52 protein-coding genes, 1 pseudogene and 1 riboswitch (1 of these 54 only partly in view) are annotated in these 54,666 nt (G+C 72.5%); of the genes and pseudogenes, 28 read left to right on the forward strand and 25 right to left on the reverse strand.

Annotated elements, in window-relative coordinates:
- Positions 1–9: 9 nt before the first annotated feature.
- The 6 genes from hemW (at position 10) to PHZ_RS19230 (ending at position 5,950) form a co-directional block, all read left to right on the forward strand.
- Complete coding sequence (gene hemW / locus PHZ_RS19205; RefSeq protein WP_236611855.1) at positions 10–1,119, forward strand: radical SAM family heme chaperone HemW; 1,110 nt, start codon at positions 10–12, stop codon at positions 1,117–1,119.
- 42 nt (positions 1,120–1,161) lie between these two features.
- Positions 1,162–2,028, forward strand: a complete 867-nt coding sequence (rsmI, locus tag PHZ_RS19210; protein ID WP_012524023.1) for a 16S rRNA (cytidine(1402)-2'-O)-methyltransferase — start codon at positions 1,162–1,164, stop codon at positions 2,026–2,028.
- Positions 2,029–2,030: 2 nt separating this feature from the next.
- Positions 2,031–2,408, forward strand: a complete 378-nt coding sequence (locus tag PHZ_RS19215; RefSeq protein WP_041374447.1) for a YraN family protein — start codon at positions 2,031–2,033, stop codon at positions 2,406–2,408.
- 23 nt (positions 2,409–2,431) lie between these two features.
- Positions 2,432–3,247: a SirB1 family protein gene (locus tag PHZ_RS19220; protein ID WP_012524025.1), complete on the forward strand. Its 816-nt coding sequence runs from the start codon at positions 2,432–2,434 to the stop codon at positions 3,245–3,247.
- An 81-nt stretch (positions 3,248–3,328) separates the two neighbouring features.
- Complete coding sequence (gshB, locus tag PHZ_RS19225) at positions 3,329–4,276, forward strand: glutathione synthase (protein ID WP_012524026.1); 948 nt, start codon at positions 3,329–3,331, stop codon at positions 4,274–4,276.
- 135 nt (positions 4,277–4,411) lie between these two features.
- Entirely contained in the window at positions 4,412–5,950 is a 1,539-nt protein-coding gene (locus PHZ_RS19230; RefSeq protein WP_012524027.1) for a YifB family Mg chelatase-like AAA ATPase, read from the forward strand.
- On the opposite strand, the gene PHZ_RS19235 is transcribed toward PHZ_RS19230, so the two are convergent.
- The 4 genes and pseudogenes from PHZ_RS19235 to PHZ_RS23675 form a co-directional block, all read right to left on the reverse strand.
- Positions 5,905–6,357 (reverse strand): hypothetical protein, encoded by a 453-nt coding sequence (locus PHZ_RS19235; RefSeq protein ID WP_012524028.1) that lies wholly within the window; start codon positions 6,355–6,357, stop codon positions 5,905–5,907. The two genes, PHZ_RS19230 and PHZ_RS19235, sit on opposite strands and share 46 nt — an antisense overlap.
- 72 nt (positions 6,358–6,429) lie before the next feature.
- Positions 6,430–6,798 (reverse strand): hypothetical protein, encoded by a 369-nt coding sequence (locus tag PHZ_RS19240; RefSeq protein ID WP_012524029.1) that lies wholly within the window; start codon positions 6,796–6,798, stop codon positions 6,430–6,432.
- Between the two features lie 192 nt (positions 6,799–6,990).
- Entirely contained in the window at positions 6,991–7,329 is a 339-nt protein-coding gene (locus PHZ_RS23670) for a hypothetical protein (RefSeq protein ID WP_041373723.1), read from the reverse strand.
- Positions 7,330–7,453: 124 nt separating this feature from the next.
- Positions 7,454–7,645, reverse strand: a pseudogene (locus tag PHZ_RS23675) (response regulator transcription factor); the annotation flags it as partial.
- Between the two features lie 133 nt (positions 7,646–7,778).
- On the opposite strand from PHZ_RS23675, the gene PHZ_RS19250 reads away from it, so the two are divergent.
- Both PHZ_RS19250 and PHZ_RS19255 read left to right on the forward strand, forming a co-directional pair.
- Positions 7,779–9,323 carry a response regulator gene (locus tag PHZ_RS19250; RefSeq protein ID WP_012524031.1) on the forward strand — a complete coding sequence of 515 codons (1,545 nt, stop codon included), beginning with the start codon at positions 7,779–7,781 and terminating at the stop codon, positions 9,321–9,323.
- Between the two features lie 32 nt (positions 9,324–9,355).
- Complete coding sequence (locus tag PHZ_RS19255; protein ID WP_012524032.1) at positions 9,356–10,744, forward strand: AmpG family muropeptide MFS transporter; 1,389 nt, start codon at positions 9,356–9,358, stop codon at positions 10,742–10,744.
- A gap of 6 nt (positions 10,745–10,750) precedes the next feature.
- On the opposite strand, the gene PHZ_RS19260 is transcribed toward PHZ_RS19255, so the two are convergent.
- From PHZ_RS19260 to rlmN, 3 genes are read right to left on the reverse strand one after another with little or no spacing between them, the layout of a single operon-like run.
- On the reverse strand, positions 10,751–11,587 hold the full coding sequence (locus PHZ_RS19260) for a S1 family peptidase (RefSeq protein WP_012524033.1): 837 nt from the start codon (positions 11,585–11,587) through the stop codon (positions 10,751–10,753).
- A gap of 4 nt (positions 11,588–11,591) precedes the next feature.
- Positions 11,592–12,014 (reverse strand): DUF350 domain-containing protein, encoded by a 423-nt coding sequence (locus tag PHZ_RS19265; protein ID WP_012524034.1) that lies wholly within the window; start codon positions 12,012–12,014, stop codon positions 11,592–11,594.
- Positions 12,015–12,067: 53 nt separating this feature from the next.
- Complete coding sequence (gene rlmN, locus PHZ_RS19270; protein WP_012524035.1) at positions 12,068–13,225, reverse strand: 23S rRNA (adenine(2503)-C(2))-methyltransferase RlmN; 1,158 nt, start codon at positions 13,223–13,225, stop codon at positions 12,068–12,070.
- Between the two features lie 124 nt (positions 13,226–13,349).
- Between rlmN and PHZ_RS19275 the strand changes: the two genes are divergently transcribed.
- Positions 13,350–14,351 carry an NADPH:quinone oxidoreductase family protein gene (locus PHZ_RS19275; protein WP_012524036.1) on the forward strand — a complete coding sequence of 334 codons (1,002 nt, stop codon included), beginning with the start codon at positions 13,350–13,352 and terminating at the stop codon, positions 14,349–14,351.
- 21 nt (positions 14,352–14,372) lie between these two features.
- Here the strand turns inward: PHZ_RS19275 and PHZ_RS19280 are convergent, their stop codons facing one another.
- A complete protein-coding gene (locus PHZ_RS19280; protein ID WP_012524037.1) occupies positions 14,373–15,038 on the reverse strand; it encodes an OmpA family protein in 666 nt (221 codons plus the stop codon).
- Between the two features lie 164 nt (positions 15,039–15,202).
- Here PHZ_RS19280 and PHZ_RS19285 point away from each other — a divergent pair, with 164 nt between their 5' ends.
- A complete protein-coding gene (locus PHZ_RS19285; protein ID WP_012524038.1) occupies positions 15,203–16,054 on the forward strand; it encodes an SDR family NAD(P)-dependent oxidoreductase in 852 nt (283 codons plus the stop codon).
- On the forward strand, positions 16,051–16,989 hold the full coding sequence (locus PHZ_RS19290) for a DMT family transporter (RefSeq protein WP_269079165.1): 939 nt from the start codon (positions 16,051–16,053) through the stop codon (positions 16,987–16,989). Before PHZ_RS19285 ends, PHZ_RS19290 begins: the two co-directional genes overlap by 4 nt.
- Here PHZ_RS19290 and PHZ_RS19295 read toward each other — a convergent pair.
- Positions 16,986–17,408 (reverse strand): YkvA family protein, encoded by a 423-nt coding sequence (locus PHZ_RS19295; protein WP_012524040.1) that lies wholly within the window; start codon positions 17,406–17,408, stop codon positions 16,986–16,988. The two genes, PHZ_RS19290 and PHZ_RS19295, sit on opposite strands and share 4 nt — an antisense overlap.
- A gap of 51 nt (positions 17,409–17,459) precedes the next feature.
- Here PHZ_RS19295 and PHZ_RS19300 point away from each other — a divergent pair, with 51 nt between their 5' ends.
- A complete protein-coding gene (locus PHZ_RS19300) occupies positions 17,460–18,242 on the forward strand; it encodes an SDR family NAD(P)-dependent oxidoreductase (RefSeq protein ID WP_012524041.1) in 783 nt (260 codons plus the stop codon).
- Positions 18,243–18,307: 65 nt separating this feature from the next.
- Here the strand turns inward: PHZ_RS19300 and PHZ_RS19305 are convergent, their stop codons facing one another.
- The 3 genes from PHZ_RS19305 to PHZ_RS19315 all read right to left on the reverse strand — a co-directional run bounded on the left by PHZ_RS19305 (position 18,308) and on the right by PHZ_RS19315 (position 21,888).
- The gene (locus PHZ_RS19305) at positions 18,308–18,649 is read right to left on the reverse strand and encodes a hypothetical protein (protein ID WP_041373724.1); all 342 of its coding nucleotides are present in this window, start codon (positions 18,647–18,649) and stop codon (positions 18,308–18,310) included.
- Positions 18,650–18,751: 102 nt separating this feature from the next.
- Positions 18,752–20,341, reverse strand: coding sequence for a sialate O-acetylesterase (locus tag PHZ_RS19310; RefSeq protein ID WP_041373725.1), 1,590 nt, complete (start codon positions 20,339–20,341; stop codon positions 18,752–18,754).
- An 80-nt stretch (positions 20,342–20,421) separates the two neighbouring features.
- On the reverse strand, positions 20,422–21,888 hold the full coding sequence (locus PHZ_RS19315) for a helicase HerA-like domain-containing protein (protein ID WP_041374452.1): 1,467 nt from the start codon (positions 21,886–21,888) through the stop codon (positions 20,422–20,424).
- Between the two features lie 187 nt (positions 21,889–22,075).
- Here PHZ_RS19315 and PHZ_RS19320 point away from each other — a divergent pair, with 187 nt between their 5' ends.
- Together PHZ_RS19320 and PHZ_RS19325 are read left to right on the forward strand one after the other, a co-directional pair.
- Positions 22,076–23,230, forward strand: coding sequence for an AI-2E family transporter (locus PHZ_RS19320; RefSeq protein ID WP_049758354.1), 1,155 nt, complete (start codon positions 22,076–22,078; stop codon positions 23,228–23,230).
- A 172-nt stretch (positions 23,231–23,402) separates the two neighbouring features.
- Positions 23,403–28,310 (forward strand): NAD-glutamate dehydrogenase, encoded by a 4,908-nt coding sequence (locus PHZ_RS19325; protein WP_012524045.1) that lies wholly within the window; start codon positions 23,403–23,405, stop codon positions 28,308–28,310.
- 172 nt (positions 28,311–28,482) lie between these two features.
- Here PHZ_RS19325 and purH read toward each other — a convergent pair whose 3' ends face one another.
- The 5 genes from purH to PHZ_RS19350 form a co-directional block, all read right to left on the reverse strand.
- Positions 28,483–30,075: a bifunctional phosphoribosylaminoimidazolecarboxamide formyltransferase/IMP cyclohydrolase gene (gene purH / locus PHZ_RS19330; protein WP_012524046.1), complete on the reverse strand. Its 1,593-nt coding sequence runs from the start codon at positions 30,073–30,075 to the stop codon at positions 28,483–28,485.
- Positions 30,076–30,101: 26 nt separating this feature from the next.
- A riboswitch (ZMP/ZTP riboswitch) is annotated at positions 30,102–30,184 on the reverse strand.
- 8 nt (positions 30,185–30,192) lie between these two features.
- A complete protein-coding gene (locus tag PHZ_RS19335; protein WP_012524047.1) occupies positions 30,193–31,911 on the reverse strand; it encodes a heparinase II/III family protein in 1,719 nt (572 codons plus the stop codon).
- Between the two features lie 8 nt (positions 31,912–31,919).
- The gene (rpe, locus tag PHZ_RS19340) at positions 31,920–32,579 is read right to left on the reverse strand and encodes a ribulose-phosphate 3-epimerase (RefSeq protein WP_012524048.1); all 660 of its coding nucleotides are present in this window, start codon (positions 32,577–32,579) and stop codon (positions 31,920–31,922) included.
- 243 nt (positions 32,580–32,822) lie between these two features.
- The gene (locus PHZ_RS19345; protein ID WP_236611856.1) at positions 32,823–34,136 is read right to left on the reverse strand and encodes an RsmB/NOP family class I SAM-dependent RNA methyltransferase; all 1,314 of its coding nucleotides are present in this window, start codon (positions 34,134–34,136) and stop codon (positions 32,823–32,825) included.
- A gap of 41 nt (positions 34,137–34,177) precedes the next feature.
- Positions 34,178–34,561, reverse strand: a complete 384-nt coding sequence (locus tag PHZ_RS19350; protein WP_041373726.1) for a heme-copper oxidase family protein — start codon at positions 34,559–34,561, stop codon at positions 34,178–34,180.
- A gap of 92 nt (positions 34,562–34,653) precedes the next feature.
- Here PHZ_RS19350 and PHZ_RS19355 point away from each other — a divergent pair, with 92 nt between their 5' ends.
- Positions 34,654–34,857: a DUF1674 domain-containing protein gene (locus PHZ_RS19355; RefSeq protein ID WP_012524050.1), complete on the forward strand. Its 204-nt coding sequence runs from the start codon at positions 34,654–34,656 to the stop codon at positions 34,855–34,857.
- A gap of 28 nt (positions 34,858–34,885) precedes the next feature.
- On the opposite strand, the gene PHZ_RS19360 is transcribed toward PHZ_RS19355, so the two are convergent.
- Positions 34,886–35,284, reverse strand: a complete 399-nt coding sequence (locus PHZ_RS19360) for a hypothetical protein (RefSeq protein ID WP_148216922.1) — start codon at positions 35,282–35,284, stop codon at positions 34,886–34,888.
- Positions 35,285–35,452: 168 nt separating this feature from the next.
- Between PHZ_RS19360 and PHZ_RS19365 the strand changes: the two genes are divergently transcribed.
- Complete coding sequence (locus PHZ_RS19365; protein ID WP_012524052.1) at positions 35,453–37,849, forward strand: FtsK/SpoIIIE family DNA translocase; 2,397 nt, start codon at positions 35,453–35,455, stop codon at positions 37,847–37,849.
- A gap of 314 nt (positions 37,850–38,163) precedes the next feature.
- Here the strand turns inward: PHZ_RS19365 and PHZ_RS19370 are convergent, their stop codons facing one another.
- Positions 38,164–38,418 (reverse strand): UvrB/UvrC motif-containing protein, encoded by a 255-nt coding sequence (locus PHZ_RS19370; RefSeq protein ID WP_041373728.1) that lies wholly within the window; start codon positions 38,416–38,418, stop codon positions 38,164–38,166.
- Positions 38,419–38,510: 92 nt separating this feature from the next.
- On the opposite strand from PHZ_RS19370, the gene PHZ_RS19375 reads away from it, so the two are divergent.
- On the forward strand, positions 38,511–39,170 hold the full coding sequence (locus PHZ_RS19375; RefSeq protein ID WP_236611857.1) for a LolA family protein: 660 nt from the start codon (positions 38,511–38,513) through the stop codon (positions 39,168–39,170).
- Between the two features lie 203 nt (positions 39,171–39,373).
- Positions 39,374–40,180 carry an exodeoxyribonuclease III gene (gene xth / locus PHZ_RS19380; protein WP_012524055.1) on the forward strand — a complete coding sequence of 269 codons (807 nt, stop codon included), beginning with the start codon at positions 39,374–39,376 and terminating at the stop codon, positions 40,178–40,180.
- 3 nt (positions 40,181–40,183) lie between these two features.
- On the opposite strand, the gene PHZ_RS19385 is transcribed toward xth, so the two are convergent.
- Positions 40,184–40,867, reverse strand: a complete 684-nt coding sequence (locus PHZ_RS19385; protein ID WP_041373729.1) for a response regulator transcription factor — start codon at positions 40,865–40,867, stop codon at positions 40,184–40,186.
- Positions 40,868–40,918: 51 nt separating this feature from the next.
- On the opposite strand from PHZ_RS19385, the gene PHZ_RS19390 reads away from it, so the two are divergent.
- From PHZ_RS19390 to PHZ_RS19400, 3 genes are read left to right on the forward strand one after another with little or no spacing between them, the layout of a single operon-like run.
- Positions 40,919–41,422, forward strand: coding sequence for a L,D-transpeptidase family protein (locus tag PHZ_RS19390; RefSeq protein ID WP_041373730.1), 504 nt, complete (start codon positions 40,919–40,921; stop codon positions 41,420–41,422).
- Positions 41,419–42,111 carry a helix-turn-helix domain-containing protein gene (locus PHZ_RS19395; protein ID WP_012524058.1) on the forward strand — a complete coding sequence of 231 codons (693 nt, stop codon included), beginning with the start codon at positions 41,419–41,421 and terminating at the stop codon, positions 42,109–42,111. Before PHZ_RS19390 ends, PHZ_RS19395 begins: the two co-directional genes overlap by 4 nt.
- Before the next feature lie 6 nt (positions 42,112–42,117).
- Positions 42,118–43,254: a hypothetical protein gene (locus PHZ_RS19400; RefSeq protein ID WP_012524059.1), complete on the forward strand. Its 1,137-nt coding sequence runs from the start codon at positions 42,118–42,120 to the stop codon at positions 43,252–43,254.
- Here the strand turns inward: PHZ_RS19400 and PHZ_RS19405 are convergent.
- Complete coding sequence (locus PHZ_RS19405) at positions 43,251–43,913, reverse strand: YggS family pyridoxal phosphate-dependent enzyme (RefSeq protein WP_012524060.1); 663 nt, start codon at positions 43,911–43,913, stop codon at positions 43,251–43,253. The two genes, PHZ_RS19400 and PHZ_RS19405, sit on opposite strands and share 4 nt — an antisense overlap.
- A gap of 19 nt (positions 43,914–43,932) precedes the next feature.
- Between PHZ_RS19405 and PHZ_RS19410 the strand changes: the two genes are divergently transcribed.
- Complete coding sequence (locus PHZ_RS19410; RefSeq protein ID WP_012524061.1) at positions 43,933–44,535, forward strand: thiamine phosphate synthase; 603 nt, start codon at positions 43,933–43,935, stop codon at positions 44,533–44,535.
- Here the strand turns inward: PHZ_RS19410 and PHZ_RS19415 are convergent.
- A complete protein-coding gene (locus PHZ_RS19415) occupies positions 44,525–44,908 on the reverse strand; it encodes an NtrZ family periplasmic regulatory protein (RefSeq protein WP_049758356.1) in 384 nt (127 codons plus the stop codon). The genes PHZ_RS19410 and PHZ_RS19415 overlap by 11 nt on opposite strands.
- Before the next feature lie 269 nt (positions 44,909–45,177).
- Between PHZ_RS19415 and PHZ_RS19420 the strand changes: the two genes are divergently transcribed.
- The 4 genes from PHZ_RS19420 to holA all read left to right on the forward strand — a co-directional run bounded on the left by PHZ_RS19420 (position 45,178) and on the right by holA (position 49,881).
- A complete protein-coding gene (locus tag PHZ_RS19420) occupies positions 45,178–45,642 on the forward strand; it encodes a DUF3576 domain-containing protein (protein ID WP_041373732.1) in 465 nt (154 codons plus the stop codon).
- Positions 45,643–45,720: 78 nt separating this feature from the next.
- On the forward strand, positions 45,721–48,324 hold the full coding sequence (gene leuS, locus PHZ_RS19425; protein ID WP_012524064.1) for a leucine--tRNA ligase: 2,604 nt from the start codon (positions 45,721–45,723) through the stop codon (positions 48,322–48,324).
- Positions 48,321–48,824, forward strand: a complete 504-nt coding sequence (gene lptE / locus PHZ_RS19430; RefSeq protein WP_012524065.1) for an LPS assembly lipoprotein LptE — start codon at positions 48,321–48,323, stop codon at positions 48,822–48,824. The genes leuS and lptE overlap by 4 nt, the downstream gene beginning before the upstream one ends.
- Positions 48,825–48,828: 4 nt before the next feature.
- Positions 48,829–49,881: a DNA polymerase III subunit delta gene (gene holA / locus PHZ_RS19435; protein ID WP_012524066.1), complete on the forward strand. Its 1,053-nt coding sequence runs from the start codon at positions 48,829–48,831 to the stop codon at positions 49,879–49,881.
- 108 nt (positions 49,882–49,989) lie between these two features.
- On the opposite strand, the gene PHZ_RS19440 is transcribed toward holA, so the two are convergent.
- The 3 genes from PHZ_RS19440 to rsmG are packed head-to-tail and all read right to left on the reverse strand — an operon-like array spanning position 49,990 to position 52,314.
- Positions 49,990–50,865, reverse strand: coding sequence for a ParB/RepB/Spo0J family partition protein (locus tag PHZ_RS19440; RefSeq protein ID WP_012524067.1), 876 nt, complete (start codon positions 50,863–50,865; stop codon positions 49,990–49,992).
- 2 nt (positions 50,866–50,867) lie between these two features.
- Positions 50,868–51,695, reverse strand: coding sequence for a ParA family protein (locus PHZ_RS19445; RefSeq protein ID WP_012524068.1), 828 nt, complete (start codon positions 51,693–51,695; stop codon positions 50,868–50,870).
- Entirely contained in the window at positions 51,679–52,314 is a 636-nt protein-coding gene (gene rsmG, locus PHZ_RS19450) for a 16S rRNA (guanine(527)-N(7))-methyltransferase RsmG (protein ID WP_041373733.1), read from the reverse strand. Before rsmG ends, PHZ_RS19445 begins: the two co-directional genes overlap by 17 nt.
- 229 nt (positions 52,315–52,543) lie before the next feature.
- Here rsmG and PHZ_RS19455 point away from each other — a divergent pair, with 229 nt between their 5' ends.
- Together PHZ_RS19455 and PHZ_RS19460 are read left to right on the forward strand one after the other, a co-directional pair.
- Positions 52,544–53,476: an IS1595 family transposase gene (locus tag PHZ_RS19455; RefSeq protein WP_041374457.1), complete on the forward strand. Its 933-nt coding sequence runs from the start codon at positions 52,544–52,546 to the stop codon at positions 53,474–53,476.
- A 1-nt stretch (position 53,477) separates the two neighbouring features.
- On the forward strand, positions 53,478–54,666 hold the beginning of the coding sequence (locus tag PHZ_RS19460; protein WP_012524071.1) for an HsdM family class I SAM-dependent methyltransferase. 1,289 nt of this gene lie beyond the right edge of the window; the window shows 1,189 of its 2,478 coding nt (coding positions 1–1,189); it begins with the start codon at positions 53,478–53,480; its stop codon lies off the right edge, out of view.

Genomic DNA, 54,666 nt, shown 5'->3' on the forward strand with positions numbered 1-54,666 from the left:
GGGGGCCCGGTGGGGGTCTACGTCCACTGGCCCTACTGCGCGCGCATCTGCCCCTACTGCGACTTCAACGTCTACCGCGCCCGCGGCCGCGAGGCCGAGGCGCGGGCGCTGGCCTCCGCCATCATTGCGGACCTGCGGGCCCAGGCGGCGCTGACCGGTCCGCGCGAGCTGGTCTCGGTGTTCTTCGGCGGCGGCACCCCCTCGCTGATGGACCCCGCCTGGGCGGGCGAGATCGTCGCCGAAGCCAAACGCCTGTGGTCCCCGGCCGCCGACCTGGAGGTGAGCCTCGAGGCCAATCCCACCGACGCCGAGGCCGACCGCTTCGCCGCGTTCGCCGACGCGGGGGTGAACCGCCTCTCGCTCGGCCTGCAGGCCCTGGACGACGAGGCGCTGAAGCTCCTCGGCCGCAACCACGGCGCGGAGGAGGGCCGACGCGCCGCACGCGCCGCCGCCCGCGCCTTCCCGCGGCTGTCGGTGGACCTGATCTACGCCCGGCCGGGCCAGACGCCGCAGGCCTGGGCGGGGGAGCTGGCGGCGGCGCTCGACCTCGGCCCCGAACACGTCTCGCCCTACCAGCTCACCATCGAGGCGGGCACCGCCTTCGACCGGGCGGTGCGGCGGGGGACCATCGTCCCGCCCGCCGAGGAGCCGGCCGCAGAGCTGTTCGAGACAACCCAGGCGGTGCTGGAGGCCGCCGGCTTCGACGCCTACGAGGTCTCGAACCACGCCCGGGGGGAGGCCGCGCGCTCGCGCCACAACCTCGTCTACTGGCAGGGCCTCGACTACGTCGGTGTCGGCCCCGGCGCGCACGGCCGGATCACGACTCCCGAAGGCCGGCTGGCCACCTTCGCGGCGCCGCGGCCTGCGGACTACATCGAAGGCGCCGGCGGCTCGCGCGAGCGCCTGACGCCCGTGGAGGCCGCCGAGGAGCGGCTGCTGGGCGGCCTGCGGATCGCCGAGGGCGTGGGCCGGGACGAGATCGCCGCGCTGGCGCTGCCCGAGGGGCGCATCGCCCACCTGGTCGAGCTGGGCCTCCTAGCGGACGATCCCTCGCGCCTGCGCGCCACGGCTGAAGGCCGACGGCTGCTGGACGCCGTCACCCGCGCGCTCTTGGCCTAGCCGGCCTTGCCATCGGGGCCGCAAGCGGCGAAGCCTCCGGGCATGGCCCGCGCCCTGCCCCCGCCCGTTCTCGACGACGCCCCGCTGGCGCCCGGCCTCTATGTGGTGGCCACGCCCATCGGCAACCTGCGCGACGTGACCCTGCGGGCCCTCGACGTCCTGGCCCAGGCCGACCTCGTGCTGGCCGAGGACACCCGGGTGGCGGCCAAGCTGCTCTCGGCCTACGGCCTGACCGCGCGGCTGGAGCGCTGCGACGAGCACGGCGAGGCGCGCGCCCTTCCCAAGGCCCTGGCGGCCCTGGAGGCGGGCCAGCGCGTGGCCCTCGTCTCCGACGCCGGCACCCCGCTGGTCTCAGATCCCGGCTTCCGGCTGGTGAAGGCCGCCGCCGAGGCGGGCCATCCGGTGTTCCCGATCCCCGGCGCCTCGGCGCTGCTCGCCGGCCTCTCGGCGGCGGGCCTGCCGACCGACCGCTTCCTGTTCGCGGGCTTTCCGCCGCCGAAGTCCGCCGCCCGCCGGACCTTCCTGGCCGAGGTCGCCGGCGTGCGCGCCACGCTGGTCTTCTTCGAGGGCGGCTCGCGCCTGGCGGCCAGCCTGGCGGACATGGCTGAGGTGCTGGGCGGCGAGCGCGAGGCGGTAGTCTGCCGCGAACTGACCAAGCTCTACGAGACGATCGTGCGGGGCCGCCTCTCCGAGCTCGCCGCCGACCCGCGTTTCGAGGCGCCGAAGGGCGAGATCGTGGTGCTGGTCGGGCCCGGCCGCGAGACCGAGGCGAGCGCGGCCGACGCCGACGCCGCCCTCGCCGAGGCCCTCGCCCGCCTGAAGCCGGCCGACGCCGCCGCCGAGGTGGCCAAGGCCCTGGGGCTGCCCCGGCGCGACCTCTACCGGCGCGCCCTGGAGCTCAAGCGGTGAGCGTGCGCCAGGGGGCGCGCCGGGCGCGGGGGGCGGCGGCGCGGCTCTCGGGCCGGCGCAGCGAGGTCGTGGCGGCGCTCTGGCTGATGATGAGGGGCTACCGCATCCTGGGCTTCCGCCTGAAGACGCCGATCGCCGAGATCGACCTGCTGGCCGTGCGCGGCCGGATCCTGGCGGTGGTGGAGGTCAAGCGGCGCGGGACCATCGAGGCGGCGCTGGAGGCCGTCGGCTTCGACCAGCGCGACCGCCTGCGGCGCGCCGGCGCAGCCCTCGCCGCCCGCCGCCCGGCGCTTCAGGGTGCGTCGGTTCGCCTCGACTTGCTGGCCCTCGCGCCCGGGCGTCTTCCTATGCATATTCCCGACGCCTGGAAGGGCGCGTGAACGACGGATCCCCAGACGCCGGAATGGACCGCGAAGAAGCCGAGACCATCCTGCTGGACGCAGGCGCCGCCCCGGAGGGCGAGTTCCCGCTGATGGAGGCCGCGATCGCCTGCGCCATCCACGAGGACCCGGCGCGCGACGCCGGCCTCGCCCGCGACCTGGCCCAGCAGGGCGTCGTGCGGCTGGGCGAGCGGCTGAAGCGCGAAAGCCCCGAAGAGGCCCTGGCCGAGACCATGGCCGGCGACCTGCGGCTGACCGGCGACCTGTTCACCACCGAAGGCCTCGGCAACGCCGACATCATCACCGTCGCCGAGACGCGCCGGGGCCTGGCCGTCACCCTGGGGATCTTCTACCTGCACGCGGCGCGCCGCTGCGGGCTGACGGTCAAGGGGGTGGACTTCCCCGGCCACTTCCTGCTGCGGATCGAGACCGAGGAGGGCCCGCTGGCCCTCGACCCGTTCTCGGAAGGCCGCGTGGTGCTGCCGTCGGAGCTGACGCGGCGGGCGCTGCACGCCGGCCTCACCCCCAACGTCGCCGACCGCCTGGACCGGCTGATGGCCCCGGTCAGCGACCGGGCCGTGCTGATGCGCCTGCAGAACATCATCTTCGCCCGCGCCAGCGCCGTGCGGGACTACGTCCGCGCCGAGCGGGCCGCCCTGCGGCGGGCGCTGCTGGATCCCGGCGACCACCGCCCCTGGCTGGACGTGGCCTCGGCCCGCGAGGGCCAGGGCGCCCTGGCCGGCGCCCTGGAGGCGCTGCAGCGGGCGACCTCGATCGACGGCGGCGTGGCGCTGGCCGCCCGCGCCCAGCGCGAACGGGTCCGGCTGCGGCTGAACTGACCCCAGGCCCGACCGGGGGCGCTGGCGCTCGGGCCCCGGCGGGCCTATGTCGCAGGGACGCCAACGTCCCGGGGGAACGCCATGTCGCTGAAGGTCGCCGTCCAGATGGATCCCATCGAGGGCGTCAACATCGAGGGCGACACGACCTTCCTGATGATGGAGGCGGCCCAGGCCCGGGGCCATTCGCTGTTCGTCTACACGACCGACAAGCTGGCCATGGAGGACGGCCGGGTCTTCGCCCGCGGTCGCGACGTGACGGTCCAGCGGGTGGCCGGCGACCACGCGAGCCTCGGTCCCTGGCGGCGGACCGAGCTGACCGAGTTCGACGTCGTCCTGCTGCGCCAGGACCCGCCGTTCGACATGCACTACATCGACACGACCTTCTTCCTGGAGGCGGTCCATCCCCGGGTGCTGGTGGTCAACGACCCGCGCGAGGTGCGCAACGCCCCCGAGAAGCTGTTCGTGACCAAGTTCCCGGGCCTGCAGCCGCCGACGCTGATCACCCAGGATCGGGACGCCATCTACGACTTCCGCGCCCGGCACGGCGACATCGTCATGAAGCCGCTGAACGGCCGCGGCGGCTCGGGCGTGACCCGCCACCTGCAGGACGACCCGAACATCGACGCCATGCTCGAGCTGCACGCCCAGATCGGCCGCGAGCCGGTCATCGTCCAGAAGTTCCTGCCGTCGGTGACCAAGGGCGACAAGCGCATCCTGCTGGTGGACGGCGAGCCGGTGGGCGCCATCAACCGCGTGCCCGAGAAGGGCCAGATCCGCTCGAACCTGGCCGTCGGCGGCAAGGCCCAGCCGGTGGAGCTCACCGCCCGCGACCGCGAGATCTGCGCCGCCATCGGCCCCGAGCTGAAGGCCCGCGGCCTGCTGTTCGTCGGCATCGACGTGATCGGCGACTACCTCACCGAGATCAACGTCACCTCGCCCACGGGGGCCGTGGCGCTGAAGCGGTTCACCGGGGTGGACGCCGCCGAGGTGCTCTGGACGCGCATTGAAGCGCTTCGCGCCGGGGCCTAGGCCTCCACATCAAGACCCCGGCGTAAGTGTCGGAAGCGTATTGATTACCGCATAAGTTCTATTTTCGTTCTTGATCCGATCCCAGGTCCGTGCTGCTGTTTGTGGATAAGTCTCAGGCGACCACAAGGGATTGAGATGAGCGCGGGGGTGGTGACGCTGGCGTTCCGCGGCGTGGAGGCGGTCCGGGTCGACGTCCAGGTCCAGTTCACCGGCGGCGAGCCCAAGTTCTTCCTCGTCGGCATGGGCGACAAGGCCGTCTCGGAAAGCCGCGAGCGGGTGCGCGCCGCCTTCGCGGGGCTGGGCCTAGCCCTCCCCGCCCGGCGCATCATCGCCAACCTGGCCCCCGCCGACCTGCCCAAGGAGGGCAGCCACTACGACCTTCCGGTGGCGCTCGCTATCATGGCCGGCATGGGCGTCATCCCGCCCGACGCCCTGGAGGGCTGGGCGGCGGTGGGCGAGTTGGCCCTGGACGGCCGCATCACCCCGGTCGCCGGCGCCCTGCCGGCCGCCGTGGCCGCAGGCGGCCTTGGCCTTGGCCTGATCTGTCCCGAGGCGTGCGGGGCCGAGGCGGCCTGGGCCGGCGACACGCGGATCCTGGCGGCCCCCTCGCTCATCGCCCTCGTCAACCACTTCCGCGGGACGCAGGTGCTGGCGCCGCCTGCGCCGGGGCCGATGCTGGACGCCGGACGCCAGCCCGACCTGCGCGACGTGAAGGGCCAGGAGAACGCCAAGCGGGCGCTGGAGATCGCCGCGGCCGGCGGCCACAACCTCCTGTTCGTCGGCCCGCCGGGCTCGGGCAAGTCGATGATGGCCGCGCGCCTGCCGGGCCTGCTGCCGCCGCTGACCTCGGAGGAGCTGCTCGAGACCTCGATGGTCCATTCCATCGCCGGGCTGATCGCCAAGGGCCAGCTCACCCGCGCGCGGCCGTTCCGCAATCCGCACCACTCGGCCAGCATGGCCGCCCTGACCGGCGGCGGGCTGAAGGCCAAGCCCGGCGAGGTCAGCCTCGCGCACAACGGCGTGCTGTTCCTGGACGAGCTGCCCGAGTTCGGGACCCAGGCGCTGGATTCCCTGCGCCAGCCGATCGAGACCGGCGAGGTGGTCGTCGCCCGCGCCAACGCCCACGTGCGCTATCCCGCCCGTTTCCAGCTGGTGGCGGCGATGAATCCCTGCCGCTGCGGCCTGGGCGGACCGGGCCGCGGCGCCTGCGGCCGGGCGCCCCGCTGCCAGACGGACTACCAGGGCCGCATCTCGGGGCCGCTGATGGACCGCATCGACCTGCAGGTGGAGGTCCCGCCGGTGACCGCCGCCGACCTCGCCCTGCCGCCGCCCGCCGAGGGAACGGCAGAGGCCGCCGCGCGGGTCGCGACGGCCCGGGGCCTGCAGGCCGAGCGGGCCGCAAAGGCCGAGGGCGGCGAGGGGGCGAGGCTCAACGCCCGCGCCGAGGGGGATTTCCTGGAAAAGGTCGCCGCGCTGGACGAGCCGGCCCGCGCCCTGCTCGCCCGGGCGGCCGAGGCGGGGGGCCTGTCGGCCCGCGGCTGGACGCGCACACTCAGGCTCGCCCGCACCATCGCCGACCTGGAGGGCTCGGACGCCGTGCGCCGCGTCCACGTGGCCGAGGCGCTGATCTACCGGCGCGTGGCGCCGGCGGCAGCGCCGGCTTCGGCGCTCTGACGCTCGCGAAGGACCCCGATCACGCCCGCCGCGAGGGCGAAGACCGTCAGTTGCGAGAAGATCACCGACGCCGTCGCATAGGCCCAGGCGCCGACCTGGGGATCGACGATCCGCGCCGCGTGGGTGGCGACCGACAGCAGGTGAAAGCCGGCGGCGAAGATCGGCCAGTAACGTGCGCTCTTCAGCGCCACGACGACGAGGAAACCCAGGAGCACCACGTCGACGGCGAAGGCGCCCCACTGGGTCCCCAGCCACTCGCGGTCGCGGCCGATGAGCGTGGCGATCCAGGCGATCAGGAACGCCATGGCCGTCAGGCGCTCCTCCCAGCCGCCCTTCCAGACGGCGGCGCCGCAGACCACGGCCATGAGCGTGAGGCCGAACCAGGGCGGGAGCGCCAGCGTCTGCACGAAAGAAAAGGCCCCCGGCTGTGACCGAGGGCCCAATCTACATGGCTCTCCGGCAGGCGGAAGCCCGCGGAACTAGGCCGCGCGGATCTCGCGCAGACGGCGGCCGCCGGTCCGCTCGAGCATGCCCGCGGTGGGGGCCGGCTTCTCGCCGCTGCCGGGATCGAACGACACCGCGCCCAGGCCCATCTGGCCCTGAGCGACGCTCAGCTCCTTGTGGGTCTCGACGATGGCGCGGCGGGCCTCGGCCAGGGCCATGATGGCCTGGCTGGCGCGCTCGACCGCGTCCTGGCCGATGAGGGCCGAGGCGCCGGCCTGCTTGCGCAGGCTGGGCATGACGCCGGTCAGGTGGGCGGTCTTGGCCAGGGCCGCATCGATGGCGGCTTCGGCCTCGAACAGGGCGCCGGCGATCTGCTCGGCGACCATTCGACGTTGCTTAAGCATGAGTCGTCTCCATGCGCGTCGAGGGAGCGACGCGCCGCAAGTTTCAGATAACTAGGGTTTCTCGGCCGTTCAGCCGTTAGGTTAAATTGACGGCCAGCGCCTGCAGCGCGTGGAGGCCTGCCAGCATCCCGCCGAAGGCGAGCGCGGTCAGGATCGCCACTGCCACGATGGCGCCCAGCCGGGCGGCGGGGCCTAGCTCATTGGGCCCGAGCCATCGTCCGCGTCCGGCCGGAAGTTCTCGTCCAGCAGGACCCAGGTCATGCAGAGGATCTCCCGCAGGACCATTTCGGCCGGCTTGAACGGCGCCAGCTTCCGCGTGGCGGACACCAGGTGCCGCGCCATGTCCGCCTGGGCGGGCGTCGCCGACAGGTCGACGAGCTGCCGTTCCAGCTGGGTCCAGGAGAAGGCCGGAAGGCTCTCCTCCCTGCGGGCCAGAGCCGGCCAGCGCGCCTCGAAGTCGTCGATCTCCCGGCGCAGGCGCAGCGCCTTGCCGATCACTTGCCGATTGTCGAAGTTCTGCCGGTCGCCCATGGGCCGTCCCCTCTGTTGCGGGGTCATCCAGCCAGCGGGCGGCGGGGTTGTCTGTCCTGATCGCGTCCTGTCCTGATCCGGTCAGGACAGGATCGCCGTCGTGGCGGCGCAGCAGGCGCGCGGCCTCGTAGCGGTCGGGCACGCCCAGCTTGCGGCGGGCGCGGTCGCAGTAGGTGTCCACCGAGGTCTTCGACATGCCGAGCTCGCGGGCGATCTGTTTGGAGCTCAGGTGCTGGTCGACGAGACGCAGGCATTCGCGCTCGCGCTGCGTGAGCAGCCCGGCCGGATTGGTCTCGACGTCGGCGCGCGTAGGCATGGCGCATCTAATAAACGACGGCTTCGCCGCGTCGTCTACTTTGGCGGGCGCGATTTCGCCGCAGGGGCGGCGTTCTGCAACCGCTGGGGCGCGTTTGACCGACCGTTAAGTCCTCGCGGCTACCTCTGCCGGGATGCGCAAGCCGCTACGACCCCTTTCCGAACGCCGCCCGGCGCGGGCCCAGATCAGCGCCGAACAGCTGGCGTCGCTGAGCCACGAGTTCCGCACCCCGCTGAACGGCGTGCTGGGCATGGCCCGGCTCCTGGAAGGCACCCGCCTGACCGCCGAGCAGCGCAGCTATGTGGCGGCCCTGCGCGAGAGCGGCCAGCACCTGCTGACCCTGGTCAACGACGTGCTCGACTTCGCCAAGCTGGGCGCCGGGCGCGTCGAGCTGCATCCCGAGACGATGGAGGTCGAGAGCCTGCTGCGCGGCGTCGCCGAGCTGCTCTCGCCCCGCGCCCGCGAGAAGGGCCTGGAGATCGCCTGGGCCGCGCCGGCCGGCGTGGGCTCGGTGCGGGCCGACGAGGGGCGGCTGCGGCAGATCCTGCTCAACTTCGCCGGCAACGCGGTGAAGTTCACCGAGGCCGGCGGCGTCCTGCTGGCGGTCTCCACGCCCGAGCCCGGCCGGCTGCGCTTCACCGTGGAGGACACCGGCCCCGGCGTCTCGGAAGCCGCCCGCGACCGCATCTTCGAGGCCTTCGCCCAGGCCGAGGCCTCGCACGCCGACCTGGGCGGCGCCGGGCTGGGGCTCGCCATCGCCCGCCGGCTCGCCCGCGCCATGGGCGGCGAGGTGGGGGTCGAGACCGCCCGCATGGGCGGCGCCTGCTTCTGGTTCGAGGCCGCCTTCCCGCCGGCGCCCGAGGCCGCGGCGGGCGAGCCGCTCAAGGGCCGCACCGTGGCGATCGCCTCGCCCAATGCCATCGTCCGCGAGGCCGCCCGCCGGCAGGTCCGGGCCAGCGGCGGCCGCGCCGTGGCCGAGGCCGAGCTCGACGCCGTCCTGCAGCGGACGGGACCCGACGACGTGCTGCTGCTGGACGCGGCGCTGACCCCGCCCGGCGAGCCCCTGCGCGCGCCGCCCGGACGCGCCAGCATCGTGCTGCTGGCCCCAGATGAGCGCGACCGCATCCCGCGCCTGCGCCGGTCGGGCTTCGCGGGCTATCTCATCAAGCCGCTGCGGCGCGGCTCGCTCGCCGAGCGCGTGCTGATCGCCGCCGGCGCCGCCGCCAAGGCCGGCGTCGTGCGCGACGACGAGCGCGTGGCGGCCGCGGCCGCGCCGGGCGCCCGCGTGCTGCTGGTCGAGGACAACCCCATCAACGCCCTGCTGGCCCGGGCCCTGCTGACCCGCGAGGGCTGCGCGGTCGAGCACGCGGTCGGCGGCGAGGAGGCCCTGGCGGCCGCCCGTATCGGCGTCTTCGACCTGATCCTGATGGACATGCGCATGCCGGGCCTCTCCGGCGAGGAGACCGCCCGGCGGCTGCGCGCCGAGGGGGTGCAGGCGCCGATCGTCGCGCTCACCGCCAACGCCTTCGAGGACGACCGCAGGGCCTGCCTGGCCGCCGGCATGAACGACTTCCTGGTCAAGCCGCTGTCGCCCGACGCCCTGCGCGCGGTCCTGACGCGGTGGACCGCGCGGCCCGCCGGCTGGACGAAGGCCGCGGCGCGCGCCAAGGTCGGCTGACCGGGCGCCGGGGGGCGCCTTCCGAGACTTCCATGGCCGACACGACCTCCGCCGCGCCGAAGCCCGCTTCGAAACCCCGGGGCCATTCCTGGCGCGAGGTGATCGCGGCCCTGCGCCATCCGCGCGTGCTGATCACCCTGCTGCTCGGCTTCTCGTCCGGCCTGCCGTTCATGCTGACCGGCAACACCCTGGGCTACTGGCTGCGGGAGGAGGGCGTCGAGCTCGCCGCCATCGGCTTCCTGTCGTGGGTCGGCATCGCCTATTCGATGAAGTTCCTGTGGGCGCCGGTGATCGACAAGGTGGACGTGCCGATCCTGGGACCGCTGCTGGGCCGCCGGCGCGGCTGGATCCTGCTGTCCCAGCTGGTCATCGGCGCGGGCCTGTTCGCCATGGCCGCCATCGGGCCGGCCGGCGGCCTTCTCACCTTCGCCGGCTTCGCGCTCGTCGTCGCCTTCGCCTCGGCCACCCAGGACATCGTCGTCGACGCCTGGCGGATCGAGCGGGCCGAGAGCGACGAGGACCTGGGCCTGCTGACCGCCGCCTTCCAGCTCGGCTACCGCATCGCCATCCTCGCCACCGACGCACTGATCCTGCTGGCCGCGGCCAAGCTCGGCTGGAACAACTCCTACGTCCTCTGCGCCCTCGCGGTGGGCGTCGGGCTGACCGCGACCCTGTTCGCCACCGAGCCGGCCCGCATCGACCCCGAGGCGGCGAAGGCCCAGGCGGGGCCCCCGCTCTGGACCCCCCGCGGCCTGTTCGACGCGGTCGTCGGCCCGTTCATCGCCTTCTTCCGCGACCACGGCGTCCTGGCCGCCCTGCTCATGCTGGCCGCGATCAGCCTCTACCGCCTGCCCGACTTCGTGATGGGGCCGATGGTCAGCCCGCTCTACGTGGACGTGGGCCTGTCGAAGGAGGTCGTCGGCAGCGTGCGCGCCACCATCGGCCTGGGGGCCACCGTCGTCGGCATCGCGCTGGCGGGCCTCAGCGCCGTGCGGCTGGGCTTCACCCCGACGCTGGTGCTGGGCGCGATCCTGGGGCCGGGCTCAAACCTCGCCTTCGCCGCCCTCGCCTACCTGGGCGGCAGCGTCCAGACGCTGAGCATGGTCATCATCGTCGACAATATCGCGACCGGCTTCGCGGGCGCGGCGCTGGTGGCCTACATGTCCAGCCTGACCAGCCTCGGCTACACGGCGACCCAGTACGCACTGCTGTCCAGCTTCTACGCCCTGCTCGGCAAGGTGCTGAAGGGCTTCTCGGGGCAGGTGGTGGAGAGCCTGCAGGCGGCCTACGACCCGATGACCGCCTACGCCATCTTCTTCACCGGCACGGCGGTCGTGGGGATCCCGGCGCTGATCCTCTGCGCTATGCTGGGCGTGCGGCACCGGCGCGAGCAGCGCCGCCTGGCGCAGGCGCCGGCTTAGGCCGCCTCAGGCCGTCAGGCAGACCACCTGGGCGACGCGGAGCTGCCGGCGCAGGTCGTCGGCGACGTAGAAGTAGTTCTGCGGCGTCATGGGTTCGCCCGTGGCGGCGGCGGGGGCCGCGAGGCGGCGGCCGCTCGAGGCCAGGGTGGCCGTCACCACCTCGGGCGCGGTGGTGTAGATCCGCCCCCGGCGGGGGCTCTCGGCGATCGTCACCCCGACCACCCGGCCCTGGGCGTCGAGCGCCGGCGCGCCGGAGAGGCCGCCGAGCGTGCCCTCCAGGCCCTCGGTACGGCCGGTCTCGGCCCAGACCAGCACCGGCTCGCTGCGCGCGCCGCGGCCGCGCACCACCAGCGTCTCGCGGCCCAGCAGGCGCGAGGTGGCCTCGCCCGGCTCGCCCTGCGGGAAGCCCGGATGATAGGCCCGCTGGCCCCGGCGCAGGGGCTCGTTCAGCGCCAGCGGCAGGGGATCGGCGCCGCCCTCGGTAAGCAGCACGGCCGCCTCGCCGCGGGGATCGACCCGGACCGTGGTCGCCACGCCGACGCCGTCGCCGACCACCAGGGCGGCCCGCGCGCAGCCCTCCACCACGTGCCGGGCGGTGAGCCAGACGCCGGACTCGGCGATCGAGAAGGCGGTGCCGGTCGCCGGCCCGTTCTCGCTCGGCACGTCCACCACCACCGAAGGGTCGAACGGCGAGGCCGGCCCGATCGCCTCGCCCAGCGGGGCGGCCACGTCCGGCGGCGGCGGTGGCGCGTCGGCCCGCTCGCCCCGGCCCAGCGCCGCGAACAGCAGCGCCAGCACGACCGCCGAATAGACCAGCCAGTCCGGCAGGCGGGGGAAGTGCATCGGGCTAGCCCGTCACCGCCGCGGCCACGATCACGGCCGTGGAGAGCTTGGCGCCGACCAGCAGGGCGGCCGCCGACATCTCGCCGTCCTGGATGCGGCGGGGCAGGCCGCGCAGCAGGATGTCCACCAGGCGGAAGACCAGCAGCTGGACCACCACCGTCGCCGCGCCCCACAGGCCGATCTCGATCAGGTTGGTCGAGGCCTGCAGCGACACCGCCAGCGGGATCGACAGCCCCAGCATCACCCCGCCCAGGGACACCGCCGCGGCGGTGTTGCCCTCGCGGATCAGGGTGATCTCCTTGTGCGGCGTCAGCAGGATGTACAGCGCCGAGGCCCCCATCAGGATCAGGATGGTGACGGCGATGTGCAGCAGGGTGATGGGGAAGCCGGTGGCGAATGCCTGGATCTCAGGCGAAGGCGTAGGCATGCACACTCCCCGGAACTTGAGGCGTCACCGTTAGCACGCGTGGACGGGTCAGGTCAGCCGCCCGCCGCCAGCTTGCGCCGGGCGCTGGCCCGCAGCTTCTCGCTCTCGCTCTTCAGCTGGCCGCAGGCGGCCAGGATGTCGCGTCCGCGCGGCGTGCGGATCGGGCTGGCGTAGCCCGCGCGGTTCAGCACCGCGGCGAACCGCTCGATGGTCCCCCAGTCCGAGCACTCGTACTGGCTGCCGGGCCAGGGGTTGAACGGGATCAGGTTGATCTTGGCCGGAACGCCCTTGAGCAGGTTCACCAGGGCCTTGGCCTCGGCCGGGCTGTCGTTGACCCCCTTCAGCATGACGTACTCGAACGTCACCCGCTTGGAGTTGGACAGGCCCGGATAGGCGCGGATCGCCGCCATCAGCTCGGCGATCGGGTACTTCCGGTTCAGCGGGACCAGCTTCTCGCGCAGCTCGTCGTTGGTGGCGTGCAGCGAGATGGCCAGCATCGCCTGGGTCCGCTCGCCCAGGGCGGCGAGCTCGGGCACGACCCCCGAGGTCGAGACGGTGATCCGCCGCCGCGAGATGGCGATGCCTTCGTTGTCGGCGATGATGTCGATGGCGGCGGCGACGTTGTCGAGGTTGTAGAGCGGCTCGCCCATGCCCATGAACACGATGTTCGAGAGCCGGCGGTCCTCCTTGGGCGAGGGCCATTCGCCGAGGTCGTCGCGGGCGACCTGCACCTGGGCCACGATCTCGGCGGCGGTCAGGTTGCGCACCAGGGCCTGGGTGCCGGTGTGGCAGAAGGTGCAGTTCAGGGTGCAGCCGACCTGCGAGCTGACGCACAGGGCGCCGGCCCGGCCCACGTCGGGGATGTAGACGGTCTCGACCTCGATGCCCGGCGCCATGCGGATCAGCCACTTGCGCGTGCCGTCCTTGGAGACCTGGCGCTCGACCACCTGGGGACGGGAGATCGCGCAGACCTCGGCCAGCGCCGCCCGGGTCTCCTTGGCCACGTCGGTCATCTTCTCGAAGTCGGTGACGCCGTAGTGGTGCATCCAGCGCCAGAGCTGCGAGGCGCGCATCTTGGCCTTCTCGGGCCGCACGACGCCCAGCTCGACCAGGCAGGCGGCCAGCTCCGCCCGGGTCATCCCCGAGAGGTTGGGTCTGGACGGCGCAAGCGGCTGCGCCGGCGCGCGGGCAAGGTCGAGGGTCACGCCCAAGGGATCAGGTCCTTCGCTGAGGGCGCGGAATATAGGTGAGCGCGCCGCCCGCACCAAATCCGGCCTTTCAAACGGGCGTTCGAGTGGCTAGCGTCCGCGGCTTGCAGCATTGGGAGAGGCGCGCATGAAGGCCCTGTTGAGCAAGGAAGTCGGCGGTCCGGACAAGCTGGTGCTGGAGGACGTGCCGGCCCCGCAGGCCAAGGCCGGCCAGGCGGTCGTCGAGGTGAAGGCCATCGGCGTCAACTTCCCCGACGTGCTGATCATCGAGGACAAGTACCAGTTCAAGCCCGAGCGGCCGTTCTCGCCCGGCGGCGAGATCGCCGGGATCGTCAAGAGCGTCGGCGAGGGCGTGACCCACGTGAAGCCGGGCGACCGGGTGCTGGGCAACACCGGCTGGGGCGGGATGGCGCAGGAGCTGGCCCTGGAGGCCGCTCGGCTGGTGAAGATCCCCGACTCGATGCCGTTCGACGAGGCGGCCGCCTTCATCATGACCTACGGCACCAGCTGGCACGCCCTGAAGGACCGGGCGCAGCTGAAGGCCGGCCAGACGATGCTGGTCCTGGGCGCCGCCGGCGGCGTCGGCCTGGCCGCCGTCGAGCTCGGCAAGGCGGTGGGCGCCAAGGTGATCGCCGCCGCCTCCAGCCAGGAGAAGGTGGACCTGTGCCTGTCCAAGGGCGCGGCGGCGGGCGTCGTCTATCCGAAGGGCCCGTTCGACAAGGACGGCCAGAAGCAGCTGGCGCAGCTGTTCAAGGAGGCCACGGGCCCGAACGGCGCCGACGTGATCTACGACGCCATCGGCGACGCCTACGCCGAGCCGGCGCTCCGCTCCATCGCCTGGGAGGGCAAGTACCTCGTGGTGGGCTTCGCCGCCGGCGAGATTCCGAAGATTCCGCTGAACCTCGCCCTCCTGAAGGGCTGCGAGATCGTCGGCGTCTTCTGGGGCGCCTGGGTCGGCAAGAACCCCGAGCGGCACCGCGAGAGCGTCGCCGAGCTGATGCGCATGTACGAGGAGGGCAAGATCAAGCCCTACGTCTCCGAACGCTTCCCGCTCGAACGCGCCGCCGACGCCATCCGCCACCTCGCCAGCCGCAAGGCCATGGGCAAGGTGGTGGTGACGGTGGACTGAGGCCCCGCTCCGGAACCCGGCCTAGCCGCGGAACGGCCGGACGGTGATCTCGACCCGGCGGTTCTGCGCCCGGCCCTGCTCGGTGGCGTTGCTGGCGACCGGCCGGCTCTCGCCGTAGCCGACCACGTAGAGCCGGTCCTGCAGGACCCCGCGGCTGACCAGGTAGCTGGCCACCGACGAGGCGCGCCGTTCCGAGAGCGCCTGGTTGTAGGCGTCGGCGCCGGTGGAGTCGGCGTGGCCCGCCACGTCGATCAGCGTCTGCGGATAGCGGCTGAGGGTGGCGGCGATGTCGTCCAGCACCGGATAGAAGCGGCTCTGGACGTCGGACTGGTCGACCCCGAACGTCACGTCCGAGGGCATGTTCAGCACGATGTCGTCGCCGCGGCGCTCGACCTCGACGCCCGAGCCGGCCAGCTCGCGGCGCAGCTCGGCCTGCTGGCGGTCCATGTAGGCGCCCACGGCCCCGCCGGCCAAGGCGCCGACGCCGGCGCCGATGAGGGCGTTGGTGCGGCCCTCCTCGCTCTTGTTGGTGTTGGTCAGGTAGCCCAGCAGCGCGCCGCCGGCGGCGCCCGCCAGGATGCCGGTCCGCGTGTTGCTGCGGACGGTCTGGCCCGTATAGGGGTCGGTGGTCGTGCAGGCGCCCACGGCCAGCAGCGAAAGGCCCAGGGCCGCGATCTTGGTCTTCATGGGAGCTCCAATGCGTCGTCTTCCGGGCGGAACGCCGCTACGGCCAAGTCTGTTCCGGTCGGCCCCCTGGCGCGGGCGGGCGACACGGCGGTTGCCAGGGCGGTTGCCAGGGCGGGCTGCCCCTCCTACTGATCGCCGATAACCAACAGGAACGGGGAAGCGTCATGGCGGGTCGTCTGGAAGGCAAGGTGGCGGTGGTCACCGGCGGGGTGTCGGGCATCGGCCTGGGGACCGTCGAGCTGTTCGTCGGCGAGGGCGCGAAGGTGGTCGCCGCCGACATCCAGGACGAGAAGGGGGCGATGCTAGAGCAGCGCTTCCCCGGCCAGGTGCGCTACGCCCACTGCGACGTCACCGCCGAGGCCGAGATCGCCGCGGCCGTGCAGCTCGCCGCCTCCGAATTCGGCGGCCTCGACGTGCTGTTCAACAACGCCGGCATCTCCGACATGATGCGGACCCTCGCCGAGGTCGAGGCCGATCGCTGGAGCTGGGTGTTCGACATCCTGGTGCGCGGCCCGGCGCTGGGCATGAAGCACGCCGCGCCCCTGATGGCCGAGCGCGGCGGCGGGTCGATCGTCAACACCGCCTCGATCGCCGGCCTGCAGGCGGGCTGGGGCCCGCTGGCCTATTCGTCGGCCAAGGCGGCGGTGATCCACATGAGCCGCTGCGCCGCGGCCCAGCTCTCGCCGCAGAAGATCCGGGTGAACGCCATCTGCCCCGGCCTGATCGCCACCTCCATCTTCGGCGCCTCGCTCGGCCTGCCCCGCGCGGTGGCCGACCAGATGGCCGCCCGGGTGGCCGAGAACGCGCCCAAGGCCCAGCCCATCCCCAAGGCCGGCATGCCCGAGGACATCGCCCGCGCCGCGCTCTACCTGGCGAGCGACGACTCCGCGTTCGTCACCGGCACGCACGTGGTCGTGGACGGCGGCATCACCATCGGCGGCCGGCACAGCTGGGACCCCGCCGCGGCCTCGCCCCTGATGGAGCTGTTCGCCGAGTTCGCGCCCCCCGAAGCGTGAGCGTCGAGACGGTCATCGTCGAGCCGCAGCCCGGCGGCGGGCTGACGCCCAACGTCCGCGGCGCCCTGTGGATGCTGGCCTCGGCGCTCGGCTTCACGGTGATGACGACGCTCATCAAGTTCCTGGGCGACGACTATCCGGCGGCGCTGCAGACCTTCTACCGGCAGGCGGCGGGCTTCGCCGTCCTGCTGCCGCTGATCCTGCGCCAGCGGCGGGCGGCCTACGCCACCACAAGGCCCGGCATCCTGTTCTTCCGCTCGGCGGCGGGGACGCTGGCGATGATCCTGTCGTTCTACGCCTTCCAGAAGATGCCGCTGGCCGACGCCAACGCGCTCTCCTTCACCCGAACCCTGTGGCTCGTGCCGCTGGCCGCCTTCGTCGTGCGCGAGAAAATCGGACCCTTGCGGATCGGCGCGGCGGTCGTCGGCTTCCTGGGCGTGCTGCTGATGATCCGCCCCGGCGCCGGCGGCGAGTTCGCGGTCGGCGGGCCGGCCCTGGCCATGCTGGCGGCCTCGTTCCTCTTCGCCCTGACCATCACCGGCATGAAGGTGATGACCCGCGACCACTCGCCCAGCGTGCTGCTGGTCTGGGCCATGACCCTGGGCCTGATCTTCTCGATCCCCGGCGCGGTGCTGACCTGGCGCTGGCCCGAGCCGGTGGACCTGGCCCTGCTCTGCGCCATGGGCGTGATCGGGACGATCACCCAGGCCTGCTACATCAAGGGCATGCAGATCGGCGACGCCGCGGCCATGGCGCCGATCGACTACGTGCGGCTGGTGTTCACCGCCGCGGCCGGCTTCCTGCTGTTCCACGAGATCCCGACCGCCTGGACCGTGGCCGGCGCGGGGATCGTGGTGGCCTCGACCCTGTTCATCACCTGGCGCGAGCACCAGCTGGCCAGGGCCGCCCGGTCAGCGGCGCGGCGCGCGGGCTAGTCCTTCCCCAGGTCCTCGATGGCCCGGCGGGCGGCCTCGCGGTGACGCGGCTTCAGGTTCTTGCCGATCACGCTCATCAGCGCCGCGAACACGGCCGCGTCGTCCGTGTAGCCGAGGCCGGCGATGAAGTCGGGCACCGCATCGGTCGGCAGGACGAAGTAGGCGAGGGCCGCCAGCATCATCCCCTTGGCGGCCAGCGGGGTCTCGTCGTCGCGGGCGCAGAACCAGACGGCCAGGGCCTCGCGGGCGAACGGGACCTTCGCCGCCACCTTGCGCATCTTGGGCCAGAAGCCGCGGGCGACCCGCTGCTCGTTCACCCGCATGACCGCGGGGACCAGGGCCTTGCCTGGCGCGATCTCGGCATGCGGGTCGAACCCGCCGGAATTGACGTTGGGTGACGCTTTTTCGCTGGCGTTCATCGGGCTAAAGCCTTCGCCGACTTCGGGTCATCATATGGGAGCGGAGCGTCCATGGAACTCAATTCATCCGTCGCGGCGGTCGTCACCGGCGGCGCCTCGGGCCTCGGCGAAGCCACCGTCCGGGCCCTGGCGGCCAAGGGCGTCAAGGTCGCCATCTTCGACATGAACGAACAGAAGGGCGAAGCGGTCGCCAAGGACGTCGGCGGCGTGTTCTGCAAGTGCAACGTCACCTCGGAAGAGGACGTGGACGCGGCCTTCGCCAAGGCCCGCGCGGCCCACGGCCAGGAGCGCATCCTGGTGAACTGCGCCGGCACCGGCAACGCGATCAAGACCGCCAGCCGCGACAAGCAGACCGGCGAGATCAAGCACTTCCCGCTCGACGCCTTCAACATGATCATCCAGATCAACCTGGTGGGCACCTTCCGCTGCATCGCCAAGTCGGCGGCCGGCATGCTGACCCTGGACCCGCTGCCGGACGGCGACCGCGGCGCCATCGTCAACACCGCCTCGGTGGCGGCCGAGGACGGCCAGATCGGCCAGGCGGCCTACTCGGCCTCGAAGGGCGGGGTGGTCGGGATGACCCTGCCGATCGCCCGCGACCTGTCGAACGACGGCATCCGGGTGAACACCATCCTGCCGGGCATCTTCAACACCCCGCTGCTGGCCGCCGCGCCGGAAGCGGTGAAGGCCGCCCTGGGCGCCCAGGTCCCGCACCCCAAGCGCCTCGGCAATCCCGAGGAGTACGCCCAGCTGGCGCTGACCATGATCACCAACGGCTACTTCAACGGCGAGGACGTGCGCCTCGACGGCGCGATCCGCATGGCGCCGCGCTAGGCGCCGGCCATCGCCGACGCGACGAGGCCCCCGGCTCCGGCCGGGGGCTTTTTCGTTTAGGGCCCCTACGAGCCCGCCGGCTTCTGCGAGCGGCAGACCCAGGCGCCGTCCAGCTGGATGCGGCCCGAGCCCAGGGGGCAGATGGTGGGGCGCCGGTATTGGCCGGTGGGCTTGCCGGCGACGACCTGGTGGCACTGGGCCCGGCTGGCGTCGACGTACTCCAGCTTGCCGCCGCCCTTGTCGGCCGGAAGCTCGAAGCCCGCCGGCTGCTCGCGGGAATCGGCGAACCCGGCGGCGTTGCAGAAGACGGGCTCGTCCACGTTGACGAAGGCGGGGCGATCCTGGGCCAAGGCGGGGGCGGCGGACAGCGACAGGGCCGCGGCCGCGATGAGGGCGTGAAGCCGCATGAGACGTTCCTCCCGAGTGTTCTTGTCGTTGGAAACGTGACCTGCGGCGACGCTACCACCCGCGCCCGGGTTCGCAAGATCGGGGGGGCTTCGGGGGAGCGGCTAGGCGAAGACCCAGTCCGAGTCCTGCACGGCGCCCGGCGCCACGCCCTCCAGGTGGATGACGTAGTTGGCCCACTGGGGATCGGGGCCCGGCCCGTCGCGGTCGAACAGCACCTTGCTGCCGCCCGCGCCGTCCTCGATCAGGCGCAGGTGGCCCGAGGCGAAGGGATCGCCGCTCACCCCCGCGGCCCGCAGCCAGGCCGAGATGTCGAGCTGGTCCTCGCCGGGCGTGAAGTCCCGCACCTGCGCCGGCGACCAGGGTTCCTGCGGCCACTCGAACCGGTCCGCGCCGGCGCCGCCGACCAGCACGTCCGAGCCGCGGCTGGCCACCAGGGTGTCGGCGCCCGCGCCGCCCTGCAGCGTATCCCCCGGTCCCGACGATTCCAGCCGCACGCCGGGCTCGGCTTCAGGCGGCGGGTCCTCGGGCTCCTCCTCCGGCGGAGGCGGCGCAGCGCCGCCGCCGGAGAGGGCCGACCAGGTCAGGCCCTCGGTGGCCACGCCCTCCAGCCGGACGACATAGCCGGGCCACTCGCCGCCGGGACCGTCGGCGTCGACCAACACCTTGGTCCCGCCCTCGCCGTCGTCGAAAAGATAGACGTAGCCGTCGGCGATCGGGTCGGCCCCCGAATAGCCGCCCAGCAGCGCGCCCAGGTCCAGGCCGTCTTCGCCGGGCGTGAAGTCGGTGACCCGGGCCGGAGACCAGGGCGCGGCGGCCCAGGCGAAGCGGTCGGCGCCCGCCCCGCCGGTCAGCAGGTCGGGCCCGGCGCTGGCGTTCAGGGTGTCGGGGCCCGCGCCGCCGACCAGGGCGTCGCCGGGGCCGTTGGAGGTGAGCACCTGGCCCGACTCGCCGCCATCGTCCGGCGCGCCGGCGCGCCAGCCCTGGAACAGCGCGAAGAAGTCGGCGCCCGACATCTGGTGCCCGGCGGGCGCGAAGTGCAGCCCGTCGCCCAGCAGGGGGTAGTCGCGCGCATCGAAGCTGTCGGCGTTGGGGTCGGCCTGGTCGGTCGCCGCCTGGGCGTGGCGGACCTCGGCGGTATAGGGGGCGCTGCCGGTGATGCGGAAGAAGCCGATCCTGCCGTCCGGGTCCTGCAGCCACTCGTCCCGGATCGCCTGGAACAGCGCCGGCAGGTTCTCGTCGTAGGCCTCGGCGGCGCCGGCGTGGTTGGCGTCCTCCTCGCCCTGGCCCCAGAACACCGCCTCGGGCCGCGCGCCGCCCAGCGCCTGGGCCGCGCGGTCGATCATGGCCCGGGTGATGTCGAAGATCTCGTCGTCGCTGCGGTCCGACCAGTCGAAGGCCCACTCGCCGGTGTCGGGCTCGAGCCGGGCGCCGCCCCAGGCCGACTTGACGATCCGCAGCACCTCGTCGGGATGGGCGGCGCGGAAGTCCATGGCGAACTGCACCTCGGGGCCCCAGGCCTGCGGCATCTGGCCGAAGCCGGTATTCTCGCCCGGCCGCATCTCCTCCCAGGCGCCGGCGTGGTCGTTCCAGATCAGGGTCAGCGGGTCGGGCCGCCAGGTCCCGGGAAGGGTCGAGGCGTCCATATAGGCGCCGCCGGTGTTCGACTGGCCGGCGAAGACGACGAAGGCCACGGCTGCTGCTCCCCTGCTGCTCCGTTTGGGTACGGACGCGAGACTCGGGAGCGCGGCTCAAAGTTCCGCTTGGCGCGGCGTTATCTGCGCCGTTTCACCCCGCCCAGGACGCCGCGCATGATTTCGCGGCCGATCTGGTTGCCGATGGTGCGCAGCATCGAGGTGGCGAAGGCCTTGCCCATGGTCTCGAACTCGGACGGCTTCTCGCGCGGCGCGGCGCAGGGCTTCTCGGCCTTCGGCTCGGGCGCCGGCTCCGGCGCGGCGGCGGTGGCGGCGGTCTTGGCCTGCAGCATTTCGTAGGCGCTCTCGCGATCGCGGACCTGGTCGTAGAGGCCCCGCACTGGGCTTCCCGCCATCGCCTGCGCCCGCTCGGCCGGGGTGAGGGGCCCGAGCCGCGACGCCGGCGGGCGGACCAGGGTCTTCTGCACCACCGTGGGCGCGCCCTTCTCGTCCAGCACCGAGACCAGCGCCTCGCCGACGCCCGGGTGCTGGATGGTCTCGGCCGTGTCGAAGGCGGGATTGGTGCGGAAGCTGCCGGCGGTCGCCTTCAGCCCCTTCTGCTCGACGGGCGTGTAGGCGCGCAGGGCGTGCTGGATGCGGTTGCCGAGCTGGCCCAGCACGGTGTCGGGGATGTCGGCCGGGTTCTGGGTGACGAAATAGACGCCGACGCCCTTCGAGCGGATCAGGCGGACGACCTGCTCCACCTTCTCCAGCAGGGCCTTGGGGGCGTCGCGGAAGAGGAGGTGCGCCTCGTCGAAGAAGAACGCCAGCCTGGGCTTCTCCGGGTCGCCCACCTCGGGCAGCTCCTCGAACAGCTCGCTCATCAGCCACAGGAGGAAGGTCGCGTAGAGCCGGGGGTTCGAGATCAGCCGTTCGCCCGCCAGGATGTTGACGTAGCCGCGCCCCGCGCCGTCGGTGCGCATCAGGTCCGAGAGCGACAGCGCCGGCTCGCCGAACAGGTTGGCCCCGCCCTGGTCCTCCAGCATCAGGAGCTTGCGCTGGATGGTGGCGACGGTGGCCGGCGAGATGTTGCCGAAGCGGGCCGAGAGGGCCTTGGCGTTGTCGGCCGCATAGGCCAGCGCCGCCTGCAGGTCCTTCAGGTCGAGGAGCAGCAGGCCCTCCTCGTCGGCGGCGCGGAACACCACCGTCAGCACGCCCTCCTGCACCTCGTTCAGCTCCAGCATCCGCGAGAGCAGCAGGGGCCCCATCTCCGAGACGGTCGTGCGGACCGGATGGCCCGCCTCGCCGAACAGGTCCCAGAACACCACCGGCGCGGCGGCCGGCGTCAGCTCCAGGCCCATGATGCGGGCGCGCTCCAGGAACTTCTCGTTCGGCTGGCCGGGCGCGGCGATGCCCGACAGGTCGCCCTTCACGTCGGCGGCGAACACCGGGACGCCGGCGTCGGACAGCCCCTGGGCCAGGATCTGCAGGGTCACGGTCTTGCCGGTGCCGGTCGCGCCGGCCACCAGGCCGTGGCGGTTGGCGCGGTCGAGCCGCAGCACCTCGGCATGGTCCGACCAGCCGATCAGCACGCCCTCGCCCGTCATGAAGCCTCCGTCGCCGAGCACCGAAACATCCCCGCAGGCTAGCCGCGGGCCGCCGCTCCCGCCAGGGAGAACGATGATTCCCCAAGTTTCTGGCATTAAGGGCAAAATAACTCCCCAATCGCCAGGATGTGGGGTAGAGGAGGCCCGAGTTGACGGCGGCGTCCCCGCTGTAGAGTGTCGATCCGCAATGCCCGCCCCCGCCGCCGACACGGTCTCCCGCAACGCCCTGGTGATCCTGGCGGTGATCGCGGGTGGGGCGGTGCTCCACTGGCTCTCCAACATCCTGACGCCGCTGGCGCTGGCCATGTTCCTGGCGGTGATGATCGACGGCTTCGCGCGGGTGCTGCAGCACCGGCTGCCGGGGGTCTCGCGGCGGGCGGCGACGCCGCTGGCGGTCGTGCTGTCGGTGGCGATCTTCGGCGGCGCGGCGTTCTTCGTGGCCGACAACGCCGCCAGCTTCGGCGCCCAGCTCGTCACCTATACGCCCAAGCTGAACGGCCTGATCGCGCGGTTCGCCGGCATGGTGGGCATGGACGTGCCCCCGACGGTCACCGAACTGCTGCGCCAGCTCGACCCGGCCCGCTACCTCGGCCAGATCGCCCGCGGGCTGCAGGACTTCGTCTCCACCGCCGCCTTCGTGCTGGTCTACCTGGGCTTCATCCTGGCCTCGCGCCACGGCTGGGAACGCAAGACCGTCAGCCTGTTCCCCACGCGCGACGAGCGCCAGGAGGCGGTGAACGCCTTCCTGCGCATCCGCAACGGGGTCGAGCAGTACCTGTGGGTCCAGACGGTGACCGGCCTGATGATCGCCGTCGCCTCGTGGATCGTCATGGCCGCGGTCGGCCTCGACAACGCGGTCTTCTGGGCGATCCTGATCTTCATCGCCTCGTACATCCCGGTGGTGGGCGGCATCGTCGCGGTGGCCGCCCCGCCAATCTTCGCCCTGCTGCAGTTCGACACCCTCTGGCAGGCGATCGTGCTGCTGGCCGTGCTGCAGGGCGTGACCATGTTCGTCGGCAATGTGGTGCAGCCCCGGATGCAGGGCCGCAGCCTGAACATGGACCCGATCGTCCTCCTCCTGGCGCTCGCCTTCTGGACGGTGATCTGGGGCCTCGCCGGCGCCTTCCTGTCCACGCCGCTGACCGTGATGCTGATGGTGATCCTCGCCCAGTTCAAGGGCACGCACTGGATCGCCGTCCTGCTGTCGGACGACGGCGACCCCGACGACCTGAGGAACAAGAATCCCGCCGAACCTCCCGATACGCCGCCCGAAAAGCCACCGGCGAAATCCGGCGGCCGCCGCTCCACGAAACGTTCCAGTGACCAGGGTCTTAAATCGTGACTGTGCGCTTCCTATCTAAGGTGAGCCGGACCGCAATCCCGTCCGGCAGGTGCGTCCGCTCCCCAACCCCGCGGGCGCAGCGAGCACCCCGCGTTCCGTCGCCCCCCCACGACGGGACCACGCGCCGCCGGACTCTCTCCTCCGGCGGCGTTCTCGCGTGGGGGATCGCGCGATGAACCGCTCCATCGACAAGACCCCCGCCGCCTCTTCGGGCAAATCCCCCGCCAAGTCTTCCGGCAAGTCCTCCGGCGCCGCCCTCGTGCGCGCGGTCATGGACGCCATCGGCGAGCCGGCCGCCAAGCCGTTCGCCGCCCAGGCCGCCGCCGACGCGGCCGCCGACGAGCTGCCCGAGCTCTCCGCCGCGGACCTCGCCGCCAACCTGGCCGACTTCTGGCGCTTCGCCGAGCGCCGCCGCGGCCGCGGCCCGCAGATCCGCATCGCCCCGGTGATCGGCGCCCACGCCGGCGGCCTCGACCGGCTGGAGATCGTCCAGGACGACGCCCCCTTCCTCGTGGATTCGGTGATGGGCGAGATCGCCGACCAGGGGCTGTCGGTGCGCGCCATGTTCCACCCGCTGGTCGAGGTGGCCCGCGACCGCGCCGGCGTGCGCGGCGAGACCGGGACCCCCCGGCGCGAGTCGATGATCCAGGTGATCCTGGAGCCCATCGGCGCCGACCGCGAGCAGATGCTGCTCGACGGCGTGAAGGCGACCCTGCAGGACGCCCGCGCCGCGGTGGACGACTTCCCCGAGATGCTGGCGATGATGGGCCGCACGGTCGCCGAGCTGGAGGGTTCGGGCCGCGCCACCGAGGAGGAGGTCGCCTTCCTCTCCTGGCTGCACGCCGAGCACTTCGTTTTCCTGGGCGCCCGCGCCTACGAGTACCCGCGCCTTAAGAACGGCGACTACGCCGCCGCCGAGCCGCTCTATCAGCCCACCGACGGCCTGGGCGTGCTGCGCGATCCGGCCCGCACGGTGCTGCGCCGCGCGCACGAGCCGGCGCTGCTGATGGGCCAGGTGAAGGACCGCCTCGTCACCGACCCGGCGGTCACCGTCGCCAAGTCGAACGTCAGGAGCCGCGTCCACCGCCGGGCCTACATGGACTACGTGGGGGTCAAGCGGTACGGCGAGGACGGCCGGCCCAGCGGCGAGGTCCGCTTCGTGGGGCTGTTCACCGCCGAGGCCTACGACCAGCCGGCCAGCGCCGTGCCGCTGATCCGCGCCAAGACCGCCCGCGTGCTGCAGCGCGCCGGCGCGGCGCCCGGCAGCCACAACGAGAAGCGCCTGCGGAACATCGTCGAGAACCATCCGCGCGACGAGCTCTTCCAGGCCACCGAGGACCAGCTGCTGGCCCAGGCGCTGGGCATCCTGCACCTCTACGACCGGCCGCGCGTGCGGCTGTTCGAGCGGCGCGACCCGTTCGACCGGTTCGCCTCGGTGCTGCTGTTCGTGCCGCGGGACCGCTACGATTCCGACATCCGCCGCCGGGCGGGCGAGATCCTCGCGCAGGCCTACGGCGGCCGGGTCTCGGCGTTCTATCCGAGCTTCTCCGAGACCCCGCTCGCGCGGGTGCACTACATCATCGGCGTCGCGCCCGGGCAGCATCCCTGGCCCGACCTGCGCAAGGTCGAGGCGGCCATCGCCGAGGCCGCGCGGACCTGGGAGGACCGCTTCGAGGCCGCCGTGCGCGCCAGCGGCCGCACGCCCGAGCAGGTGGCCGAGACCGTCGCCGCCTACCGCGAGGCGTTCCCCGCCGGCTACCGCGACCGCTTCGACGCCGCCGAGGCGCTTCAGGACGTGGCGGCCATCGAGGGCTTCGAGGCCGGCCAGCCGATCCGCGTGCGGGCCTACCGTACGCCGTCCGACAACGCCCTGCAGTTCCGCTTCAAGCTCTATCGCTGCGGCGAGCCGGCCCATCTGGCCGACGTGCTGCCGATCCTGGAGAACATGGGCCTGAAGGCGGTCGCCGAGGCCGGCTTCCCGATCAGCCGCGAGGGCAAGGCGCCGGTCTGGATCCACGACTTCGAGCTCGAGGACCCCCGCGGCGAGAACCTGGTGTTCGCCGAGGTGAAGGAGGCGTTCGAGGCCGCGGTGGTCGCCGTCTGGAGCGGCCTGACCGAGAACGACGGCTTCAACCGCCTGGTGCTGGAGCTGTCGATCCCGTGGCGCGACGCGGCCCTGGTCCGCGCGCTGGCCCGCTACCGCCAGCAGTCGGGCCTGGATCCCAGCCAGCGCGTGCAGGAGCAGGCGCTGTCGAACCATCCGGGCGTCGCCCGCCTGATCCTCGACCTGTTCCGCATCCGCTTCGACCCGGCGATCAGCGCCGGCCTGGCCGAGCGCAAACGGCAGGCCGATGCGGTGATGGCCGAGATCGTCGGCGCCCTGCAGGCCGTTGAGAGCCTGGACGACGACCGGGTCCTGCGCCGCCTGGCCCTGCTGGTGCAGGCGATCCAGCGGACCAACTTCTACCAGCCGGGCCCCGACGGGCGACCCAAGCCCTACATCTCGTTCAAGGTGGCGAGCGGCGAGCTGGCGGACCTGCCGGCCCCCAAGCCGTTCCGCGAGATCTTCGTCTGGTCGACAGTGGTCGAAGGCGTGCACCTGCGCTTCGGGCCGGTGGCCCGCGGCGGCCTGCGCTGGTCGGACCGCCGCGACGACTTCCGCACCGAGGTGCTGGGCCTGGTGAAGGCCCAGCAGGTGAAGAACGCCGTCATCGTGCCGGTGGGCTCGAAGGGCGGCTTCTATCCCAAGCAGCTGCCGAAGGGCGGGGCGCCCGACGCCGTGCGCGCCGAGGGCATCCGCGCCTACCGCACCTTCCTGTCGGGGATGCTCGACATCACCGACAACCTGACGCCGGACGGCGCCGTCCAGCATCCCGCCGGCGTCGTGCCGCACGACGGGGACGACCCCTATCTGGTGGTCGCCGCCGACAAGGGCACGGCCACGTTCTCCGACATCGCCAACGGCCTGGCCGAAGAGTACGGCTTCTGGCTGGGCGACGCCTTCGCCTCGGGCGGCTCGGCGGGCTACGATCACAAGGCCATGGGCATCACCGCCCGCGGCGCGTGGGAGGCGGTGAAGCGCCACTTCCGCGAGCTGGGCAAGGACATCCAGTCCGAGCCCTTCACCGTGGTCGGCTGCGGCGACATGAGCGGCGACGTGTTCGGCAACGGCATGCTGCTCAGCCGGCAGATCCGGCTGCAGGCCGCCTTCGACCACCGGCACATCTTCCTCGATCCCGATCCGGACCCGGCGGTGAGCTACGCCGAGCGCGAGCGGCTGTTCGCCCTGCCGCGCTCGTCCTGGGACGACTACGACCGGAAGAAGATCTCCAAGGGCGGCGGCGTCTTCGCCCGCAGCCTGAAGGAGATCCCGCTGACCCCCGAGGTCCGCGCCATGCTGGACGTCACGGCCGAGACCCTGCCGCCGGCCGAGCTGATCAGCGCGATCCTCAAGGCCCCGGCCGAGCTGCTCTACCTGGGCGGCATCGGCACCTATGTGAAGGCGAAGGCCGAGGCCAACACCGAGGTCGGCGACAAGGCCAACGACCCGGTCCGGGTCAACGGCGCCGACCTGCGGGTCAGGGTGGTGGGCGAGGGGGCCAACCTCGGGCTCACCCAGGCCGGCCGCATCGAGTTCGCCCAGAAGGGGAACGCCGGGGCTGGCGGGCGGGTGAACACCGACGCCATCGACAATTCCGCGGGCGTCGATTCCTCGGACCACGAGGTGAACATCAAGATCGCCACGGGGATGCTGGAGCGGACGGGCGAGCTGACCCGCAAGCGCCGCGACGCCCTGCTGCGCTCGATGATCGACGACGTGGCGGCCCACGTCCTGGCCCACAACTACGACCAGACCCTGGCGCTCTCGCTGCTGGAGATGGACACGGTCGGCGAGCTCGAGCCGCACGCCCGCTTCATGAGCGACCTGGAGGCCAAGGGCCGGCTCGACCGCGCCGTCGAGGGCCTGCCCGACGCCCTGGCGATCTCCGAGCGGCTGCAGGCCGGCCGGGGCCTGACCCGGCCCGAGCTGGCGGTGCTGCTGGCCTACGGCAAGCTCGAGCTGAAGCGCGAGATCGTCGCCACCGAGGCGCCGGACGACCCCTGGTTCGAGCAGCGGCTGGAGGCCTATTTCCCCAAGCCCCTGCGCAAGTGGAAGGACGCCATCCGCCGCCACCGGCTGCGGCGGGACATCATCGCCACGGTCGCGGCCAACGACATGATCAACCGCTGCGGCCCGAGCTTCCCCTCGCGGATGATGGCCGCCGCCGGCTGCGACGTCGTCGCGCTGATGGCCGGCTACGAGGCGGCCAAGGTGGTGCTCGACTTCGAGACCCGCTGGGAGGCCGTGCGCGCCCTCGACCTGCAGATCCCCGCGCCGGCGCAGCTCGCGCTGTTCCGCCGGCTGGTGGCCTCGCTGCGCGGGGCGACCTTCTGGCTGGCCCGCCGGGCCGCGCGCGAGGGGCTGGACGTGGCCGAGCTGACCGCCCGCTATGCGCCGGGCTTCAAGAGCCTGGACCGGCTGACGCCGCAGATCCTCTCGCCCGTCGAACGGGCGGCGACCGACGCGCGAGCCGGGCAGCTGGTCGCGGCCGGGGCCCCCGAGGCGATCGCCGCCGATGTGGCGGCCACCGGCCCGCTGACCGTGACCGCCGACCTCGTGGACCTGGCCGAGGCCTCGAGCTGGCCGCTGCCGAACGTGGCGCGCCTGTACTACGCCGCCGGCGAGGCCTTCGCCTTCGACCGGCTGCGGTCGGCCGCAGGCGAGTTCCGCGCCGGCGACCTCTTCGAGCGGACGGCCCTGCGCCGGCTGATCGAGGACCTGCTGGCCGAACAGGCGCAGCTCGCCCGGGCGATCATGGCCTTCGCAGGCTCGGCGCAGGCCGGCGCCGACGCCGAGCAAGCCCGGGCGGCCGTCGCCTCCTGGGCCGAGCTGCGGCGCGACCAGGTGCTGGCCGCCACGCGCACGGTGGACGAGATCGAGGCCGCCGGCGGCGCCTGGACGTTCGCCAAACTGACCATCGCCAACGCCGCCCTGCGCGAGCTGGCGCAGGAAGCCGCGAGCGGGCGGAAGCGGCGGTAGCCGCGCTTCCTTCTCCCCTTGCGGGAGAAGGTGGCCTGCGCAGCAGGTCGGATGAGGGGTTTCTCCAGCCCGGCCGGAGCAAGAGGGGTCATGCGGACAGACCGCGCGACCCCTCATCCGTAAGCCTGCGGCTGACACCTTCTCCCTCAAGGGGAGAAGGCGCGCATCGGTTCTAGTGCCGGAAGACGCGCACGCCGGTGAAGACCATGGCGAGGCCGCGCTCGTCGGCGGCGGCGATGACCTTGTCGTCGCCGATCGAGCCGCCCGGCTGGATCACCGCGGTGCAGCCGGCGTCCGCCGCCTGGAGCAGGCCGTCGGGGAACGGGAAGAACGCCTCCGACGCGCAGGCCGAGCCGGTCAGGTCCAGGCCGAAGTCGGCGGCGCGCAAGGCGGCGATGCGGGCGCTGTCCTTGCGGTTCATCTGGCCGGCGCCGACGCCGAGCGTCTGGCCGTCCTTCGCATAGACGATGGCGTTCGACTTCACGTGCTTGGCGATGGTGAAGGCGAACAGCATGTCGCGCACCTCGGCCTCGGTGGGCGCGCGCTTGGTCACCACCTTCAGGTCGGCGGGCGTCAGGCGGGCGGCGTCGCGGCCCTGCACCAGGAAGCCGCCCGAGACCGAGCGGAACACCTCGCCCGGCGCGGTCGGGTCGGGCAGGCCCTCGGTGACCAGCAGGCGGACGTTCTTCTTCTTGCGGAACAGGGCGACCGCGTCCTCGTCGGCGCCGGGGGCGATCACCACCTCGGTGAAGATCTCCAGAACCTTCTCGGCGGTGGCGGCGTCGAGGCGCGTGTTGAGGGCGACGATCCCCCCGAAGGCGCTGGTCGGATCGCAGGCCAGCGCCCGCTCATAGGCCTCGCGCAGCGAGCCGCCGGTGGCCACGCCGCAGGGGTTGGCGTGCTTGATGATGGCGCAGGCCGGGCCCTTGCCGGGATCGAACTCGGCGATCAGCTCGAAGGCCGCGTCGGTGTCGTTGATGTTGTTGTAGGACAGCTCCTTGCCCTGCAGCTGGGTCGCGGTGGCCACGCCGGTGCGCGGGTTCGGGAAGCGGTAGAAGGCGGCCGCCTGGTGCGGGTTCTCGCCGTAGCGCATGGTCTGGACCAGCTCGCCCGCGAAGGCGCGGCGGGCCGGCGCGGCCTCGCCCAGCTGGCCGGCGAACCACTGCGAGATGGCCGCATCGTAGGCGGCGGTGCGGGCGTAGGCGCGGGCGGCCAGGCGCTTCCTGAGGTCGAGCGAGGTGGCGCCGTCCTCGGCCATGCCGTCCACGACCTCCTGCATGTCGGCCGGCTCGGTGCAGATGGCGACGTAGCCGTGGTTCTTGGCCGCCGAGCGGATCATCGCCGGCCCGCCGATGTCGATATTCTCGACGCAGGTCTCATAGTCGCCGCCGGCGGCGGCCGTCGCCTCGAACGGGTAGAGGTTCACGTAGACGAGGTCGATGGCGCCGATGCCGTGCGCCTCCATCGCCGCCTTGTGCTCGGGCGCGTCGCGCACGCCCAGCAGGCCGCCGTGCACGATCGGGTGCAGCGTCTTCACCCGCCCGTCCATCATCTCGGGGAAGCCGGTCAGCTCGGAGATGTCCTTCACCGGCAGGCCGGCATCCGCGATCGCCTTGCGGGTGCCGCCGGTGGAGACCAGCTCGACGCCCCGGTCCGCCAGCGCGCGGGCGAAGTCCACGAGGCCGGTCTTGTCCGAGACCGAGAGCAGGGCGCGGCGGACCTTCACGCGGTCCGGGGCGGGGGGAAAGTCGGGGGCGGCGGGCACGGCGGACTCCTGGCTTGAAGCTTCAAGAAGGGGGCCCAGGCGAGCGGCGTCTATCGCCCGCGCGCTCCCCGGTGGTCGCCCACCTTCATCGCCAGTCACGCGCGGATGGCGGGGGGATTAGGCGTCCGGCCCCTTCGGGTCAACCGCGGCCGCGGCCGACGAGAGCTTCCAGCGCACCCGCGCACCGGAATCGGCCCGGGCCTGGCCGCGCAGCACGATCTGCTGGGTGCGGCGGACCTCGCCCGCCTGATGGTGCACCGAAGGCTCCAGCGCGACCTCCAGGGCGTCCGAGCGCAGCCACCAGCCCGCCTCGTCCCCCTCGGGCTTCAGCAGCACGCTCTTGCGGTCGCGGGCGATCAGGGCGCTGACGTCGGGGGCCAGGTGGAAGCGCACGGTAAAGGGGATGAACCGCCGGTCCTCGCCCTTGGCGGCCCGCAACGCCGTCAGCCGGTCCTCGCCGCGCAGCTCGCCCGCCGCCGCGTCGAGGTAGAGCCGCCGCTCGTGGCGCAGGCCGAAGGGCCGGACCCAGCCGTCGTGGGCCAGCTCCAGCCAGACGGCGTCCGGCCCGTCGCGGCGTTCGGCCGTCACCGGGCCGCAGGCGTCCACCAGCCGCGCCCCCAGGGCGGCCGCGCGGAAGCCCCGCAGCGGCTCGCCGCACGGCAGGTCGGCGATGTTCAGCGTCGAGGCCGCGTCGGCGACCCGCAGGGCCTCGTGGCCGCCGCCGTCCGGCGACCAGCCCGAGCCGACCACCAGCCGCTTGGTCCCCGCCGCCAGCTCGAGGGCCAGGGGCTGGCCGCAGGCCGACACGCTCCAGGGCCCGGCCGCGGGGGCGGCGGCGTCGACCACCGCCTGAAGCGTGCCGCCGTCCAGCCGCTGGTAGCCGTTGCAGGCGTGGGGGACGGGACGGCCCGCCACGTCCTCCCCAGCCCGCGCCGCGGCGACGTAGGCGGGCGAACAGGCGTCGCCGCCCTGGAGCGAGACGAGGCTGCCGTCCGCCAGGGTGAGGGCGCGCACAGAGGTCGAGAGCCGGTCGATGGCCCGCAGCGCGCCCTCGGGCGTCGGCCGGGCCAGCTGGGTCAGGGCCTCGTCCAGGGTCTGCAGGTCGAAGAGGAGCTCCAGCGCGGCCTCGGGGCTGCGCGTGGCGTGGCCGCCGTCCTCCGGGACGGTCGCCTCCAGCGCGCGCTCCAGCCGGGCCAGCGCCCGGGCGAGCAGCCGCTCGGCCGCCGGGCCGGAAAGGGCGGCGGCGCCCACCGCCGCGGCGCAGGCGCGCTCGGCGGCGCGGGCCGGCCGGCCGCCCTGGTCCAGCAGCACGCGGACCTGGCGGGCGAGGTCGCCGGCGATCAGCGCGGTCTCGGCCTCGGACGCCCCGGCGCAGACCTGGCGGGCGGCGCAGGCGAGGTTGAACACCCGCCGCTCCAGCACCTCCGGCCCCCAGACGAAGCTGTTCCAGCCGGCGAACACCCGGCGCCACTCCAGGGCCAGCCGCAGGCCCTCGGTGACGCCCTCGCCGCCGGTCGCCAGGAGGTCGCGCAGCCAGCCGAACCGGTGCAGGGCGACGGCGAAGCGGCGGTCGGGGCTGGGCCGGTCCCAGGGATCGCCGCGCGGCCCGACGGTGAGCGTCGCCCCGGCCAGCACGAAGGCCCCCGCCAGGATGCGGCGGCCGGCCTCGGGGTCGGCGGGGCGGAAGTCGCGGGGCTGGGCGCCGAGGCCGTCGGGGCGGGGCGCGGTCCAGGCGTAGGGGGCCGAGCCCAGCCATTCCTCCCGCAGGCGCCGCGCCGTCCAGACGCCGACCGCCAGGGCGAGGCGGCGTCCGGGCAGTCGCGGCGTCGGCGCCATCCCCCCGGTCAGCCCCGGAGCGCGGCGATGTTGGCGGCGTAGCGGTCGGGCCCGCCCTTGAACACGGCCGAACCGGCCACCAGCGCCGTGGCGCCCGCGGCGATGCACCGGGGCGCGGTTTCCGGGGTCACCCCGCCGTCCACCTCGAGGATGATGTCGGCGCCGGCCGCGTCGATCATCCGGCGCAGGCGCTCGACCTTGCGCAGCTGGCCCGGGATGAAGCTCTGGCCGCCGAAGCCGGGGTTCACCGACATGACGAGGACGAGGTCGATGTCCTCCAGGATCCACTCCAGCGGACCCGGGTCGGTCCCGGGGTTCAGCACGACGCCGGCCTTGGCGCCCAGCTCGCGGATGCGCTTCAGCGTCCGGTGCAGGTGTGGCCCCGCCTCGGGGTGGACGCTGATGATGTCGGCCCCGGCGGCGCGGAAGCCCTCGAGGTAGGGATCGGCCGGGGCGATCATCAGGTGGACGTCGAAGGGGATCTTCGCGTGCGGGCGCAGCGCCTTCACCACGTCGGGCCCGATGGTGATGTTCGGCACGAAGTGGCCGTCCATGACGTCCACGTGCACCCAGTCGGCGCCGGCGGCCTCAATGGCGCGCACCTCCTCGCCCAGGCGCGAGAAGTCGGACGCCAGGATGGAGGGCGCGATGATCGTACGGGCGGCCATGGCCCGGGTGTTAACGTGATGCGGCCCGCGAGGCCAGGGGGGCGGTGGCTCCGCCGTCTGGCGAGGACCTGCGTGCCTCGCTCCGCTCGGCCCCTCTCCTTGTTCCTCTCCCTCTCGCTTCGCGGGGGAGAGGAGACGCCCCCTCGCCCCCCGGGCGCAGCCCGGAGAAAGAGAGGGCCGGGGAGAGGGCCTGAGAGAGGGCCTGAGAGAGGGCCGGGCGCAGGGCCGCCAAGTTCGTGGACATCACGACCGCCGCAGGCGGGCGATGAAGAAGCCGTCGGTTCCGCCGTCCAGGTGGTGGGGCAGGATGCGGAGGGTTCCGTTGGGCAGCCGGCTGGCCTCGGGCGCGCCGCCTTCGCCGGGCTCCACCGGCTCCGGGGCGAACTCGGGGGACCGCTTCAGGAAGGCCTCGACCTGCGCCTCGCCCTCCTCGGGCTCCAGCGAGCAGACGCAGTAGACGAGGCGGCCGCCCGCCTTCACCCGCCGGGCGGCGGCGTCGAGCAGCCGGGCCTGCAGCGTGGCGAGCTTGGGGATGTCGGCCGGGCTCGCCACCCACAGCACGTCGGGATGGCGCCGGTAGGTGCCGGTGGCCGAGCAGGGGGCGTCCAGCAGCACTGCATCGAAGCGGCGCCGGTCGGGCCACTCGGCGGCGTCGGCCTGCACGACCTCGGCCGAAAGGCCGGTGCGGGCGAGGTTCTCGGAGACCCGCTTCAGCCGCCCCGCCGCCTTGTCCACCGCGGTGACGCGGGCGCCGGCGGCGGCGAGCTGCAGGGTCTTGCCGCCCGGCGCGGCGCACAGGTCGAGGGCGGTCTCGTCCGCCTTCACCGCGAGCAGGCGGGCGGGGATCGCCGCCGAGGCGTCCTGCACCCACCAGCGGCCCTCGGCGAACCCGGGCCACGCCTGGACCTCGCCCTTCAGGCCCGCGCGCACGCTTCCGCCCGGCAGGACGCGGCCCTCCAGCATCTGGCCCAGCGCCTCGGCGTCGGCCGAATCCTTCGGCGTGACGTCGGTGGCCGGCTCGTCGGCGACCATCGCGGCCATGGCCCGTGCGGCCTCGGGCCCGAAGGCGGCGCGCCAGCGGGCGGCGAGCCACTGGGGCGCCAGCAGGTCGGGGTCGGAAAGGTCGGGCGGCTCGCGCGAGAGGCCCCGCAGCACGGCGTTGACGAGGCCCTTGAACGCTTGGCCGCCCTTCTGGCTGGCGGCGAGGTCCACCGTCGCCGAGACGGCGGCGTGGGCGGGCGTCTTCAGCACCAGCAGCTGGGCCGCGCCCAGCCGCAGCACCTGGACGATGCGGTCGGGCGGCGGCTTACGCAGCCTGGCCTGCAGCGCCGCGTCGATGGGGCCGAGGTGGCGAAGGGCCGCCATGGCCAGCGCGCGGGCGAAGGCGCGGTCGCGCGGCGCCAGGCGGCCGAGGGCGGGATGGGTCAGCCCCTCCTCCAGGCCGGCGCGGCGCGACAGCGCGGCGTCCAGCAGGTCGAGGGCGGCGGCCCGGGCCGGCAGACCGATGGCGGTCTCCGGCCCGGACTTCGAGAGGTCTTCGGGCGAGTTCGTGGTCACCGCGCCCGCCTGCCCGGAACGGGCCGCGGGCGCAAGCAACTTCAGGCGGCGGGCTTGCGGCCGGCCATCAGCACCGAGACGCCGAACAGCAGCATCGCGCCCAGCACCGAGAACTCGGCCGCCATCAGCAGCGGCACGATCGGCGGGCGGCCCTGCAGGATGCCGTAGAGCTGGCCGAGCAGCAGCACGTTGCCGACGTTGGCGACGACGAACACCACCCAGCCGAGGCGGCGCGGCGCGTGCGCGCCGGCCACGCCGTAGAAGGCGCCCATCAGGGCCAGGCCCGCCCAGCCCAGCAGGTTCATGTGGGCGTGCAGCGGGCGCAGGGTGAAGTCCTGGGTGGCGCCCATGAACATGCCGAGCGACATGCCGGCGAGGGCGTAGAGGACGGCGGCTGAGAAGAACGCGGTGGACAGACGGGACATGGCTTAGTTTCCCCCGAAACCAAATTGGGCGGGTCGTAAACCAGCGTTCCGCGAACAATGCAAATGTAGAATCGGCAATCTTCCGGGCCTAAATGCAGGCCATGGACGAGACCCTGCCCAACGCCGCGCCCGGCAAGGCGCTTTCCCCTGCGGCCCGCCGCGCGCTGGAAGAGGCCGAGGCCCGCCGCAAGGCCGCCGCCGAGGCCGAGCGCGCCCCCGAGCAGGGCGGCCCGCGCGGACCCGAGCCCACGCGCTTCGGCGACTGGGAGCGAAAGGGCATCGCGGTCGACTTCTGACGGCCCGACCGGTCAGACCCACGTCAGGTCAGAACAGCGGCTCTTCCGGCGGCGGCGTCTGCGGGGCGGGCCGCGCCTTTTCCAGCACTTCGCCGATGCGGTCCTGGGGCGCGGCGGGGGCGGCCGGCTGCGCCTGGGCGGCGGCCTCGGCCTCGGCCTTGGCGCGGGCGGCCTCCTCGCGGGCCTTCCGCTCGGCCTCTTCCCGCGCCTTCTCCTCCGGAGTCTTCTCGGGCGGGGGCGGGGGGCCCTCGATCCGCTCCTGGGCGAGCGGCGTGGCCTCGGCCGCCTCGATCACCGCGCCCGCCTCGGCCGTCCGCTCGCCCGGCAGGCGCGCGGGGGCGTCGGCCGAGAGGATCCCGGCGGTGAAGGAGCCCAGCGCGGCGACGCCGATCAGGCCGGCGACGATCTGCAGCACGGGACGGGGCATGGACCAGTTCATGGCGCGCGACCCTAATCCGGCCGCCTGCCGAGCGGAAGCGGCATCGCGCCGCAAGCGCCCGGGAGCGGGCCGGAGCCGCCCAGAGTAAACGCCCGTTAACCGTGGAGCGGCGAAACAGGGGGTTCTGAGGCCAGTCGGCAAGGGGATCTCGAAGGCATGGCGCGGGCGGCGCGGAAGACCGGCGTGGAGCTCTTCCTCCACATCGCGAAGCTGGTTTGGGCGCACCCGGGGACGGCGCGCCTGCGCGGCGGGGTGACCGCGGCGTTCGGCGTGATCCTGGCGGTCGCCTTCGCCACCTACGACGCGGCCGACCCAAGCCTGAACGCCGCCAGCGCGGCCGCGCCGCAGAACGCCCTCGGTGGGGCCGGCGCGGTGCTGGCCGACGTCGGCGTCCAGTCGCTGGGCGTCGCGGCCGGCCTGCTCGCGCTGCTGATCGTCGTGCTGGGCCTGGCCCGCGTGGCCGACCCGACCCCCGACGCGGGCCGCGGCGCCCTGCGCCTGCGCGCGCTGCTCGGCGCCCTCGGCGTGCTGGCCCTGGCCGGCCTCCTGGCCTGGCCGGCGCCGCCGGTCGCCTGGCCGCTGGCCAAGGGCCTGGGCGGCTTCTGGGGCGACGCCCTGTTCGCGGGCCTGACGGGCCTGATCGCCTACGCGCGCCTCCCGGCCGGCGCGATCGTCGCCGGGACGACGCTCGCGGCGCTCGGCGCCGTGGCCTACGGCTACGCCCTGGGCCTCTCCAAGGTGGACGTGCGCGGGGCCGGCGCCTGGCTGGCCGAAGCGTTCCGCCCCAAGCTGAAGGCCGCGCGGCCGGAACGCCCCCAGGGCGCCGAGCGTCCCGAGCGCCGGGTCCGCGCGCCGCGGCGCCGGGGGCTCGACAGCATCATCCCGGACACCGCGGCCTTCGCGGCCGACGAGGCCGACGTCGACACGGGCGCCGACGCCTCGCCCGCGCCGGTCGCCGGCGAGCCCAAGGTCCGCGCGCCCAAGGCGCCGCCCAAGGAGAGCGTCCGCGAGCAGAAGGAGGCGCAGGCCACCTTCGAATTCGTCCAGCCGGGCGGCTTCAAGCTGCCCGAGCTGGCCATGTTGGCCAAGCCCAAGCCCCGGGCCGCCCAGTTCGACGAGGGCGCCCTGCGCCAGAACGCCCAGCTGCTCGAGAGCGTGCTGGCCGAGTTCGGCGTCCGCGGCCAGGTGGACCAGATCCGCCCAGGCCCCGTGGTCACCCTCTACGAGCTGGTGCCCGCCGCGGGGGTGAAGTCGGCCCGGGTCGTGGCGCTGGCCGACGACATCGCCCGCTCGATGAGCGTCGCCGCCTGCCGCGTCTCGGTGGTCTCGGGCCGCAACGCCATTGGCATCGAGCTGCCCAACCAGCGGCGCGAGACCGTTTACCTGCGCGACCTGCTGGCGGCCCCCGAATACGAGCGCGGCGGCCAGGTGGTGCCCGTGGCCCTGGGCGAAACCATCGGCGGCGAGCCCTACATCGCCGACCTCGCCAAGATGCCCCACCTGCTGATCGCCGGCACCACCGGCTCGGGCAAGTCGGTGGGCGTGAACGCCATGATCCTGTCGATCCTCTACCGGCTGCCGCCCGAGCAGTGCCGGCTGATCATGATCGACCCCAAGATGCTGGAGCTGTCGGTCTACGACGGTATCCCGCACCTGCTGGCCCCCGTCGTCACCGACCCGAAGAAGGCGATCGTCGCCCTGAAGTGGACCGTGCGCGAGATGGAGGACCGCTACCGGCGGATGTCCAAGATCGGCGTGCGCAACATCGCCTCCTACAACGAGCGCGCGAAGGAAGCCCTGGCCAAGGGCGAGCACTTCGAGCGCACCGTCCAGACCGGCTTCGACGACGCCGGTCGGCCGATCTTCGAGTCCGAGAAGATCGTTCCCGAGCCGATGCCCTACCTGGTGGTGATCATCGACGAGGTGGCCGACCTGATGATGGTCGCCGGCAAGGACATCGAGGGCGCCGTCCAGCGCCTGGCGCAGATGGCGCGCGCCGCCGGCATCCACCTGATCATGGCCACCCAGCGGCCGTCGGTGGACGTCATCACCGGCACCATCAAGGCCAACTTCCCGACCCGAATCTCCTTCCAGGTCACCTCGAAGATCGATTCCCGCACCATCCTGGGGGAACAGGGCGCCGAGCAGCTGCTGGGCCAGGGCGACATGCTCTACATGGCCGGCGGCGGCCGCATCACCCGCCTGCACGGCCCGTTCGTCTCGGACGGCGAGGTCGAGGCGGTGGCCAAGTTCCTGCGCGACCAGGGCACGCCGCAGTACCTCGACGAGGTCACCGCCGGCGGCGAGGAGGAGGGGGACGAGGGGCCGAACCTCGGCTTCGGCGGCGACACGGGCGACGCCAACGACCTCTACGACCGCGCCGTCGCCGTCGTCACCCGCGACGGCAAGGCCTCCACCAGCTATATCCAGCGCCGCCTGCAGATCGGCTACAACCGCGCCGCCTCGCTCATGGAGCGCATGGAGCAGGAGGGCGTCGTCGGCCCCGCCAACCACACCGGCAAGCGCGAGATCCTGGTCGGCGCGCCGCCGTAGGCGGGCTTCCGGACGACGGCGAAGCCGTCTTTCGACACAAAGCCCACGAAGCTCACGAAGATCACGAAGAGGCCGCCCTTCGTGGTCTTCGTGCTCTTGGCGATCTTCGTGTTTCCTAGGGACAGCCGCCGCTTGCGCGGCGTCTCACGGACCGCCCGTTCGGGTTTGTTCGCGGCCTGGGACAGCGCCGGGCCCTCTCCTCGATCCTCTCCCTCTCCGCTTCGCGGGGGGAGAGGAGGGAGCCTGCCTCCTCTCCCCCGAGCGCGCAGCGCCGAGAGGGAGAGGGTAGGGAGAGGGCCGAGCGACGCGAGGGTCTAGCCCCGCCGCCGGCCGCCCGGGCGGCGCCCCTTGGTCATCAGGTCGGGCTTCTTCGGCAGCGGCTTCGTCGGATCGCGGACGTAGGCCTCCTGACTGGAGCCCAGGCCCATGCGGCCGGGGGACTGCTCCACGAGATTGCTCTCGCCGGCCTTCAGGCGGGCGATGGCGTCGCGCAGCAGGGCGGCGGTCTCGAAGTCGCCCGCCTCGGCCGCCGCCTTCATCCGCCGTTCCAGGTCCTCGATCGCGCCCATGACCTCGGAACACCCCGCCAAGCTCCGGCGTTGCAGCGCCGACCCCATTTGAGCCCTATTGCCGCCGCTTGCGCGCGATAGGAAGCCCGCGCATGAGGAATCCCATGACCCTGACCCGCCGCAGCCTCGCGCTCGCGCTCGCCGCAGCGCCCCTCGCCGGATCCGTGGCCGCCCCGGCCTTCGCCCAGGCCGGCCTCTCGGCCCAGGACCGCGCGCTGGTCGAGCGCGCCGCCGCCTATCTCGAGAGCCTCAAGGAGGCCAAGGCCCGCTTCGTGCAGACCGATTCCCGCGGCCGCTCGATCGGCGGCGACGTTTTCCTGAAGCGGCCGGGCAAGGCGCGCTTCGACTACGACCCGCCGTCGGGCCTGCTGGTCGTCTCGGACGGCGGGGTGGTCTCGGTGCAGGACACGCGGCTGAAGACCTTCGACCGCTACCCGTTGTCGGCCACGCCGCTGTCGGTGTTCCTGGCCAAGAACATCCGCCTGGACAAGGGTGTGACCGTCACCCGCGTCTCGCGCATGGCCGACGGCTTCTCGATCACCGCCCGCGACGGGAACAAGCGCACGGCCGGCCAGATCATGCTGACCTTCCGGGACGAGCCCATGACCCTGACCGGCTGGACGATCACCGACGCCCAGGGCCGCCAGACCCGCGTCCAGCTCCAGGGCCTGCAGCGCGCCTCGGGGCTGGCGGGCTCGCTGTTCGTGCTCAAGGACCCCCGCCCGAAGAACGTGGGCCGCGGAAAAGTGTGATTTGATAGGCACACGCAAGCTTTACCGCGCGAGCCTTTGACTTTCTGTCATACTGTTGCGATATTGCCACTACGCCGATGGCGCGCCGCGCCGTCGGACCCCGTGCCGGAACCTATCCCCTCCCGGCGGCGGCATGAGAGACAACTTTCAACGCCCGGGCGCGAGCCATCGCCCGGGCGTTTCTTTGCGCCTATCTAAGCGGCATGCGACTGCGAATCTGCACCTGGAACGTCAACTCCGTCCGCCTGCGCGTCGAGCAGGTCGCCCGCTTCGTGCGCGAACAGGCGCCCGACGTGCTGTGCCTGCAGGAAATCAAGTGCCGCGAGGGCGAGTTCCCGGTGAACGCCTTCGCCGAGATGGGCCTGCCGCACGTGCGCATCGCCGGGCAGAAGGGCTGGCACGGGGTGGCCATCGCCTCGCGCCTGCCGATCGAGGACGCGCCCAGGCTCGACGTCTGCCGCGAGGGCCACGCCCGCTGCGTCGGCGGGACGGTGGCCGGCGTCGAGGTGCACAACTTCTACATCCCGGCCGGCGGCGACACGCCCGACCGCGAGCCGAACCCCAAGTTCGACCACAAGCTGGACTTCTACGAGAAGCTGACCGCCGAACTGGCGAAGCGCAACCCGAAGGCGCCGCTGGCCGTGGTCGGCGACCTCAACGTGGCGCCTGGCGAGCATGACGTCTGGAACCACCGCTACATGTCGAAGGTCGTCAGCCACACCCCGGCCGAGGTGGAGGCCTTCGGCAAGCTGGTCGCCTCGCTGGGCTTCATCGACCTGCCCCGGGCCCAGACGCCCGAGCCCGAGAAGGTGTTTTCGTGGTGGAGCTACCGCGCCGCCGACTTCCGCGCGTCGAACCGCGGCCTGCGGCTGGACCACATCCTGGTCACGCCCGGCCTCAAGGAGGCCGCCTTCCGGCTTGGCTCGGCCGCCAGCCGCGTCCACGACGACGTCCGCGCCTGGGAGCGGCCCTCAGACCACGCGCCGGTCACGGCGGACCTGGTGCTGTAGCCCCTAAGGCGCCAGCTTGTAGCCGCCCGCCTCCGTGAGCAGCAGCTTGGCGTTGGCGGGGTCGGGCTCGATCTTCTGCCGCAGGCGGTAGACGTGGGTCTCGAGCGTGTGGGTGGTGACCCCGGCGTTGTAGCCCCAGACCTCGGCCAGAAGCTCCTCGCGCGAGACGGCCTTCTCGCCAGCCCGGTAGAGGTACTTCAGGATGTTGGTCTCCTTCTCGGTCAGCCGGATCTTCCGCTGCCGGTCGTCCACCAGCAGCTTGGCCGCCGGGCGGAACTCGTAGGCCCCCAGCCGGAACACCGCGCCTTCCGAATGCTCGTGGCTGCGCAGCTGGGCCCGGATCCGGGCCAGCAGCACGGCGAACTTGTAGGGCTTCGTGACGTAGTCGTTGGCGCCGGCCTCCAGCCCCTCGACCGTGTCCTCGTCGGCGGCGGCGGCGGTCAGCATGATCACCGGGCACTGCACCCCGTTCTGGCGCATCTGCCGGCAGGCCTGGCGGCCGTCCATGTCGGGCAGGTCGACGTCCAGCAGGACCAGGTCGGGCTTGGCCTCGGACGCCAGGCGCACGCCTTCGCCGGCGGTGGGGGCCTCGATCGTCTCGAAGCCCTCGGCCTGGAGCTGTTCGGCGATCGCCCCGCGAAGGTCCTGGTCGTCGTCGACGATGAGGAGGGTCTTGCGTTGAGCCATGCCCCGAAACAAACACCATATCGGCCGTGTCGGGCAAAAGGATTTGAGGCTTTGATCTATACCGCGACGTCGGACGGCTGGCTCGACCTCGGTCACCGCAGGGTCCGCTGCGCGCTGGGGCCCGCGGGCGTGAAGCCCGCCGCCGACAAGCGCGAGGGCGACGGGGCCTCGCCCGCCGGCGTCTGGCCGATCCGCGAGGTCTGGTACCGCCCCGACCGCGGCCCGCCGCCGGCCTGCGAGCTGCGCGTCCACGCCATGGCCGAGGACGACGGCTGGTGCGACGACCCAGCCGACCCCGCCTACAACCGCCACGTCAAGCTGCCCTATCCCGCCAGCCACGAGCGGCTGTGGCGCGAGGACGGGCTCTACGACATCGTGGTGGTGCTGGGCCACAACGACGACCCGCCGGTCCCGGGCCTCGGCTCATGCATCTTCCTGCACGTGGCCAAGCCCGGCTATGCGCCCACCGAAGGCTGCGTCGCCCTGGCCCGGGAGGACCTCGAGGACCTGCTGGACGGAATCCAGCCGGGCGATGCGATCGAGATCCGGCGATGAGCCGCCCGCCCCTCCGCCAGATCCTGGCCGCCGGCGAGCTGCCGCGCCACCGGCACGCGGAGGGCTACCTCGCGGTGGTCCTGGCCGGGGGCTACGAGGAGGCGGGCGAGGGCGGGCGGCGACGGATCGGCCCCGGCGACGTGGTGGCCCACGGCCGCTTCGAGGCGCACCTGAACCGCGTGCGGCCGGCGGGGGCGCAGGTCGTGAACCTGCCGCTGCCCGACGGGTCCCTGCCGGCCTTCGGCCGCATCGCCGATCCCGACGCCGTCGTGCGGGCCGCCGAGCGCGACCCGGCCGAGGCCGCCGCCCTGGTGCTGGCCCAGCACGCCCCGCGGCCGCCGGACGCCGAAGGCGACTGGCCCGACCGCCTGGCCCGGGCCCTGGCCGAGGGGCCGGTGCGGATCGGCGCGTGGGCGCGGGCCCACGGCCTTTCGCCCGAGCACGCCGCCCGGGGCTTCCGCCAGGCCTTCGGCGTCGGGCCCCTGGCCTTCGGCCGCGAGGCGCGAGCCCGGGCCGCCGTGGCCGACGCCCTGGCGGGCGAGCTGTCCCTGGCCGAGATCGCCCTGGCCCGGGGCTTCAGCGACCAGGCCCACCTGACCCGGGCGGTGGCGGCGTTGTCGGGACGCCCCCCGGGCGCCTGGCGCAGGTCAAATCCGTTCAAGACGCGGGAGCCCGCCCGCTCCATGTGAGTGCGCATGGACAGACGCGCCTTCCTCGCCGCCGCCGCCGCCCTGCCGTTCGCCGGCCCCGTCCGGGCGGCCCAGCCCCCGCGCACCCGCTGGGACATCGGCAGTTCGACAGGCTTCGACGCCCTCGCCTTCCTGGGGCCGCTGTCGGGCAAGCCGCTGTACGCCGAGCGCTACCGGGCGGAACTCGACGCCTTCGCGCCCCGGAGCACCCCGGTGCTGACCGCCGCCCTCGGGCGGCTGCAGGCCCGCGCCGACGCCGAGGGCAAGCTGCTGTGGCCCACTCTCGCCAACGTGCTCTCCTACGGGCCGGCCGAGAGCATCGACGAGCTCCTGGCCTCGCTCTCCGACCTGGAGGGCCGCATCCTTCCGGCCTACCGGGCGAGCTCGCACTGGGACGAGGCGAGCTGGCGGTTCGTCGCGGGCGGCCGAGCGGACGTCGCCGCCGTGCTGGGCGAGCTGAGGGCCGCCGACTTCCCGTCGTTCCGCGCCGAGTTCGTGGGCGACCGGCTATCGATCCAACGCCCCCGCCTCGCCGCGGGCCTGGCCGGCTACGATGTCATCGCCGAGCAGGAGCGGCTGATCGGCCGCCGGCTCGATCCCGTCATCGGGGTCGTCCTCCTGTGGTTCTCCAAGCCCCACGGCGTCAGCGTCGGCGGCCAGCGCTCGCTCTCGCACTTCGACTATCCGCTGGACACCGTGGTGCGGGTCGCCGCCCACGAGATGCTGCACCCGCCCTTCCCCATGGACGGGCCGGCGGCGACGGCGGCCCTGAAGGTGCTGGCGGCCGATCCGCTGATGGTGCGGGTGCTGAAGGAGCACGACCCCGGCTTCGGCTACAATTCGATGGACGGCCTCCTCAACGAGGACACGGTCCAGGCCCTGGACCAGATCGTCTCGGAGCGGCTGGGCGTCGCCCGCGATCCGGCCGAGCGCTGGCGCACCGCCGACGACGGCATGCACGTCCTGGCCGCGGCGCTCTACGGCATGCTGAAGGCCGAGGGCTACGACCGCACCGGCGGGGACATCGAAGCCTGGATGGAGGCCGCCGCGCGCGGCGGCAAGCTCGCCCCCGAACGCATCGCCCGCTTCGCCGGCCAGGTCACCGCCACCCCGCCGGACCGCCTCTGGCCGCGCAGGGCCTAGCCGGCCGACCGGGCGCCGAACACCGCCGAGCCGACGCGCACGCTGGTGGCGCCGAAGCGGATCGCGGTCTCGAAGTCGTCGCTCATGCCCATGGAGAGCTTCGCCAGGCCGTTGCGGGCGGCGATCTTCGCCAGCAGGGCGAAGTGCGGGCCGGGCGGCTCGGCGGCCGGCGGAATGCACATCAGCCCCTCGACCTGCAGACCGTAGTCGCCGCGGCAGGCGGCGATGAACCCGTCGGCCTCGGCGGGGACGACTCCGGCCTTCTGCGGCTCCTCGCCGGTATTGACCTGCACGTAGAGCCGCGGCGTGCGGCCCTGCTTCTGGACCTGCTCGGCCAGGGCCCGGGCCAGCTTCCCGCGGTCGAGGCTCTCGATCACGTCGAAGAAGGCGACCGCCTCCTTGGCCTTGTTGGTCTGCAGGGGGCCGATCAGGTGCAGCGTCAGGCCCTCCGCCCGGCCCTCCCAGCGGGCCATGGCCTCCTGCACGCGGTTCTCGCCGAACACCTTCTGGCCGGCGGCCAGCACGGGTTCGATCGCCTCCCAGGGCTGCTGCTTGGAGACGGCGACCAGGGTCACCTCGGCCGGATCGCGGCCGCAGGCTTGCGCGGCGCGGGCGATCCGGGCCACGACGTCGGCGTAGGGCGTGGGAGCGGCGGCCATTTCGGACGGGTTCTGGACCATGGAGCGGACGGCCCGGCTCTTACCGGCCCGCAGGCGGCTGCGAAAGGCCCTGCCCGCCCTGCTGTTCTTCACCGACCCCGCGCGGACCCCCGATCCGCTGGCCGCGGCGCGCGCGCTGCCGCCGGGCTCGGGGATCGTCTACCGCGCCTTCGGGGACCCGGGCGCCCTCGCCACGGCCCGGGCGCTGAAGCAGGTCGCCCGCGCGCGCGGCCTCGTCCTGCTGGTGGGCCAGGACGCGCAGCTGGCCGCGGCGGCCGGAGCCGACGGCGTCCACCTGCCCGAGCGGCTGGCCCGCCTGGCCATGCCGCTGAAGCGCGCCCGGCCGGGGTGGATCGTCACCGCCGCGGCCCATTCGCTGGCCGCCGCCCGCACGCCCGGCCCCGACGCGGTGGTGATCTCCGCGGCGTTCCCCTCGAACAGCCCCTCGGCCGGACCGCCGCTGGGCCCCGTGCGGCTGGCCGCCCTGGCGCGCGCCGCGGGGCGGCCGGCCTACGCCCTGGGCGGGGTGAACATGAAAACGGCCCGGCGCCTCAGGGACGCGGGCCTTATCGGTCTTGCAGCGGTGGAAGGGCTGAGCCCCGAGACGTCCGCTAGAACTTGAAGGTGGATTCCAGCCGGACCTTCGGCGCATCGGCCGGCCGGGCCTGGTTGGCCCGCGGGGTCAGCTCCTGGTCGCCCAGGGCCACCGAGCCGCCGACCCGCAGCGACGGGGTGATGCGGAAGTAGGCGCCCGCCTGCACGTCGTTGAGGGTGGATTCCCGCACGTCCGACTGGCGCACGCCCAGGGTGACGCCGAAGCGGCCCTTGGAGGCGTCGTACACCTGGACCCGGCCCGCCCCGGGGGACGCCGCCGCCGGCTCGGACTTCACGGTGAAGTCGATGCGCTTGCCCTTGTCGGCCGCGTGCGCGCCGCCCGCCGCCGCGCCGAGAAGCGCGGCCGCAGCGATGATCGCGCTGATCCGGCCAACAGACATAAGCAACATATAGTCCCCAAGCCCCGGTATCGCACCCCAGCGCTACTGCACAGGTTCGCGATCTCGTTGCGATTAGAGAAGCGCCGCCGACGACGTCAACCGACTCCGAGGCCGCGGGGCTCCGGACTCGCCAAGATCGCGCCGACATGTGGCCCTTCGGCCACGCGATTCCTGTTTGGCGCCGCTGGCGCCGTTGTTATAGAGGGCGCGGCGCGGGGGCGGCGCCGTGGCGTTCGCGCCGCGGGGAGATCAATTGGAGACGGATGCCTATGCCGTTTGTGCGCGGTGACCTGAAGCGTGGCCTGATCGCGGGCGCGGCGGCCCTGGCGGCCCTGAGCCTCGCCGCGTGCTCGAGCGGTCCCCGGTTCCTGGGCGGCGGCGGCGACAAGATCGAACGCCCCGAAGGCTCCATCTCGGTGAACGGCTACCTGTGGCGCGCCACGCTGGACACGCTGTCCTTCATGCCGCTGGCCTCGGCCGACCCCTACGGCGGGGTGGTGATCACCGACTGGTATATCAATCCCGAGAAGCCGGACGAGCGCTTCAAGTGCACCGTCTACATCCTGGACGCGCGGCTGCGCGCCGACGGCCTGAACGTGGCGGTCTTCAAGCAGACCCGCGACGCCGCCGGCAACTGGGTGGACGCGCCGGCCGCGGTGCAGACCGAGGCGGACATCGAGAACGCCATCCTGACGCGGGCGCGCCAGCTCCGACTTTCGAACATCCGGGGCTGAGGCTCCCGCGCGTTTCGAAGGTCGGCCTCCTGCCGGGCGGTTGACCGGACCTGAACTCCAGTCCAAAGGCCGCCCGTCATGGCCGCTACCCGATACAATCCCAAGGAAACCGAGCCCAAGTGGCGCAAGCGCTGGGACGAGGCCCAGGCGTTCCGCGCCGTCGAGGCTCCCGGCAAGCGCAAGTACTACGTCCTGGAGATGTTCCCCTATCCGTCGGGGCGCCTCCACATGGGCCACGTGCGCAACTACGCCCTGGGCGACGTCATCGCCCGCTACAAGCGCGCGCAGGACTTCTCGGTGCTGCATCCGATGGGCTGGGACGCCTTCGGCCTGCCGGCCGAGAACGCCGCCATGGAGCGCGGCGTCGATCCCAAGGCCTGGACCTACGACAACATCGCCCGGATGCGGGCCGAGCTGAAGGAGCTGGGCCTGTCCATCGACTGGTCGCGCGAGTTCGCGACCTGCGACGTGGAATACTACGGCCAGCAGCAGGCCCTGTTCCTGGAGCTGTTCGAGCGCGGCCTCGTCTACCGCAAGGAAAGCGTCGTCAACTGGGACCCGGTGGACCAGACGGTGCTGGCCAACGAGCAGGTGGTCGACGGCAAGGGCTGGCGCTCGGGCGCGCCGGTCGAGAAGCGCAAGCTCGCCCAGTGGTTCCTGAAGATCACCCAGTACGCCGACCAGCTGGTCGACGACCTGAAGACCCTGGACCGCTGGCCCGAGAAGGTCCGCGTGATGCAGGAGAACTGGATCGGCCGCTCGAAGGGCGCCCGCCTGCGCTTCCGCTTCGCCGGCCAGCCGCCCGCGGGCCATGAGGCCGGGGTCGAGGTCTACACCACCCGCCCCGACACGCTGTTCGGCGCCAGCTTCGTCGGCGTCGCGCCCGACCACCCGCTGGCCCAGGCGGTGGCGGCCGCGAACCCCGAGGCGGCGGCCTTCATCGAGAAGTGCCGCCACGGCGCGGTGTCCGAGGCCGAGATCGAGACCGCCGAGAAGGAGGGCTTCGACACCGGCCTGAAGGTGAAGCACCCGTTCGATCCCAGCTGGGAGCTGCCGGTCTGGATCGCCAACTTCATCCTGATGGACTACGGCACCGGCGCCATCTTCGGCTGCCCGGCGCACGACCAGCGCGACCTGGACTTCGCCCGCAAGTACGGCCTGCCGGTGAAGCCCGTCGTCCTGCCGCCCGAGGAGGCGCAGGCCGAGGCGATCGTCCAGAAGCTGCTGAACGAGGCCTACACCGGGCCCGGCCGGATCATCAATTCCGGCTTCCTGGACGGGCTCGACGTCGAGGCCGCCAAGGCCGCGGCCATCGCCCGCATCGAGGAACAGGGCGACGGCCAGGGCGCGACCGTCTACCGCCTGCGCGACTGGGGCGTCTCGCGCCAGCGCGCCTGGGGCTGCCCGATCCCGGTGGTCCACTGCCAGGCCTGCGGCGTCGTGCCGGTGCGCCGCAGCGACCTGCCGCTCACCCACCCCGCGGACATCGAGTTCGGCAAGGCCGGCAATGCGCTCGAGCGCCATCCGACCTGGAAGCACACCACCTGCCCCGGCTGCGGCGGCCCGGCGACCCGCGAGACCGACACGCTGGACACCTTCGTGGACAGCTCCTGGTACTTCGCCCGCTTCGCCAATCCGGGCGCCGAAGCCCCCATCGACAAGGCGGCGGCCGACTACTGGCTGCCGGTGGACCAGTACATCGGCGGCGTCGAGCACGCCGTCCTGCACCTGCTCTACGCCCGGTTCATCACCAAGGCCCTGGCCGACGTCGGCATGCTGAGCGTGCGCGAGCCCTTCGCGGGCCTGTTCACCCAAGGAATGGTCACCCACGAGACCTACCGCAAGCAGAGCGGCGAGTGGGTCGAGCCCAAGGAGGTCGAGGTCACGGCGGAGGGCAAGACGCGGCGGGCCCGGCTGGTCGGCAGCGGCGAGCCGGTGGTGATCGGCGACGTCGAGAAGATGTCGAAGTCCAAGAAGAACACCGTGGCGCCCGAGGAGATCTTCGACGTCTACGGCGTCGACGCGGCCCGCCTGTTCGTCCTGTCCGACAGCCCGCCCGAGCGGGACGCCCAGTGGTCCACCTCCGGCGTCCAGGGCGCCTGGCGGTTCGTGAACCGGGTGTGGGACGAGTTCGACGCCTCGGAGGAGCCGGTCCCGGGCACGGAGGAGGCCGTCACCGGCGTCGCGACCGACAACCTGCGGCGCCAGCACGCCAAGACCGTGAAGGCCGTGACGGAGGCCATCGAGGGCTTCCGGTTCAACTCGGCCATCGCCCACCTCTACAGCTTCCTGAACGTGCTGAAGGCCGAGCGGCCGCAGGGTCGGGCCGGAGCGCTCGCCCACGCGCATCGTGCGGCGCTCAGGGATTTCGCGCTGCTGATCGCCCCCTTCACGCCGCACCTGGCCGAGGAATGCTGGGCGCGGATCGGCGGCCAGGGGCTGGTCGTCGAGGCGCCGTGGCCGACCTACGATCCGGCCCTGACGCAGGACGCGGTCAAGGTCCTGCCGGTGCAGGTCAACGGCAAGCGCCGGGGCGAGATCTCGGCCCCCGCGGGCGCCGAGCCGGCCGAGGTCGAGCAACTCGTCCTGGCCGACCCCGAGATCAAGGCGCGGCTGGAAGGCCTCACGATCCGCAAGATCATTGTGGTCAAGGACCGGATCGTGAATATCGTGGCGGCATGACGAAGGCCGCGCTCCTCGCCCTCACCCTGTCGGCCGCCGCGCTCTCGGCGTGCGCGGGGTTCCAGCCGCTGTACGGCGAGCGGGGCGTGGGCGCGAACCTGGCGGCCATCGAGGTCGTGGCCCCCGAGGGGCGCACCGGCTACCTGATCCGCCAGCACCTCGACGACGCCTTCGCCCGCAACCGCGGCGCGCCCACCGCCTACGTGATGGACCTGTCGCTGGGCGAGGCGCGCTATCCCCGCGGCGTGCGGATCGACAACGTCGCCACCCGCTACGAATACGTGCTGACCGCCGACTATGTCCTGCGGACCCAGCCCGCCGGCGCGGTGGCCAAGCAGGGCCGGGTGCGGGTCGAGCTCACCTACGATTCCGCCGACCAGCCCTACGCCTCGATCGCGGCCCAGCAGGACGCCCAGGACCGGGCCGCCGCCGAGGCCGCCCGGCGCATCCAGCTCGAGCTCGCCGTCTGGCTGGCCAACGGCGCGGGGTCCGGCCGCTGACGCCATGATCCTCAGCCGCCGACCCGACATCGAGCGGTTCCTCGCAAAGGCCGACGCCGCGGTCCGCGCGGCGCTGATCTACGGCCGCGACCTCGGCGTGGTGCGCGACCGCGGGCATCAGCTCGCCGCCAAGACCGTCCCAAATCCCGACGATCCGTTCGACGTGGCCATACTCACCGAGGTCGACGTCGCCGACGACCCGCCCCGCCTCGAGGGCGAACTCGCCGCCCAGTCGCTGATGGGCGGGCGCCGGCTGGTGCGCCTGCGCCTGTCCTCCGAGAAGCCGGCGGTCGACAAGGCGGTCGCCGAGGCCCTGGAGCGGCACGCCAAGGGCGAGCTCAACCCGGACGCCTTCTTCCTGATCGAGGCGGGCAATCTCGGCCGCGACTCTGCGCTGCGGAAGGTGGGCGAGAAGCAGCCCGCCTGCGCCACCATCCCCTGCTACGAGGACGAGCCCGGCGACGTCGCCCGCCTCGTCAAGGAGACCCTGGCCCGCGACAACGTCGGGCTGAACGCCGACGCCCTGGCCCTCTTCGTCGCCCGCATGCCCAAGGAGCGCGGCGTGGCCCGGCAGGAGATCGAGCGCCTGGCCCTGTTCCTCGGCCCCGGCAGCGGGACGATCGCCGCGCCCGCCCAGCTCGAGGACTTCCTGGGCGTTGAGCCCGAGGCCAGCCTGTTCGACGCCGCCGCCGACGCCTTCGGCGGGCGCCTGGCCGAGGCGCAGGCGGGGCTGCGCCGCGCGGCCCAGGAAGGCGAGAGCGGCCCCGCCGCCGTCCGCGCCATCGGCATGCACCTGGGCAAGCTGCGCCGCACGCTGACGCTCGCCAAGGCGGGCGCCGGCCTGCAGGAGGCCGCCAAGGCCTCGGGGGTGTTCTGGAAGCAGGAGCGTGAGTTCCTCCGCCAGGCCCGCGCCTGGAGCCTGGAGGAGCTCGACCGCATCCAGCCCGAGGTGCTGGCCGCCGACAAGGCCTGCAAGACCGCCGGCTCCCCCGACCGTCTCATCGCCGAACGCCTCGCCCTCACCGTGGCCGGCCGCGCCCGGCGCCTGGGGCTGTAGCCGCCCTTCGTCATCCGCGGCGTCCCCAACGGCCAGATCAGGCGATGATGGGTCCCGGACAAGCCGCTGTGCGGCTTTCCGGGATGACGAGATGGGAGGACGGGACTGCTACCGCCGGGTCAGTCGGCGGCAGATTTCGTCCAGCTGCTCCAGGCTCGCGTAGCGGATCTTCAGCTCTCCGGCGCCGCCGCGGTCGGCGATGTCGACGCTCATGCCGAGCGCGTCCTCGAGGTCGGCCTCCAGGGCCGAGGTGTCGGCGTCCTTCGACCGCTTCGGGCCGCTGGCCTTCTTCGCCGCCCCGCCGGCGGCAGCGCCGGGCTTGGCCAGGGCCTCGGCGTCGCGCACCGACAGGCCCTTCTCCAGGATCTGCTCGGCCAGCGCCTCCGGGTTCTCGGCCCCCAGGAGAGCCCGGGCGTGGCCGGCCGACAGCCGGCCCAGCACGACATGCTGCTGCACGCCCTCGGGAAGCTGCAGCAGGCGCAGGGTGTTGGCCACGTGGCTGCGGCTCTTGCCGACCTTCTCGGCGGCCTGTTCCTGCGTGTAGCCCATCCGGCCCATCAGCGACCGGTAGGCCCTCGCCTCTTCCATCGCGTTCAGGTCCGCGCGCTGGACGTTCTCGACGATGGCGATCTCGAAGGCGATCTCGTCGGCGACGTTGCGCACGAGCGCCGGGATGGTGCGCAGGCCCGAGCGCTGCGTCGCCCGCCAGCGGCGCTCGCCGGCGACGATCTCGTACTCGCCCGGCGCCTTGGGCGAGGGCCGCACCAGGATCGGCTGCAGCACCCCCTTGTCGCGGATGGAAGCCTCCAGCTCGGCGAGCTCGGCCTCGGCGAAATGCACCCGCGGCTGGTCGGGATTGCGGTGGATCAGCTCGATCGGGATCTCGCGCACCCCGGCCGTCGGATCGCCCGCGTGCTCGATCTCCTCGGCCTCGCCCAGCAGCGCCGAAAGGCCCCGGCCCAGTCCCCTGCGGTTCTCCGCCATCGTCACACCACCGCGTCAGCCGCCGCGCGCTTGCGGCGGTCGCGCTCGCGCAGGACCACTTCGCGCGCGAGCTTCAGATAGGCCTGGCTGCCGGCGCAGCGCAGGTCGTAGACCAGGGCCGGCTTGCCGAAGGACGGGGCCTCCGACACCCGCACGTTGCGCGGGATCACCGTCTGGTAGACCGTCTCGCCGAAGTGGCCGCGCACGTCGCGCGCCACCTGCTCGGACAGCGAGTTGCGCCGGTCGTACATGGTCAGGATCACGCCCTGGATCTCCAGGGCCGGATTGAGGCTGCCGCGCACGAGGTCGATGGTGCGCATGAGCTGGGTCAGGCCCTCGAGGGCGAAGAACTCGCACTGCAGCGGCACCAGCACGGCGTCGGCCGCGGCCATGGCGTTGACGGTCAGGAGGTTCAGCGACGGCGGGCAGTCGATCAGGACGTAGGTGTAGCCGCCCTCGGCCCGCAGCGGCGACAGCGCGTCGCGCAGCTTGAACGAGCGGCGGGCCTGCTGGCCCAGCTCCAGCTCGACGCCCGACAGGTCCGGGTCCGCCGGTACGATGTCGAGGCCGGGCACCGAGGTCTTCACCACCGCCTCGTGCACGGGCTTCTCGCCCATCAGCACGTCGTAGAGGGTGTGCTTGCGCTGGGCCCGGCCGACGCCCAGGCCCGTGGAGGCGTTGCCCTGCGGGTCGCTGTCGATCAGCAGCACCTTCTCGCCGACGGCGGCCAGGGCGGTGCCGAGATTGATCGCGGTCGTGGTCTTGCCGACCCCGCCCTTCTGGTTGGCGACCACCAGGACGCGCAGGGACCGGTCAGACTTTGCGGCCACGGCCCCGCTCCTTCCCGAGTCTCGTCACGCGCACGATCCGACCCCGCTCGTCACTCTGTGACGGTATGACATCCGCCTGGAAATCCCAAGATCTAGCGGCCTCGGCGAGCTCGGCTGCTACATCTTGTCCTTTCAGGAACAGGCCTACCGCGCCACCCTTCAGGTAGGGCCGCGCGTACCCCAACAGCCTTCCGAGCGGCGCACAAGCCCGCGCGGTGACGATGTCCACAGCAAGGTCGAGGTTTTCCGCCCTCTCGTTGTGAACCGTCGCGGGGAGGCCCAGCTCGGTGACCACTTCGGTCAGGAAGCGGCACCGCTTGGCCATGCTCTCCACCAGGTGGACGTGGAAGCCGGGCCGCCCCTTGCCGAGGATCGCCAGCACCAGGCCCGGGAACCCCGCGCCCGCCCCGAGATCGGCCCAGACGCGGGCGTCCGGGGCGAGCTTCAGCAGCTGGGCCGAATCCCAGGCGTGCCGGTTCCAGAAGTCCGGCAGGGTCTTGGGCCCGACGAGGTTCATCACCGCGTTCCCCGCCTCCAGCTTCGCCAGGAAGCGCTCGAGGTCGGCGATCTGTGCAGCTGTCGCGTCCGCCGCGGCGGCGAAGGACGCGGCGTCCAGCACCCGTCCTCCCCCATCGGGGGAGGGGAACCGCGCAGCGGTGGAGGGGGCCGTCCGCCCACTCAGCGCTTCCGGCAAGCCCCCTCCACCACCCTGCGGGTGGTCCCCCTCCCCCGATGGGGTGATTATGCACTTGACAAAGGTGGGCTTGTCCCTTAGATTCTAAGGGAAAATAGCACCCTGGCCGCCGCAAATGCTCCCCACCCCGCCTGACCTGACGCTCGACCAGATCATGACCCGTTTCGCGACGGACGAGGCGGCGCGGGCATATCTGGAAGCCGTGCGCTGGCCGGAAGGTCCGGTGTGCCCGCACTGCGGTAACGCTGACGCTGCCCGCGTTTATGAGATCGCGGCGAACCCCGCGAAGAAGGTCCGCGCCGGACTGCGGGAGTGCAAGGAGTGCGGCAAGCAGTTCACGGTGACCGTGGGAACGATCTTCGAGGACAGCAAAATCCCGCTCCGCAAGTGGCTCGTCGCTTGGTACATGCTGTGTTCCTCGAAGAAGGGAATCAGCGCCCTTCAGATGCAGCGGATGCTTGAACTTGGCTCCTATCGGTCGGCTTGGTTCATGATGCACCGCATCCGCTTCGCGCTGCGCGAGCCCGCGTTCACCGATAAACTCGGCGGCGGTGGCGGAACCGTCGAGGCCGACGAGACCTACGTGGGCGGCCGAGAGACGAACAAGCCTCTCGCCAAGCGCAAGCGCGGCCAGATCGGTGGCGTGGGGAAGCAGGTGGTTTTCACCTTGGTGGAGCGCGGCGGGCGCGCTCGTTCCTTCCGCGTGCCCAACGTCACGGGCAAGACGCTCGACCCCATTCTCCGCGCGCACGTCAGCAGCGACGCGACCCTTATGACGGACGAAGCAGGGCAGTACCGTAATATCGGCAAGGAATTCGCGGCTCACGAGACCGTCAACCACGGTAAGGACGAGTATGTTCGCGGGAAGGCTCACTCCAACACTGTGGAGGGTTACTTCTCCCTGTTCAAGCGGGGCCTGAACGGTACTTTCCACCACATCGGACCGCAGTACCTCAATCAATATCTTGCCGAATTCGACTTCCGCTACAACCATCGTGACATTTCGGACGGCGCCCGTACGCGAGAAGGCCTCAAGAAGGTTCGCGGCAAGCGTCTCATGCTTCACCGCGCCGCGCCGCGACCCTGACATGGCTTTCTCTGTCCTCAAGCGCGCCTCGGAACGACGATCCGAACATCTGCTGAATGACCTTCTGGTTACGCAGGGGTGGGACTTGCGACGCCCGCCGCAAGGCGACTGCCTCTTTCAGCACGAGTACCGCGGCTTCCCGGAGCTTGCGGAGATTTTGGGGCGAGCAAGCAAGTCGGGCGGCGGGGCTGGGGTCCCTGAAGCGTTGCTCGTCGACCGCTCGTCCACAGCGGCGACCGCCGTCATCGAAGCCAAGGCGTCAGCCTCGGATATCGATAAGGCGGTCGCGGAGGCGCAACACTACGCCGCCGCGTTCATTGCCGCCGGTTACCCCACGCTGGCCATCGGTCTGGCGGGCGTCTCGGATGACGACTTCAGGCTTCGCGTATCCAAGTGGGATGGCGCGGGCTGGGCGCCCATCACGTACGACGGCAAGCCGATTGGCTGGGTCCCCACCCGCGCTGACCTTGCACGCCTCACCGCCCCCTCGCATCCCGCAGAACTGCGCCCCTCCATCCCTCCGCAGGAGGTGCTCGCCTCCCGAGCGGACGAGATCAACCGCCTTCTGCGCGAAGCAAACATCAAGGATGAATTCCGCCCCGCCGTTGTCGCCGCGATCATGCTGGCGCTGTGGCAGTCCGGCGGCGATCTGCGGCGCGACAAACAGTGGATACTGAAGGACATCAACGCCGCCTGCCGTGAGGCGTTTGTGAAGGCCGGCAAGGCGGGGTTGGCGAACAGCATTCGCGTAGACGCCGCGAACGAGAAGCTGGCAGAACGGGCGCGACGGATCGCGACCATTCTGGAGCGCCTCAATGTCACGGTGCTCACGGCCGAACACGACTACCTGGGCCAGCTATATGAGACGTTCTTCCGCTACACCGGCGGAAACACCATCGGGCAGTATTTCACGCCGCGTCACATCGCGCGGATGATGGCCGACCTGTGCGGGGTCGGTAAGGACGACGTGATCCTTGATCCTGCCTGCGGGACTGGCGGCTTCCTGATCGCCTGCATGGACCGCATCCTCCATCAGCACACGATCTCCCGTGTGCAAATGGTGAAGGTGGTCGCCAAGCAGTTGAACGGCTTCGAGAGCGAGCCGGTGACGGCGGCGCTGTGCGTCGCCAACATGATCCTGCGCGGCGACGGCTCGACCGGTATTCACCAGGCAGACGCGCTGACGTCCC

Source organism: Phenylobacterium zucineum HLK1 (assembly GCF_000017265.1).
GTDB classification, from domain to species: Bacteria; Pseudomonadota; Alphaproteobacteria; order Caulobacterales; family Caulobacteraceae; genus Phenylobacterium; species Phenylobacterium zucineum.

Excerpts from the sequence above, each read along its gene's own strand:
- rsmI (WP_012524023.1), top strand. The coding sequence starts at position 1,162 with ATGGCCCGCGCCCTGCCCCCGCCCGTTCTCGACGACGCCCCGCTGGCG.
- PHZ_RS19220 (WP_012524025.1), top strand. The coding sequence starts at position 2,432 with ATGGACCGCGAAGAAGCCGAGACCATCCTGCTGGACGCAGGCGCCGCC.
- gshB (WP_012524026.1), top strand. The coding sequence starts at position 3,329 with ATGTCGCTGAAGGTCGCCGTCCAGATGGATCCCATCGAGGGCGTCAAC.
- PHZ_RS19230 (WP_012524027.1), top strand. The coding sequence starts at position 4,412 with ATGAGCGCGGGGGTGGTGACGCTGGCGTTCCGCGGCGTGGAGGCGGTC.
- PHZ_RS19240 (WP_012524029.1), bottom strand. The coding sequence starts at position 6,798 with ATGCTTAAGCAACGTCGAATGGTCGCCGAGCAGATCGCCGGCGCCCTG.
- PHZ_RS23670 (WP_041373723.1), bottom strand. The coding sequence starts at position 7,329 with ATGGGCGACCGGCAGAACTTCGACAATCGGCAAGTGATCGGCAAGGCG.
- PHZ_RS19250 (WP_012524031.1), top strand. The coding sequence starts at position 7,779 with ATGCGCAAGCCGCTACGACCCCTTTCCGAACGCCGCCCGGCGCGGGCC.
- PHZ_RS19255 (WP_012524032.1), top strand. The coding sequence starts at position 9,356 with ATGGCCGACACGACCTCCGCCGCGCCGAAGCCCGCTTCGAAACCCCGG.
- PHZ_RS19260 (WP_012524033.1), bottom strand. The coding sequence starts at position 11,587 with ATGCACTTCCCCCGCCTGCCGGACTGGCTGGTCTATTCGGCGGTCGTG.
- PHZ_RS19265 (WP_012524034.1), bottom strand. The coding sequence starts at position 12,014 with ATGCCTACGCCTTCGCCTGAGATCCAGGCATTCGCCACCGGCTTCCCC.
- PHZ_RS19275 (WP_012524036.1), top strand. The coding sequence starts at position 13,350 with ATGAAGGCCCTGTTGAGCAAGGAAGTCGGCGGTCCGGACAAGCTGGTG.
- PHZ_RS19280 (WP_012524037.1), bottom strand. The coding sequence starts at position 15,038 with ATGAAGACCAAGATCGCGGCCCTGGGCCTTTCGCTGCTGGCCGTGGGC.
- PHZ_RS19285 (WP_012524038.1), top strand. The coding sequence starts at position 15,203 with ATGGCGGGTCGTCTGGAAGGCAAGGTGGCGGTGGTCACCGGCGGGGTG.
- PHZ_RS19295 (WP_012524040.1), bottom strand. The coding sequence starts at position 17,408 with ATGAACGCCAGCGAAAAAGCGTCACCCAACGTCAATTCCGGCGGGTTC.
- PHZ_RS19300 (WP_012524041.1), top strand. The coding sequence starts at position 17,460 with ATGGAACTCAATTCATCCGTCGCGGCGGTCGTCACCGGCGGCGCCTCG.
- PHZ_RS19305 (WP_041373724.1), bottom strand. The coding sequence starts at position 18,649 with ATGCGGCTTCACGCCCTCATCGCGGCCGCGGCCCTGTCGCTGTCCGCC.
- PHZ_RS19315 (WP_041374452.1), bottom strand. The coding sequence starts at position 21,888 with ATGACGGGCGAGGGCGTGCTGATCGGCTGGTCGGACCATGCCGAGGTG.
- PHZ_RS19320 (WP_049758354.1), top strand. The coding sequence starts at position 22,076 with ATGCCCGCCCCCGCCGCCGACACGGTCTCCCGCAACGCCCTGGTGATC.
- PHZ_RS19325 (WP_012524045.1), top strand. The coding sequence starts at position 23,403 with ATGAACCGCTCCATCGACAAGACCCCCGCCGCCTCTTCGGGCAAATCC.
- PHZ_RS19335 (WP_012524047.1), bottom strand. The coding sequence starts at position 31,911 with ATGGCGCCGACGCCGCGACTGCCCGGACGCCGCCTCGCCCTGGCGGTC.
- rpe (WP_012524048.1), bottom strand. The coding sequence starts at position 32,579 with ATGGCCGCCCGTACGATCATCGCGCCCTCCATCCTGGCGTCCGACTTC.
- PHZ_RS19350 (WP_041373726.1), bottom strand. The coding sequence starts at position 34,561 with ATGTCCCGTCTGTCCACCGCGTTCTTCTCAGCCGCCGTCCTCTACGCC.
- PHZ_RS19355 (WP_012524050.1), top strand. The coding sequence starts at position 34,654 with ATGCAGGCCATGGACGAGACCCTGCCCAACGCCGCGCCCGGCAAGGCG.
- PHZ_RS19360 (WP_148216922.1), bottom strand. The coding sequence starts at position 35,284 with ATGCCCCGTCCCGTGCTGCAGATCGTCGCCGGCCTGATCGGCGTCGCC.
- PHZ_RS19365 (WP_012524052.1), top strand. The coding sequence starts at position 35,453 with ATGGCGCGGGCGGCGCGGAAGACCGGCGTGGAGCTCTTCCTCCACATC.
- PHZ_RS19370 (WP_041373728.1), bottom strand. The coding sequence starts at position 38,418 with ATGGGCGCGATCGAGGACCTGGAACGGCGGATGAAGGCGGCGGCCGAG.
- PHZ_RS19375 (WP_236611857.1), top strand. The coding sequence starts at position 38,511 with ATGAGGAATCCCATGACCCTGACCCGCCGCAGCCTCGCGCTCGCGCTC.
- xth (WP_012524055.1), top strand. The coding sequence starts at position 39,374 with ATGCGACTGCGAATCTGCACCTGGAACGTCAACTCCGTCCGCCTGCGC.
- PHZ_RS19385 (WP_041373729.1), bottom strand. The coding sequence starts at position 40,867 with ATGGCTCAACGCAAGACCCTCCTCATCGTCGACGACGACCAGGACCTT.
- PHZ_RS19395 (WP_012524058.1), top strand. The coding sequence starts at position 41,419 with ATGAGCCGCCCGCCCCTCCGCCAGATCCTGGCCGCCGGCGAGCTGCCG.
- PHZ_RS19400 (WP_012524059.1), top strand. The coding sequence starts at position 42,118 with ATGGACAGACGCGCCTTCCTCGCCGCCGCCGCCGCCCTGCCGTTCGCC.
- PHZ_RS19405 (WP_012524060.1), bottom strand. The coding sequence starts at position 43,913 with ATGGCCGCCGCTCCCACGCCCTACGCCGACGTCGTGGCCCGGATCGCC.
- PHZ_RS19410 (WP_012524061.1), top strand. The coding sequence starts at position 43,933 with ATGGAGCGGACGGCCCGGCTCTTACCGGCCCGCAGGCGGCTGCGAAAG.
- PHZ_RS19415 (WP_049758356.1), bottom strand. The coding sequence starts at position 44,908 with ATGTCTGTTGGCCGGATCAGCGCGATCATCGCTGCGGCCGCGCTTCTC.
- PHZ_RS19420 (WP_041373732.1), top strand. The coding sequence starts at position 45,178 with ATGCCGTTTGTGCGCGGTGACCTGAAGCGTGGCCTGATCGCGGGCGCG.
- leuS (WP_012524064.1), top strand. The coding sequence starts at position 45,721 with ATGGCCGCTACCCGATACAATCCCAAGGAAACCGAGCCCAAGTGGCGC.
- lptE (WP_012524065.1), top strand. The coding sequence starts at position 48,321 with ATGACGAAGGCCGCGCTCCTCGCCCTCACCCTGTCGGCCGCCGCGCTC.
- holA (WP_012524066.1), top strand. The coding sequence starts at position 48,829 with ATGATCCTCAGCCGCCGACCCGACATCGAGCGGTTCCTCGCAAAGGCC.
- PHZ_RS19440 (WP_012524067.1), bottom strand. The coding sequence starts at position 50,865 with ATGGCGGAGAACCGCAGGGGACTGGGCCGGGGCCTTTCGGCGCTGCTG.
- PHZ_RS19455 (WP_041374457.1), top strand. The coding sequence starts at position 52,544 with ATGACCCGTTTCGCGACGGACGAGGCGGCGCGGGCATATCTGGAAGCC.